Source organism: Micromonospora avicenniae, from assembly GCF_900156065.1.
Classification (GTDB): domain Bacteria; phylum Actinomycetota; class Actinomycetes; order Mycobacteriales; family Micromonosporaceae; genus Micromonospora; species Micromonospora avicenniae.
Genome location: NZ_FTNF01000007.1, coordinates 226,615 through 283,259 on the forward strand (window position 1 = coordinate 226,615; position 56,645 = coordinate 283,259).

Genomic DNA, 56,645 nt, shown 5'->3' on the forward strand with positions numbered 1-56,645 from the left:
GGCAATGCGCGGTTCGGGCGGTGCGCGACTCAGGCGTCGGGCAGTTCGGGACCGCCGTCGAGCAGTGGGGCCAGCAGGTCACCGGACTTGTCCACCCGCCTGAGCACCTCGTCCGCCGTGTACGGCTTCGCTGCCGGCCGCCTACCGGCCGCGCCCGCCTCGACCTCGTCCCAGGTCAACGGCGTCGACACCGAGGGCACCGACTGGGCCCGCAACGAGTAGGGCGCGACAGTGGTCTTCGCCGCGTTGTTCTGGCTCCAGTCGATGAAGACCTTTCCGGGCCGCAGGTTCTTCGCCATCTTCGACACGACGACCTTCGGCTGCGCCCGCTCCAACTCCTGGGCGATCCGCTTCGCGTACGCCGACACGTCGTCCGCGGATTGCCGGCCGGCGATCGGGCAGCAGAGTTGCATGCCCTTCTTGCCCGACGTCTTGGGGTAGCTGTCGATGCCGTCCTCGGCCAGGCGGTCGCGCATCAACAGCGCCACCTGGCAGCACTGCTTCAACCCCGCCGGCGCTCCCGGGTCCAGGTCGACGACCATCATGTCCGGGTGCTCACCGACCTTCCACTGCGGTGTGTGCAGTTCCAGCGCGGCGAGGTTGGCCAGCCATACCAGGGTGGGCAGGTCGTCGGCGACCACGTAGTCGATGGTCTCCCGCCCCTTGCTCGACCCGGGCGCGGGCAGTGTCTCCGTACGCACCCAGCCGGGAGTGGCGGCCGGGGCGTTCTTCTCGAAGAACGAACCCCCGTCGACACCGTTCGGGAAGCGGATGCGGGTCAGCGCCCGGTCCCGCAGGTGCGGCAGGAGCACGGGGGCGATCCGCGTGTAGTAGTCGATCACCTCGCCCTTGGTGAACCCGGCGGCCGGGTAGAGCACCTTGTCCAGGTTGGACAGCTCCAACGCGCGCCCCTCGACGTCCACCCGCAGGCGGTCAGCTGGCATCGTCGACCTCCTCGGCCGGTTTGTCCGGTCGGAGCCGGAGCACCCGCGGGAAGCGCAGCCGCCCGTCCGGGGTGCGCTGGCCGTACTTCACCTCCACCACGACCCGTGGTGTTACCCAGATCGCGCCGCGCGCATCCTCGCGGGGCACGTCCCCGGCGAACGGAGAGTCCGGCGTGCGCAGCGGCTCCAACTCGGCGAGGAGTTGTCGTTCCAGGCCGGCCCCGATCCCGCCGCCGACCCGGCCGCGATAGGTGAGCCGCCCGTCCGGGCGAGGAACCCCGACGAGCAGGCCGCCGATCTTCCGTGCCCCTGGGCGCCATCCGCCGATCACGAAGTCCCCGGTCACCTCCAGCTTGACCTTCACCCAGTCCGGCGAGCGCACCCCGGCCCGGTAGGCGGCGCCCAACCGCTTGGCCATCACCCCCTCCAGGCCGTGCTCGCCGGCTGCCTGGTAGGTGGCCGGACCGTCGGAGAAGACCGGCGGGACGGCCCAGCGGGCACCGCCCAGGCCGAGGCCGTCCAGGGCCGCGCGGCGACGTTCGTACGGCCAGCCCGTCAGGTCCTCGCCGTTGTGGCGGAGCAGGTCGAAGATCATGTAGGTCACCGGCATGACGGCCGCCAGACGAGCGGCCTTGTTCCGGTCCCGTACGTGCATCCGCTCGGCGAGCGCGGTGAACGAGGGCTGGCCCGACTCGCCGAGCAACACCACCTCGCCGTCGAGCAGTGCGTCGTCCACCTGCTCGCGCAGCGTGGCCAGCTCCGGGTACGCAGCTGTGATCTCCACGCCGGAACGCGCGTACAGGTGCTGCATGCCGCCGGAAATATCAGCGAGCGCGCGGACGCCGTCCCATTTGAACTCGTACGCCCAGCCGGCACCCGCCGGGAGCTGCCCGGTCATCGCGAGCATCGGCTTCAGAGGCGCGCCGGGCACCTTCTGACTGTAGTTCGCGGCGGAAGTCCTCGCGCCCGCTTCGATCCTTTGCGATCCTGAGCTTTACCGGGGAGAGGAGCCGACATGCGGGCCATCTGGAAAGGAGCGGTCTCGTTCGGGCTGGTCTCGATCGCGGTCAAGCTCTACTCCGCCACCGAGGAGAAGGACATCCGCTTCCACCAGGTGCACCGGGAGGACGGTGGGCGGATCAAGTACAAGCGGACCTGCTCGATCGACGGTGAAGAGGTCACCTACGACGACATCGCCAAGGGGTACGACATCGGCGGCGGCGAGATGGTGATCCTCACCGACGAGGACTTCGCCGACCTGCCCCTGAGCACGTCCCGTGCGATCGACGTGCTGGAGTTCGTTCCGGCCGACCAGGTCGACCCGATCCTCTACAACAAGGCGTACTTCCTCGAGCCGGACGGTTCGGCCACCAAGCCGTACGTGCTGCTGCGTGACGCGCTGCTCGACTCCGAGCGGGTGGCCATCGTCAAGGTGGCGCTGCGCCAGCGGGAACAGCTCGCCACCCTGCGCGTACGCGAGGGTGTGCTGCTGCTCAACACCATGCTCTGGCCGGACGAGGTGCGCAGGCCCGACTTCGGCTTCCTCGACGAGGACCTCAAGGTCCGCCCCCCGGAGCTGGCGATGGCCAGCTCGCTGATCGACTCGATGACCGGCGACTTCGAGCCGGACGCGTTCACCGACGACTACCGCGCGGCGTTGCAGGAGGTCATCGACGCCAAGGTGGAGGGCCGGGAGGTGGTCCAGCCGGAGGAGGTCGAGGAGGCTCCCGCGGCTGCCGTGGACCTGATGGCCGCGTTGAAGGCCTCCGTGGAGCGGGCCCGCTCAGCGCGGGGTGAACCGGCCGGCGGCGGGCGAGCCGCCGAGCCGACTCCGATCTCGGCAGCCCGCTCGGCGCAGAAGAAGGCGGCGGAGGAGAAGGCCGCCGAGAAGAAGGCCGCCAAGGCGCCGGCGAAGAAGGCCGCCGAGAAGAAGGCCACCCCGAAGAAGACGGCGGCCAAGAAGGCAGCGCCGAAGAAGGCGGCCGAGAAGAAGGCCGCCCCCAAGAAGGCAGCGGCCAAGAAGACCACCCGCAAGACCGCCTGAGCACTCCCGCAACGGATCTGTCGACTCCGGGGTGGGCACGGATGGCGTTGGGGCGGGTACCGTGTGCGTCGGCTGTCCCCCGGCACCGGTGCCGGCCACCCAACTCTTCCCAGGGAGTCGACGAGTGAGCGAGCGGACCCAGAACCGGTCGAAAACGGAGCGGCGGTTGGCCGCCCAGTTGGCCGCGCAGAAGGCGGCTGAGGCGAAGCGCCGCCGGCAGGCGTGGCTCGGTGGGCTTGCCGCCCTGGCCGTGGTCGCGGTGCTGGTCACCGTCTTCGTGCTCGTCAACCCGGGGGGCGACGACAAGCCCGCCACGCAGGCCGGCGCCACCCCGTCCGCGACCGCCGCGGGCGAGCAGGCCCCCGCCACCCCCGGCGCCCCGCAGCTGCCCGAGGGCGCCGACCCGGCTCTGGGCACCGCGCCGAAGGTCACCGCCGGCAAGGGCGAGCTGAAGAAGCTCACCGTCACCCCGCTGATCAAGGGCACCGGGCCGGAGGTCAAGGCCGGCCAGACGATCACCACGAACTACGTGGGCGTGCTGTACAAGGACGGCAAGGAGTTCGACTCCTCCTGGAGCCGCGGCGAGCCCGCGAGCTTCCCCATCGGCGTCGGCCAGGTCATCCCCGGTTGGGACCAGGGCCTCGTCGGGGTCAAGGTGGGCAGCCGGGTGCAGCTCGACATCCCCGCCGAGCTGGCGTACGGCAACGACGCCGCCAACGGGGTGTCCGGTCCGCTGCGCTTCGTGGTCGACGTCCTGGCCGCGCAGTAGCCGGTCGGCATACCGGTTCGTCCCGATCCGTCAGGTAGTGGCGGTGCAGTTCCCCACAGAGGTCTTCCAGCCACTTCCTCACTTCCAGTAGGTTCCGGGTCACCCTGGGCACTCGCGCCCGGGGTCGACTCGGACGCGACGTGGAGGTACCCGTGACGGCGCTGTACGGCCCCGGGCATACCGCTCGGCTCATGTGGCGGCACTACGAACCGGTACACGCGGTCACCTACTTCCACCCGCGATCACGAGCCGCGTACGAGGCGGCCGGGCTCCGCGGGTACTGGCGGGGCTACTTCGCCGGCCGGGCCGCACCGCTCGGCGCGACCGCCGCCGCCCCGGTGATCGCCGCGTTCTACACGTTCGCTCCACCAATGGTTAGCCGGGCGCTGCCCGCCGTATGGCGGCTGGCCACCCCGCAGGAGGCGCTGCGGGCCCGGCTCACCGGTGCGGTGCAGGCGCTGGCGGAGCTGACGTACGAGCTGCCCGAGACGCATCTGATCGAGGTCGCCGACCTGCTCGACATGGCGGCCGGCGCGGTGGAGACCGGTGGCCGGGTGCTCGGCGCCGCCAACGCCGCCCTGCCCGCCGGCGAGTACCCGCTGGCCCGGCTCTGGCAGGCCGCCACCACCCTGCGGGAGCATCGGGGCGACGGGCACGTCGCCGCGCTCGTCGCCGCCGACCTCGACCCGGTGGAGACGCTGGCCTGGCGGGTCGCGGTCGACATGCCCGCGCAGAACCTGCTCGGACGGGGCTGGACCGAGGAACAGTGGCAGGCCGCCCGCGCGCGGTTGACCGAGCGGGGTTGGCTCACCTCGGACGGGCAGCCCACCGAGCGGGGCCACGCCGCGTTCCAGGCAGTCGAGGACGCGACCGACGCCGCGGCCGCCCGACCCTGGCAGGTCCTCGGCGCCGACCGGGTCGAGCGGCTGTGCGAGCTGCTGCACCCGATCGCCGACGCCTGCCATTCGGTGCTGCCGCCGGACAATCCGATCGGCCTGCCGGCGCTGGCCGGCTGACCGCTCGCCCGGCCCGTGCCGGCGCCTCGGAGGGCCGTCGAAGGCGCGGGCGTCAGGCCGTCGGAAGTGCGGGCTCGCCGAGGGCGTCAGGCCGTCGGAAGTGCGGGTCCCGGCAGGCGGCCGGCCTCCGTGGTCGCCCGGCCGCGCCCGGTCGGGGACGCTCGGCACACCTGGCTTGCCGATCAACGGCGATCGGGCAGGATGGGGGCGTGGTGGATGCGGTGATCTTCGACCTGGACGGCGTGATCGTGGACTCGGAGCCGGTCTGGGAGGAGGTCCGGCGGGCGTACGTGGCGACACACGGCGGCACCTGGCAGCCGGACAGTCAGCGCCGGCTGATGGGGATGAGTACCGGCGAGTGGGCCCGCTACCTGAGCGCCGAGCTGGGTGTGGCCCGTACGGCCGAGCAGGTGGCCACCGAGGTGGTCGACGAGATGACCCGGCGGTACGCGGAGCGCGTACCGCTGATCGACGACGCCGACGAGGTGGTGCGCCGGATGGCCGCGCGGTGGCCGCTGGGGTTGGCGAGTTCCTCACCGACGCGGCTGATCGCCGCGACGCTCGCGGCGACCGGGCTGACGGACTCGTTCCGCACGACGCTCTCCACCGAGGAGACCGCCCGGGGCAAGCCGGCGCCGGACGTCTACCTCGCCGTGGCGCAGCGGCTGGGGGTCGCTCCCGCGCGCTGCGCCGCCGTGGAGGACTCGTCGAACGGGGTGCGTTCGGCGGCTGCCGCCGGCATGCGGGTGGTGGCGATCCCGCACGGCTCGTACCCGCTGGACGAGGACGCCGCCGAGCTCGCCGCCGTGACGCTCGGCTCGGTCGACGAGCTGACGCCCGAGGTGGTGGCGCGGCTCTCGTGAACCGCCGCCCCGGCAGTGCCCACCGCCTACGGTCGGTGCAGGGGGCAGTGGCGTGCACACCAGGGGTTCCGGTACAGGGCAGGTCAGGAGGAGACCGCGATGAAGGCGATCGTTTACGAGCAGACCGGCGACCCGTCGGTGCTTCAGCTGGTCGATCGGCCGGTGCCGGAGCCGGGACCGGGTGAGGTCCTGGTGCGGGTCGCCGTCTCCGGCGTCAACCCGACCGACTGGAAGGCCCGGCGGCTCTGGCCGATCCCTGCCGGGTGGCAGATTCCGGGGCAGGACGGCGCCGGGGTGATCGAGGCGGTCGGCGAGGGTGTGGACCAGCAGCTGATCGGCGAGCGGGTCTGGATCTGGGAGGCCGCCTGGCAGCGGCCGTGGGGCACCGCCGCCGAGTACACAGTGGTTCCGGTCCGGCAGGCGGTGAGCCTGGGTTCCGCCTCGTTCGACCTGGGCGCGTGCCTCGGCATTCCGTTCCTCACCGCGCACCGTTGCCTGACCGTCGGCGAGTACATGCCCCAGAAGTTGCACGCCGGCGCGCTCAGCGACCACACGGTGTTGGTGCAGGGCGGCGCGGGTGCGGTGGGCAACGCCGCGATCCAGTTGGCCCGTTGGGCCGATGCCTGCGTCATCGCCACGGTGAGCAGCGCGGAGAAGGCGCAGCTCGCGGCGGCGGCCGGCGCCAGCCACGTGATCAACTACCGCGAGCAGAACGTGGTCGAGGAGGTCCGCAAGATCGCGCCCGACGGGGTGCACACGATCGTCGAGGTCGCTCCCGCGGTGAACGCGGCCATGGACGCGCAGGTGCTGCGCAACGGCGGGGCGGTCTGCGTCTACGCCAACGACGGCGGCGACGAGGTCACCATCCCGATCCGCCCCTCGATGACCCCGAACGCGCGCTGGCAGTTCGTGCTGGTCTACACCGAGCCGAAGGCGGCCAAGGCCCACGCGGTCCGCGACGTGTGCGCCGCCGTGGTGCAGGGGGCGATCCGGGTGGGCGAGGAGGCCGGGCTGCCGCTGCACCACCATTCGCTGTCCGCGGCCGCCGCGGCCCATCAGGCGGTGGAGAACTCGGTGGTCGGAAAGGTGCTGATCAGCACCAGCGAGCAGTGACGACCAGCAGTGAACGGATTTCCCCGTCATCGGGACGGAGGCGAACAACTCTCGCAATAATGGATTTGCGGGTCGCCCCGCGTGGAACGGGCGGCCCCGGCGCGGTGCGAACGCCGGGGCCGCCCCTGGGGAGGAGAGTCTCTCCTCAGTCAGGCGTCAGCCCGTGCGGAAACGTTACTGGGGACTCAGCTCCCGTACGGTGAGTTCACCGTCGGCGTACCGCGAACGGACGACCTTCTTGTCGAACTTGCCGACGCTCGTCTTCGGCACCGCGTCGATGAAGGCCCACCGCTCCGGCAACTGCCAGCGGGCCACCGACGCGGAGAGGAAGTCCCGCAGTTCCTCGGCGTCGACCGAGGCGCCCTCCCGGACCACCACCGTCGCCAGCGGTCGTTCGTCCCAGCGTTCGTCCGGCACCCCGACCACGCAGGCTTCGAGCACGGCCGGGTGCGCCATCAGGGCGTTCTCCAACTCCACCGAGGAGATCCACTCCCCACCCGACTTGATGACGTCCTTCGCCCGGTCGGTGAGCGTGATGAAGCCGTCCGGCGAGAGCATCCCCACGTCGCCGGTACGCAGCCAGCCGCCGCGGAACTTCTCCTCGTCCGGGGTGTCCTCGCCGACGTACCGTGCGGTGACCCACGGTCCGCGGACCTCCAGCTCACCCACGGACGTGCCGTCGGCGGACATCGGCTCCCCGTCCGGCCCGACGATCCGCGCCCGCACGCCGGCCGGGATCCGCCCCTGCGTGTAGCGGTAGCGCCAGGCCTCCTCGCCGGTCGCCCCGGCGGGCGGCCGGGAGACCGAGCCCAGCGGCGACATCTCCGTCATGCCCCAGGCGTGCACGACCTGGATGCCGTACCGCTCGGCGAAGGCGCGCATCAGCGCCGGCGGGCAGGCCGAACCGCCGACGATCACCTCCTTCAAGGAGGAGATGTCCACCTCATGGGTGTCCAGGTAGTTCAGCAGATCGGCCCAGATCGTCGGCACCGCACCCGCCAGGGTGGGCCGCTCGGCGGCGATCATCTCGGCGATCGGCGCGGCCTGCAGGAAGCGGTCCGGCATGAGCAGCGAGGCGCCGGAGAGGAACGTCGCGAACGGCAGCCCCCAGGACATCGCGTGGAACATGGGCACGATGGCCAGCTCCCGGTCGGTCGGGCCGAGGCCGAAGCCCTCCGGCATGCAGACCTGGAGCGTGTGCAGGTAGATCGAGCGGTGCGAGTACGCCACGCCCTTCGGGTTGCCGGTGGTGCCCGAGGTGTAGCAGAGCGCGGCCGCGTCCCGCTCGTTCACCTCCGGCCAGTCGTACGTGTCGGAGCGACCGGCGAGCAGGTCGTCCCACCGGTGCACGACGATCCGGTCGCCGGCCGCCTCGACGAGCGGCGCCGGATCGCCGCCACCGACCACGACCACGTGCCGCACCGTGGTCATCGCCCCGATCGACCGCGCCAGGAGCGGAATCAGTGTGGTGTCGACCAGCACCACCCGGTCCTCGGCGTGGTTCGCGATGTAGGCGACCTGGTCCGGGAAGAGACGGATGTTCAGCGTGTGCAGCACGGCGCCCATGCTCGGCACCGCGAAGTACGCGACCAGGTGCTCGTTGTTGTTCCACATGAAGGTGGCGACGCGCTCGTCTCCGGTCACGCCGCACTCGGCGCGCAATCCGTGAGCGAGGCGAGCGGCGGCCCGCCCGACCTCGGCGTACGTCATCCGGTGGGGCTCGGCGCCGGTCCACGTGACCGACTCGGCCGTGCCGTGCACGGTGGCGCCGTGGTCGAGGATCCGGGAGACCTGGAGGGGGGCGTCCATCATCGTGCTACGCATGGGTGACAAATTAGTGTCGCCGGTCACACCTTGGGAACCCCGGAAACCCGGTCGCCTCCGGCCGCGACTCGTAGATTGTCCGGGTGAGCATCTCCTGGGCCGATTCGTACGTGGGTCAGCTGCGCGCCCTGGCCGGGGACCGGACGCTGATGTTCGTCGGGGCCCGAGCGGTGGTGCGGGACAACGCCGGTCGGGTTCTGCTGATCCGGCGGTCGGACAACGGCCAGTGGGCGATGCCGGCCGGCGCGATGGAGCTCGGTGAGTCGATCGCCGACTGCGCGGTACGCGAGGTGCGCGAGGAGACCGGGCTGCGGGCCCTTCGGGTGTGCGCTTTCGCCCTCTACACCGGACCCGACCGGACGCACACCAACATGTACGGCCACACGTACCAGATCTTCACGACCGCGTTCCGGGTGGAGGAGTGGGACGGCACGCTGTCCCGGGTGACCGACGAGACCACCGACGCCGGCTTCTTCCACCGGGAGCAGTTCCCGGCGCCGCTCTCCCCTTCGGTCCTGGAGACCCTGGCCGATCTGGACGTCTTCGAACAGACCAACCGCCTGATCCTCAAGTGAGCGCCGCGCCCCCGCGGGGTCCGGCCGGATCCGCCGGCGCCGGCCCGGGCCGGTGACCGCCGCGCCCTGTCGGGACCCGGCCGGGGCCCGCCGGCGCGGGCCCGGGCCGGGTCAGATCATCGTCTGGGACTGCGCCTCCATCTGGGCGGCCGCCTGCTCCTTCGACTCCTTCGACAGCGGCTCGCCGCCGGCCGCCGGCGCCTTGCCGCCGAGCGGGTCGGCACCGCCGGTGGCGCCCTGCGGGCTGGCGCCGCGCAGCAGGGCGTTCGGCATGGCGACGGTGACCAGCACGGCCACGATCGCGATCAGCCCGGCGGTCAGGAAGACCGGGTGCAGCGCCGCCACGAACGCTTCCTGGATCGCGTTACGGACCGGGCCGGGCAGCGCCATGATGGTCGCCGGGTCGTTGATCGAGATGTTCGTTCCGCCGGCCGCCTCCGCGGCGGCCCGCTGGTCGGGCGGCAGCTGGGCGAGCGCGCCGGGCAACCGGCTGGCCAGCCCGGTGGCGAGCCCCGACGAGAGCACGGTGCCGAGGATGGCGACCCCGAACGAACCGCCGAGCGACCGGAAGAAGGTCGCCGATGAGGTGCCGGCGCCCAGGTCCCGGACGGAGACGGCGTTCTGCACGGCGAGGATCAGCGACTGCATGCAGAGACCCAGCCCGACGCCGATCACCACCATGTAGAGGAAGGCCAGCCAGAGCGTGGTCGCGACGTGCAGCTGGGTGAAGAGCAGCATGCCGACGACCAGCACCACCGAGCCGACGACCGGGAACCACTTGTACCGACCGATCCGGGTCATCGCCCGGCCGGTGAGGATCGAGGTACCGATGATGCCGACCATCATCGGCAGCATCAGCAGACCGCTCTCGGTCGGCGAGGCGCCCTTGACGATCTGGAGGTAGAGCGGGATGAAGATGATCGACCCGAACATCACCAGACCGATGACGAAGACGGCGGTGTTGGCCAGCGCGAAGGTGCGCAGGCGGAACAGGTGCAGCGGCAGGATCGGCTCCGCGACCCGGCGTTCCTGGAGCACGAAGAGCGCGCTGAGCACCGCTCCGGCCACGATGAGCCCGATGATCACGCCGGAGCCCCAGGCGTACTCGTTGCCGCCCCAGCTCAGCGCCAGCAGGATGGCGCTCACCCCGGCCACCAGCAGCGCCGCGCCAAGCCAGTCGACGGTGCGCTCCCGATGCTCGAACGGGATCAGCCGCATCACGTGGTAGCAGACCACGATGGCCACGAGGGCCAGCGGCACGTTGATGTAGAAGATCCACCGCCAGTTCGTCTCCGCGAAGTACCCGCCGACAAGCGGGCCGGCCACCGAGGCGATACCGAAGACCGCGCCGAAGAGACCCTGGTAGCGGCCACGTTCCCGGGGCGAGAGCACGTCCGAGATGATGGTGAACGCGAGCGTGATCAGACCGCCCGCGCCCAGGCCCTGCACACCCCGGGTGAGGATCAGCTGGGTCATGTTCTGTGACAGCCCGGCCAGCAGCGAACCGACCAGGAACGCGCCGATCGCGAAGAGGAACACCGGACGGCGGCCGTAGAGGTCGGAAATCTTGCCGTACAGCGGGGTCGACGCGGTCGAGGCGAGCAGGTACGCGGTCACCACCCACGAGTAGTGGCTGATCCCGCCCAGCTCGCCGACGATGGTCGGCAGGGCCGTACCGACGATGGTCTGGTCGAGTGCCGCGAGCAGCATGCCGGTCATCAGGCCGATCATGAGCAGGCGAATCTGTCGGCTGTTCAGCACGGTCGCGGCTGGGGCTTCGCTGGTCACCCGCCCTTCTTTCCCGGCGTACGAGGAACATGCCCCGCACGGCGAGGCTTCCGCACGTCGATCATGAGATTGGCGGCGCTGCGGAGATCGAGACCGCCGCCAACCTCATCATCGGCGCTGTCCGGACGGGTGGTGCGGGGTCAGCCGGCGGGGTTGGCGAAGCGTTCGACGATCTTGGCGCAGAACGCCGGCAGGTCGTCCGGTTTGCGGCTGCTGACCAGCCCACCGTCGGTGACGCACGGCTCGTCGACCCAGGTCGCCCCGGCGTTCGTCAGGTCGGTACGCAGGCTCGGCCAGGAGGTGATCCGCCGTCCGCGCACCACGTCCGCCTCGATCAGCGTCCACGGCCCGTGGCAGATCACCCCGACCGGCTTGCCGGCGTCGAAGAACGCCCGCACGAACCGGACCGCGTCCGGATCCGTACGCAGGAAGTCCGGATTCGCCACCCCACCCGGCAGCACGAGCGCGTCGTAGCCACCGGCGTCCGCGTCGGCCACCGTGACGTCCACGTCGTACGGCTTGGACTGGTCGAGGTGGTTGAACGACTGGACCGAGCCGGCCTTGAGCGAGACCAGCTCGACGGTCGCGCCCGCCTTCTCCACCGCCTCGCGGGGCTGTACGTACTCGACCTCCTCCACCCCGTCGGCGGCCAGGAACGCGATCCGCTTGCCCTGAAGTGTCATCGCTGACATCTCGTTGCATCTCCTTTCCGAGGGGTACCTACGGATCGTTCCCGGGACACCAGGTGCGAAACCCCCGGCCTAGTGGGCGCTGCGCCGGAGACCTGGTTTGACCCCTCGGGCCGGGGGGATCCGGAACGACATGGCAGGAGCAGCAGCGGAACAGCGGCGGCTCGCCGGCGTTGTGGAAAGCTGGCAGGGACGCCCGGTCCTGGTGATCGGTGACGCCATGCTCGACGAGTGGCGGTTCGCGGAGTCCGACCGGCTCTGCCGGGAGGCGCCCGCACCGGTGCTCACCCTCCGCCGCCGGATCTCCGCGGCGGGCGGAGCGGCGAACACCGCGGTCAACGTCGCCGCGCTCGGCGGCCGCGCGGTACTGGTGGCCCCGGTCGGCGCCGACGTGGCCGGCGACGAACTGCACGACTGCCTCGACCGGGCGGGAGTCTGGGACCGTACGGTCAACCAGCCCGGCCGCCCGACACCCTTGAAGCGGAGGATGCTGGCCGGGAACCAGATCCTGCTCCGCGAGGACTCCGGCGAGCCGGACGACCCGCTGGACCCGGACGGGGTGCAGCGCCTGCTCACCGCCCTGGACTGCGCCACGGAGGAGCTGCGCGCCGTCGCCGGCGGGGAGCCTCCCACCCTGGTGGTCTGCGACTACGGACTCGGCGCACTACCCACGCCGGTACGCGCCTGGCTGGTCGCCAACCGGGAGCGGTTCGCCACCGTGGCGCTGGACGCGCACGACCTCGCTGATTGGCGCGGCCTCGCCCCGACCGTCGTGACCCCCAGCTTCGCCGAAGCGACCCGCCTGCTGGCCCGGGCGACCCGGCGCAGCGCCGGCCCCGAGCTGCACCTCGACCACCCGGACGGCGATCCGGCCGACGGCCCGTCCGAGCTGACCGTCGGCGCCGCTCCGGGTGACCGTACGCCCAGGGCGGAGGAACCCCGGGGCGTCGGCGCGGCGGTCCGGACGAACTCCGGCCCGCCATCGCCCGACCCGGCCGGTCCCGACTCCTCGGCCGCGGATCTGGACGTGACGAGCCGTACGGCCCGGATCGACCGGACCGGCCCCACCGGGGAGCCGACACCGGGTGAGAGCCGCGTTGCGATGACCGGCGACGGGCTCAGCGTGACCGCCACCGGAGTGACGGTGAACGCGGCGGCCGGCGAGGGCGTCGATCGCGCGATGCTTGCCGAGTCACGCCTCGCCGAACTGCACGCGCACACCGGCGCGGACGTGGTGGCGGTGACCCTGGACACCGAGGGCGCGGTGGTCGGCACGGCCGACGGTGAGCGGCGGCGCAGCCACAGCACGCCGGTGCCGGCCAGCCACGCGGTCGGGGCCGGCGACGCGTACCTGGCGGCGATGACGCTCGCTCTGGCCGCCGGTGCGCCGCTGTCGACCGCCGCCCAGCTCGCGCAGCTCACCGCCACCATCACCGTCTCCGACACCGGAACCTGCGTCTGCCGCCGCGACGATCTGCTCGCCGCGCTCGACCAGCCGGTGCAGGACCAGGGCCGTCCCGTGGTGATCGACGCGGACGAGCTGGCGGCCATCGTGGAGACCCAACGCGACAGCGGCCGATCGGTCGTCTTCACCAACGGCTGCTTCGACGTGTTGCACCGAGGCCACGTCCGCTACCTGGAACAGGCCCGCACCCTGGGTGACCTCCTGATCGTGGCGGTGAACTCCGATGAGAGCGTGCGGCGCCTCAAGGGGGCGGACCGCCCGGTGAACCCGGTCGAGGACCGGGCCGCGCTGCTCGCCGCCCTCTCCTGCGTCGACCACGTGGTGGTCTTCGAGGAGGACTCACCGGCCTCGCTGATCAAGGTGGTCCGCCCCGACGTGTACGTCAAGGGCGGCGACTACCCGCCGGAGATGGTGCCGGAGGCGCCACTGGTCCGCCGGCTGGGCGGGCAGGTCCGCACCCTCGGGTACGTGCCGGACCGGTCCACGTCGCAGATCATCGAGCGGATCCGTACGCACAGCCAGGAGCGGGAGACCGACCCGTCACTGTCCAGCAAGCCGTCGTGAACCGGCCACTCGATCCGGGCGCCCCGGAGCGGTTCCGCGCCGACCGGATGGTCGACGTGCTGATCCCGACCCGTAACCGCCCCGCCGAGCTGGCGGTCACCCTCTCCGGGCTGGCGGCCCAGGACGGGGTGCCCGGGTTCGGGGTGGTGGTGAGCGACCAGTCCGACGGGGAACCGGCGTACGCCCACCCGGCGGCCGCCACCATGGTGCGGGCGCTGCGGCACCGGGGTCACCCGGTACTGCTCACCCGCCGGCTGCCCCGCCGCGGGCTGGCCGAGCACCGGGCCTACCTGCTGGCCGCCTCGGCCGCCCGGTACGTGCTATGCCTGGACGACGACGTCTGGTTGGAACCGGGGACGCTGCACCGGCTGGTGACCGCGCTGGCCGATCTGGGCTGCGGGTTCGTGGGCAACGCCGTGCACGGCCTGTCCTACGTCGACGACGTACGGCCGGAGACCCACGGGCACTACGAGGAGTGGGAGGCCACCCCGGTGCCCGAGCGGATCCGCCCGGGCACGCCCGAGTGGGACCGGGCGCGGATCCACTCGGCGGCGAACCTGCTGCACGTCACGGAGAAGCTGGAGCTGCCGCCCGATGCCTGGCGCGCGTACAAGGTCTCCTGGATCGGCGGATGCGTCCTGTACGACCGGGCGAAGCTGGTCGACTCGGGCGGCTTCGACTTCTGGCGCAGGGTGCAGGAGAAACACCAGGGCGAGGACGTCGCCGCCCAGCTCGCCGTCCTCGCCCGCCACGGCGGCGCGGGGGTGCTGCCCAGCGGGGCGTACCACCTGGAGTCGCCGACCACCGTCACGGAGCGGGACGTCGAGGCGTGGGAGGTCGTCCTCGCCGACGAGGACGCCGCGCAGCCGGCCTGAGCGACCGCCAGTGCCTACCGGAGCAGCTCGTGGGCGGCCTCGAGCACCTCGGCCACCGGCACATCGGTCACGAACGAGTCCCGGTGCGGACACCCGTCTACGCCGGGGCGGTGCGGGTAGATGTCGGTCGTGCAGTCCACGCCGCAGACCGGGCAGCGCACCGTCCACGAGATGATCGGCCGGTGCCGGCCGCGCAGCGGCGTCGCGGTGTTGATGAGGTTGCCGACCCAGAAGATGCCGACCGTCGGGGTGCCGACCGCCGCGGCCAGGTGCAGTGGCCCGGTGTCGTTGGAGATCACCAGCGCGCAGTCCGCGTAGCAGCCGGCCAGGCCGCCGAGGCTGAGCGTGCCGACCTGCGGCCGGACCGGCGCCTCGGCCGCCGCGACCACCCCGTCCACCACCTCCCGCTCCGCCGGTGTGCCGGTGACCAGCACCTCGTACCCCGCGCCGACCAGGTCACGAGCCACCTCGGCGAAACGTTCGGCGGGCCAGCGCCGTCGGGTGTCGGTGGCGCCCGGATGCAGCGCCACCCGGGGCTGCCGGGCCGGGCCGAGCACCCCGGCCGCCTCGTTCCGGTCCGCCTCGGTGACCGCCAGCGTGGGCACGATCGTCGTGGCCGGTGCGCCGACGAGCGCCGCCACCTCCAGGTAGCGGATCACCTCGTGCTGGTAGTAGACGTACCGGATCCAGCGGTCCAGCGGCGGCGCGTTCTCGGTGCGCAGCCCGGCCGTGACCCGGGCGTCGAACGCCGTGATCAGCGGGTTGGAGTTGGCGCCGCCGCCGTGCATCTGCAACGCCAGGTCGAAGCGTTCCGCCCGCGCCGCGGCCAGGAATTCGTCAGTCGCCGCCGGCTGTTCGTCCGGCTCCGGCTCACGGATCCCGTTCGCGGGCGGCACCACCAGCACCCGGTCCACCGGGCCGGGCCGGTCGCGCCAGAGTTTCGCGTGCCAGGGCGCGCCGAGCAGCACGATCTCCGCTGCGGGGTACGCGGCCCGCAACGCCTCCAACGCCGGCAGTACGAAGATGAAGTCGCCGAGCGCGTTGGCTCGCAGCACGGCGATCCGTTCGACCTCGGCTACGCGCTCGGCCACCGGGCCGAGCAGGGACGGGGCGACCACCCGGGCCCGCTACGGCTGGTCGAGCTCGCCGACAGCGGTGTCCGGGCGGTGCAGCTCCCGGTCCGCGGCCGGATCACCCGGTGCCGGCGTACGGCTGCCGAGCGAGCCGGTACGCGGCCCGGCGCGGCCGACGGTGATGGTGCGCGGGGCGGGCCGGGCCGCACGTGGCAGGTGGACCCGGAGCAGTCCGTGGTCCATCACCGCGTCGATGGCGTCCGGGTCGACGCGGATCGGCAGCTCGACGCGGTACTCGAAGCCGCGGGTCTCGAAGCCGCCGGGTATGCCCTGGTCGGCGTTGACCTCGGCCTCGGAGCGCGCCCGTACGCACAGCTCACGGTCGTCCAGCTCGACAGCCACCTCCTCCGGCGCCACCCCGGGCAGCCGGACGATGACCTCCCAGCCGTCGGGCACCTCCGTCAGCTCCACCTCCGGCGGACCGGACCGGCCGCCGACCAGCCGGCGCAGCTCGGAGCGGAGCGACTGGAGTTCACCCATCGGGTCCCAGCCCTGCTGCCGGCCACGCCAGCGGCCGAACCCGCCACCCTGCTCGCTCATGCCGTCGCCTCCCTCCGGTCGGCCACGGCCTGAGGCTCAACCACGCTGCGCCCGATGATTCGCTCGCTCCGCTCGCGCATGCCGTCGCCTCCCTCCGGTCGGTCCGCACGTTGCGTGAGGCGGTACCCCCGGGCAGTGTCGGCAAACCTCCGGACGACCGGTCGTACGCTGTCCGACACGAGCCGCAGCGCGGCGGCTCCGCCTACACGTTCGGCCCGGGGAGGAACACGTGACGGTGGAGATCACTTCGGCGGAGGAGCTGCGCGAGCTGCTGGGCACGCCGACGGAACAGGCCGCCGACAAGGAACGCACCCGGCTGCACGAGCTGGATCGACAGTGGCTGGCGGCGTCGCCGTTCTGCCTGGTGGCGACCGCTGGAGCGGACGGCAGCTGCGACGTCTCGCCGAAGGGCGACCCACCGGGCTTCGCGCTGGTGCTCGACGACACGACCATCGCGCTGCCGGAGCGGCCGGGCAACCGGCGGGCGGACGGCTATCGCAACATCCTGGAGAACCCGCACGTCGGGCTGCTCTTCATGATCCCCGGGCGCGCTGACACACTGCGGATCAACGGACGCGCCCGGCTGGTCCGCGACGCGCCCTGGTTCGCGGAGATGACCGTCAAGGGCCACCGTCCCGTCCTCGCCGTGCTGGTCGAGGTCGAGCAGATCTTCTACCACTGCCCGAAGTCCTTCCTCCGCTCGGCGTTGTGGAAGCCGGAGACCTGGCGGCCGGACGTACTGCCTTCCCGAGCCCACCTGGTCAAGGAGCTGGAGGCTCCGGAGAAGGACATGGCGGAGCTGGAGCGCCACTACGGTCCGGACTACCTGAAGAAGCTCTACGCCTGAGGCCCGGCGGCGGCCGGGCCCCTTGAGAAATAGACGATGCTGAACCCCTTCCGGCCGGAAAATGGCGGCGGCCACGGTTAGGGTCAGGCCCATGCGTCGAATGATCCCTGTCGTTTCGATCGCCCTCGCCGTGCTCGTAGCCGGCTGTGGCACCGACTCCGACAGCCCCACCGACTCGCCCGCGCGCGCCACGTCCGCGGCCGACCCGGTCACCACCATCAAGGAGGGCATGGGTCGTGGCCTCTCCGGCACGGTCACCATGGACGCCTCGGTGAAGATCGGCCAGGCGGCGATGGAGCTCACCGGCAAGATGGACCCGGCAGCCAAGGTGCTCACGGTCGTCACCACGGCACCCGAGCAGATGGAGGCCCGGCTGATCGGTGACGCCGCCTACATCAAGGCGGAATCACTCGGCGGCGACAAGCCCTGGATGAAGATCGACCTCACGAAGCTCAGGCCGGAGAGCCCGCTGCGCCAGTCCTTCGACCTGCAGTCGCAGACCGGTCTGGTCGGCGGCATCGTGACCGCCGAGAAGGTGGGCGAGGGCAGCTACCAGGGCACGGCCGACCTGGAGAAGGCCGTGCAGGCCGCGAGCGACGACGGCGGGATGCGCGAGGGCCTCGAGTCGACCGCCAAGCTGGCGAAGGACCCGAAGGCGATCCCGTTCGAGGCGACGGTCGACACCGAGGGCCGGGTCACCTCCCTGTCCTACACGATCGCCACGAAGAGCCTCGGAGATCTCGTCACCGAGCTGCGGATGAGCGGCTTCGGCGAGAAGGTGACGGCGACCGCGCCACCCGCCGGCGAGACCGAAGACGCCTCCGCAGACATGTACAAGTTCCTCTGACGTACCCGCACGTTGGCGCTCACCGGCGGCGGGATGTGCACTTCGCGCGGAAGACCCAGGCCGGCCGGCTCGATCGCCGTTGCCGGCCTGGGCCGCTGGCTGTCGACAGCGTCCGATCGGTAGCCGCCCGGCGGGTCCCGGCCACGCGTCCGAGGCCCGTACCCGATCGGCTTCGGTCGGTGTCCGGACCCGGGTCTTGCCCAACCGGGCGTTGGCAGGGAGATTCGATCCATGGACGCGGATGTGGTGATCGCCGGATGCGGACCGGTCGGAGCAGTACTCGCCGCGCTGCTCGGTGAGCGTGGCATCCGGGTCGTCGTCGTGGACCCGGCGTCCGACTCCAGGGCCGGGCCGCACGCCCACCCGCGAGCGGCGGTCCTCGATTCGCACGTGCAGCGGATCCTCCGCCGCATCGAAGGCTTGGCCGGCTGGGACGAATGGGCGACCCCGTTGCGCCGCTCGCGACTGCTCGACAAGGACCGCCGCCCGTTGCTGACGCTCCGACTGCCGGACGATGTGCCGGCCGGCGTCATGCTCGACCAGCCGCGCCTTGAGCAGGCGTTACGCGACCGGCTGGCGCGGATGCCCACGGTGCACCTGCACGCCGGCCGGTCGGTGACCGCGCTGGAACAGTCGGACGACGTCGTCACCGTCACGCTCGACGACGGCTCGACGTCGACCGCCTCCTGGCTGGTCGGCTGTGACGGTGCGTCGAGCACCGTACGGGGCTTGATCGGAGCTTCCTACGACGGCGTCAGTTACCCGGAGCCGTGGCTGGTCGTCGACGCCCGCACCGACGAGCCCGGCACCGGCGAGCCGACGTTCTCCTACGTGCTCGACCCGGCCCGGCCGATGGTGGCGTTCGAGCGGCCCGGCGCACGGAGGTGGGAGTGGAGGCTGCTGCCCGGCGAGGATCCGGCCGGCATGGTGATGCGGGCCGAGGAACTGATCCGCCCGTGGGTCGATCCTGCGGCGCTGCGGGTCGAGCGGGCCGCGGTGTTCACGTTCCACGCTCGGACGGCCTCGACGTGGCGGCGCGGACGGGTGCTCCTCGCCGGCGACGCCGCGCACTCGATGCCGCCGTTCACCGGTCAGGGCCTCGGCGCCGGCCTGCGCGACGTCGCGACCCTGTCCTGGCTGCTGGGTGACGCGCCCGGCGACCTCGACCGCTACGAGCGCGAGCGGCGTCCGGCCGTGGCGCGGATGACCCGCAGTGCACTGCTCACCGGCCGGGTCGTGCTCGGCCGCAACCGTCTCGCGGCAGCCGCGCTGCGCCGGTTCGTCCGGACCGTCGGGCTGCTCCCCGGGCTCGACGCGCGCGTCGCCAAGGCCGCCGCCGCGGCACCGGAGCGCCTCCCCGACGGCACCCGGCAACTGCCTGACACCCCGCTCGTCGTCGACGGCCGGCGGACCACCCTCGACGAGTTGCTGGGCAACCGGTGGGGCGTGATCCGCGGCGAGGCCGGCACGCTCGACCCCGAAACCCAGGCGTGGCTCACCGCGCACGACGCCGTCTTCGCCGACGTGGAAGGGTTCGGCAAGGGGCAGCTGACGATCGTGCGTCCCGACCGCTTCCCGACGACCACCGTCCCGCTCACCTGAGCACCTTCGGGCCCGGCGGCTGACCGTCGCCCGCCGCAGCCCTCGCGTCGGCGCCCCGCGGCTGCTCAACGCATCCGGGGTTGCGGAACCCGTACGGACGCCATGCCGGCCGCGGTGGCGGCCTGGATGCCCATGTCGGTGTCCTCGAAGACGAGACAGTCCTGCGGGGCGACGCCGAGAAGCTCGGCCGCCCGCAGGAACGCCTCCGGGTCCGGCTTCGCTCGCGCGTAGTCGCCGGCGCAGACCAGCACGTCGAACTTGTCGAGCAGGCCGAGCGCCCCGAGGGACGCGGTGACGGAGTCGCGGGTACTGCCGGAGACCACCGCGAACGGAACGCGCCGGTGGGACCCGATGATGTGTTCGAGGACTTCGGGCACAGCGGTGAGTTTCGGCAGGAATTGCCGGTAGAGCTCCTCCCGACGATCGGCGACGGCCGCCACCGGCATGGCGAGACCGTGCCGCTCGTTGAGGTCCACGATGATGTCGGCGACCGGACGACCACCCCACGCGTAGAAGAGGTCCTCCGGGAACTCGCAGCCCCACTCCGCCAAGGCCTGCTGCCAGGCGAGGTAGTGCAGTGGCATCGAGTCGACGATGGTTCCGTCGCAGTCGAAGAGGTACGCCCGGTATTCACCGGCAGGCAGGGGCAGGCTCACCCGTAGCAGGGTAGGGCCTGCTGCCGCGGTTGGGGCATGGCGAGTGCATCGTGGCAAGGTCTCGCGCGTCCACGGCACCCGGCCTGAACCATCACACCGCAGTCCGCTGGGACACTGGACGAGCAGCACCAACGCTCCGCTCACCGTTCTTGATCCGCGAGTTGGCCGCCCGGATGGTCTAGCCGTGACACCGACGGTTTCGTACTGTCCACCGCCATGGGGAACCTTGCTGCGGCGGGCTTCGGTGCCCTCGCCAGCCTCGTCGTCGTAGCCATCGGCGCCTGGCTTCAGGCTCAACGTGAGCGTCGGCACTGGCTCCGTGACCAGAAGCTCCGCGGTGCGGTCGACTACGTCACCAGCACGCGGTACCTGCTGAACCAGTATCGGAAGCTCGGCGAGCTGGGCATGGACGAGGACGACCGACGAGAGTGGCTGAACCGGATGCAGTCCGCTCGCTCGACTCTCAGCCTGCTGTGCGGCGCTCGGACGGTGACGCTGGCGAACGACGTCGCCAGGGCCCTCTACCGCCTGGGCCCGGAGTCCGACGAGGCTCAGGAGGACGCCGCGGAGACGGCCTTCCAGAACCTGGTCTGGCAGCTGCGGAAGGAACTCGGCTCACCACGACTCGACGGTTGACGGTCGGTAGCCCCGGCGCGACGAGCTCAGCCCCGCCGGCCAACCGCCCCCCTGCCGGGACGCGGACGGTGCAGCCGGCACGGCCGCTGCTGCCTCAGGGCAGCTTCGGCAACATCGCCAGCCAGGTGCGGACGCGCTCGGTGTCGGGTCCGGCAGGCAACTGATCGACGAGCGCCGCAAGCGGCCCGACGAGGTGCTTGTGCCGGCGAAGCAGCAGGATCTGCTCGGCCGGCAGTGTCCGCCAACGTTCGGCCAGCTCGGTTGCCCGGGCCGGCGTCAGTGTCATCGCAGCCAGTACGCTTCGGACCAGCGCGGATCGGTCCCAGTGCTGGTCACCCGGCACCGACCCGAGTTCCTGAATCAGCAGGCAACGCAGGTGGACTGAATCCTCCATCGCGTCCCACCGGTCGTATCCGGCGAACCGCTCGGCGCGCTCGGTCAGCGACAACACCAACTCGCCCCATTCCCGACGCGCCTCTGCGGTCAAGGCCCGGTCGTAGACGTGCAGCTGGGCGATCCATCGCGTCTGGAGCCACCAGTTGACCGACCGCAGGGCCACGTCCTCGCTCAAGGTGCTCATCCACTGGCGCATCCGGGCACTCGACCACGTGACCATGTCACCGGCGACATCCTGCTGCGACATCCGCCCAGTTTGGGTCATCGATGGAGACAAGGGCCATCGACTCCGGCACGCTCGATCTCTTGCGGACCGGATGCGGCGGGTCTGCCTATCCCAACGGGCACCTGGCGCACCGGCGCTCGTGGAAATCCGGCGAACGCGCCTCAATGGCCGAGGCCGCCCGGCCGGAGGCTGAGGCGGCTCTCGTCCGGGCCCAGTTGGAGGAGCTGAAGAAGAAGGACGCCCAGGCCCCGAGAGGCCGCCCCGGCATGCTGCCGGGGCGGCCTCCACTGGACGGCGAGCCGCACGGAGGCCGGCTGCGATCTGCCGGGCGCTCCATGCCCTCTCGTGCGGCGCTGAACCTCAGGCTGGCACGCGTCAGACGATGCGGATCGACCGCACCTGGGTGTTGCCCTTGGTGTCGACGTACACCTGGTAATCGCCGACGGTGTAGGTGCCGGCGGCGTTGTTGTCGATGGTGAACGTGGCCGTCTGGGCCGACTCGCTGCCGTCGACGTGGGTCTGCTTGACCGTGACGGTCAACTCGTTCTTGTTGCCGTTCAGCTTCTTCACCACGGCCGACGGGTCGGCATCGACCACCGCGTTGGCGACCGTCACGTAGACCGCGTCGGGCGACGAGAACTCCGCATTCTTCTGCCCGTCACCGAACTGGAAGAAGCCCCGCTGCTCGACGGCTCCACGCCCGGGGAACGGATCCGGGTTCGAGGCCAGGTAGTCCGGATTGACCTTGTACAGGTCCGTCTTGGAATCCGCGAGAACGGGCTTCACCCCGGTGTACGGAGCATCGGTGATCGCGAGGTTGACCGACAGGTAGATGGCGTCGGGGTTGGTGGCCGAGGTACGCGAGGAGAAGTACTTGTCCGCACTCTGCCCCGCGGGAACGGCCAGCGGCACGACCTTGTCGCCGACGAGGATGTTGAACTGGAAGGCGCCGTAGCCGCCGGCCACGAACTTCGCCCAGGCCGCATCCGACATGTGGTCGGGGCGCTCGACCTTGAACTCCAGGCGCATCGGTGCCACGTACGTGCTGTTCAGGTACTCGGGGTCGTCCAGGGGCAGGTAGACCCCTCCCGGGGCGTGCCCCAGTTCGTAGGCCGAGGCCGTCGGCGTCGAGTTGCCGCGCCCGTTCCACATCGGGATGTTGAACGAGGTGGCGCCGAGCAGGGCCTGGTCGCCCAGCTGGCCCTTGCCGACAGCGCCCGACGCGTCCTTGTACGTTCCGATCGTGGCGTCGAGCAGGTCGAGGTCCGCCCGGTCGGCGTTCAGCCCAGGGATGTCGGCCCACATGAACTTGGCGCCGGCGGGCCCGGAGTAGCGGGCCATCTCCAGCATGCCGTCGGCCATGAGCTTGGTCATCTGCACTGCCGAGTCGACCTTCATCCGCTCGTTGGCGGTGTGCCACCAGCGCTCGTTGCCCGGGATCACGGCGCCGAAGGCGGTCATCTTGTTGCGGAAGCTGCTGGCCAGGGTGCCGCCGGTCGTGCCCTGCGGATAGACCACGTCCCTGAGGGCGTACGGATCCGCGAACTCTTCCGGGTTGCAGTTGATCGAGGCCTGGTAGCTCCCGAACTGAAGAGCCGTCAGCGGGTTGTCGTGCGTGACGTAGAGCCCGGCGCCGACGGGCGCGCCGAGGCTACCGATGGTGAACCCCTTCGCCTCGAAGGCGGCCGTGACCGCACTCGTCGCCTGGCTGGAGTCAGCCGCGGTGACGTGCATGCTGCGCACGTACATCGGCATGCTGAGATTGCCGGAGGAGTCCGTGTAGAAGCTCGTCGGGGTCTCGGAGTTGATGCCGCCCATGAGGGCAAAGGTCAGGTTCGGCGTGCCGTTGCTCGGGTTACGCAGCAGGTTCGCCGGGATGCCCATGTACTTGCCGATATAGGCCTCGCCCTCGACCCCGTCGCGGAAGAACAGGTCGGCGATGCCGTCGGCGGCCTTCTTCAATTGCAGGTCGGCGGCCGTGCCGCCCAGTGCGCCGAGTCCCTGGGAGAGGAGGAACATTCCCCACACGACGGCATTCTTGCCGTACTGCGGGGTCGGCATCTCCATCGCCACATCGGTGTTGATCTCCAGCGTGAGCGAGTCACCGGTGATCGTGGCCTGCACCTTGGGCGTGGTGCCCGGAGCGGCCGGGAGCCAGCCCTTCGTGGTCGCGGCCGCGGTGATCGCCGAGACGAACCTGTCGCGTTCGGTGGCGCCGGCCCCTGCGACGTCGAGGGTGAAGATCGCCCGGGACGCGATCTGCGTGGTGCTGCCGTACGCGATGTCCTTGAGCGTCGGATCGCCTTCTCGCAGGGTCACGCCGGCCTTGGCGTCCGTCAGCCGGAAGGGCTTGGTGCTGTCCGCCGACAGGTTCATCGACACCGACGGTGTGACCGATCCGGAGTTGCCGACGATGACGGGGAACCGCGAGTCGGAGGTGTAGCCCGCGATCGGCATCTCCTCGCGGTTCAGGTTCTTGTAGGCCCAGTTGTCGTAGAAGCTCGGGTTCGAGTTGTACGGGATGGACTGGAAGGTGGCGGTGTTCGCCGCCGAGGGGGTGCCGGGACCGCCGTCCTCGTAGATCCCCATGACGATGCGGATCCGCCGGTCGAGAGGCAGTCCCGCCTCGAGCAGCGCCTTGGCCGCGAGCAGCGTCGCCAGCGTCGGACCGCTGTCGTCCTGAAGTCCCGCCCCGTAGATCCAGCCGTCCTTGACGTAGGGCGAGTGGTACGCACCAGGAGTGCCGAAGTTGCCGTCGGCGTCCCGCCAGCGCGCCAGCTGAGCCGGCGAGACGGAGGCCGTCGGCGAGTCGAGGTGGCTCAGCGCCATGACCATTTCCGGGGCGTCCGGATCGCCGATCTCCACGTAGACGTACTTGTCGGGCTGGCGTTGGACCACCACCGGGAAGCCCAGGTCCTTGGCCAGCTTGACCACCCAGGCGAGCTTGGCGACCTTACGGTCGTACTCGTTCTGGTTGGCCGCGGTGTTGCTGACCGGGAAGGGGTACGACGTCGCAGCCGTGCCGCCCCGGGAGATGGAGTCGTAGCTCGACCCGTCCAGCATCGCCCCGATCAGACTGAGCGGGTCGTAGGTCCCGTCGCCCACCCGCGCGCTGTTGACGCGTCCGGCCAACGCCTCGACTTCCGCGTGGATCGCGTCCCGCTCGTCGCCGGTCACCGACAGGTCGTAGGTGGTACTCGGCTGGAAGCGATCCTCGCCGAGGCCGATCTCGCCCGCTGCGAGGCCACGGCCGGCGGCGAGCGCGGGACCGTTACCCGCTACACCTACGGACAGGACCAGTGACATGCCAAGTGTCAGGGCAAGAGGTTTCTTCCGCATCGCCGTGACCTCCCCGAATGGTCAGAGCCAGAAAAAGGTGGGATGAATCTTGATGTACGCGAGACCCTTTCAGGCGCGTTGCAGCTTGTCAATCAGCCTTTTCAGACAACGGTTCGAGGCCAGTTGCGGTGTGGCAGTGCTCGAAGTGGACGACGACGATCACGGAGCTCGACCATGAAGCTGCAGCCCGGAGCGACCGGCTTCAACCCGCTTTCCGGTCAGCAGGCAGCCCTGGTCGAATTCACCGCGATCTGCCACCACGCCGCCCGCCCCCGCGTCGACAGCGCCGTGCCCGTGGCGTTCCCCGACCACCGCGACCTCGCCAACGGCAGCGACCAGCACCGTCGAGCCAGGGATCTCAGCCGGTTTCGCTGGGTGCGGTGGTCGTCGCGATGACGACTCCACCTGGGCCGCTGGCGGTTACCTGTGCGCGTTCGACGGAGACGCCGGGTGCCCAGATGACGAAGATGTCGCCGTCATGATCTCCGCGAATCGTCTGCCCGGAAACCAGTCGAGCCTCGATGCTGGTGGCGCCAGTCGGCATGTGGCCAAGCAGCAGACGGGCCTCGAGCACCGAATCGTATCCGCCGAAGAAGCGCAGCTTGTCCGGCGCGCCCTGCCCCATGATGCTGCCGAAGCTTCGCTGCACTCCGGCTGGTCCGCCCTCACACGCAGTGATGAAGTTGTCCGGTTCGGAGACGTGAACGCGCAACCAGCCGCCCTCCTTGCGAAGCAAGATTCGCTCGACGGGTTTGGCCCTCACAGGCAGGTTCAACTCGGCATAGTTGTCCAGGCAATGTTCAGCAGCTTGCTCCTCGGACACCCGCCAAGCTGGGACGTCGTCGGCTTGTGCCCTGTGCCAGATCCACCCGGCGGAGACAGCCACCACCGCGACAGCGGCCAACACTCCAGCCGACTTCCGGGCAGTTGACGATAAGTGGCGCACCGGTTCCTCCCGAGGCGAGCGGGACGCTCACCGTACCGCCTATCTGCCAGAAAACGTTTCGTCGATCGAGCCGCCTGACGGGGTTCATCGGCGGAAATGGTTCCGGCATCTCACACGGGCTTCCCCGCTGCCAGTCGACCTCTTGCGGACTGGAGTCGAACCGCTCGCCCCTGGTTCAGCAGAGGGCCAGAGTCCATCGACGTCCAGTGAGGTCAGTTGTTCACTCCGCGAAGCGGCTGCCAGCCCCACCCCGTGAGCTTGGAGAGCAGCGCCGTCCACGCAGCTGCGGTCAACTCCCGGGCCTGTTCATCGCAGAACACCAACCGGACCGCGAGGTCTTGGATGGAGAGTTCGAGCTTGATCCCCACCTGGTAGTGCTCGATCGCTTCCAGCGGATCGACAGTCCATGCTTGTCCCCGTGTCGCCGAGCGATGACAGTCATTCATCATGCAGGCCAGCATCAGGCAATGCTCTCCCGTCAGCGGATCTCCGCGACACCGGATTCGAAGAGCGTGCGCAGGCGGTCATGAGGCCCGCAACGCCTGCGGCCTGCGGCGCGGCTGCCTTCCGACCTTGGTGAAAGCCGAAGCCCAGGCCGATGACCTGGGCTTCTGTGCCGAGCGGCCTGACCGAATCAGACCGTCGACCTACGCTCCTCGACGCCTTGACGACGATGGCGCTTTCGATCGATGTTCATGCGGATCCCCCTCAGTTCCACAGAGACAGGGCCACGACGGTCAAGGCGACCGGTACGAGCAACCAGGGCTCGGCGAGGACGAGCAGTGCGGTCATGGCCAGAGCCGCGTACAGCAGGGCCTTGGCCGCCTTGCGACGGCTACGGCGGGCGGCCTTTCTCGCCGCCCTCTCCGCGGCCTGCTGGACCTCGGCTGACGGCTCCGCGGCGTGGTGGGTGGAGGCATGGGCCGGCGGGGCGGCCGGGGCCTGGGCCGGCGGGGCCGGCGGGTTCGTGTCGGCGACGGCATCGTCGCCTATTGCAGACGTCTTCTCAGCGCTCATGGCGCTACCCTTCATTGAGTGATTGACTACTCACTTGGTCGGCGAGTTCAGGCGGTCTGCTCCTCAGGGATCCAGGAGCCGTGGATGCCGGCGGTGACCCGGTGAGGCAGGCGGATCGTGGCGATCGGGCCGCGGCATAGGTCGCTGGCGTCGAGCACGAGCAGGCTTGAGGCGTTCCGGTGCAGGTCGCTGGTGACGGTGAGCAGGTAGCCGTCGTCCTCGCGGGTCGCGCCGGCGGCGGGGACGAAGACGGCTTCGCTGGGCAGTACGCCGGTGCCGGCATCGAGGATCCGCCGGGTGCCGTCGCGCCGGTCGTACTTGACGAGGCCGTGGTTGCCGCCGCGTTCGTCGGGAAAGGCGATGGCGTACTGGTAGCGGTGCTCGCGGCCGAGCAGGTCCTCGTTGATGGTGGGGAATTCGACGTTGAGGTCGTCGCAGCGACCCTCGGTGACGGTGCCGGTGGCCGGGTCGGCGACCCATCGGCGGATCACCGACCTGGTGACGGGTTCGCTGTGGCGGGGGCCGCCGGTGCCCGCCCACCAGGTCCACGACAGCTTCCACCCCTCGCGGTCGAGGGTGGGGCCCTCGATCACGATGCGGCCCTGGGCGTCCTCGTAGGCGTTGGCGAAGTGCAGTGCCTGCCCGGGCTCGATGTCGTACCAGCGGACGCGGGCGGCTCCGCCGGCGCCGCGGGGCAGGATCCCCAGCCGGGGCGCGATGTCGTCGCTCCAGCCGTAGGGGATGCCCGAGGTCTCGGTGTGGTCGAACGTCACCGACATCTCCAGGAACACCACGTGGTTCTCGGTGATCGCGAAGTCGTGCTTGAGCGCGGTGGTCGCACCCGGCACCTGCTCGCTGAGCACCATATCTCCGCCGGGGGAAGCCACGTGGTAGGTCAGGAACGGCGGCATCGGCGAGGAACCGAAGAAGTGCAGCTCGCCGGTGACCGGGTCCTGCTTGGGATGGGCGGTCATCGCGGTGGTCAGCTTGCCGGAGAAGTCGTAGGCGCCGACGGTGTCCAGCTCGCGGGTCAGCTCGAATGGAAAGTTGGCCTCGCACAGGGCCAGCAGCCGCCCGGCGTGCTCGATGATGTGGGTGCCGGCGGTGCTGGCCGAGAGGTCCGGGCCGGACTCGGTCAGGTACGGCGCGCCGTCCAGTGCCGGGGTGCGTACCCACCGGTTGCGGTACCACTCGGCGCGCCCGTCGCGCAGGCGGACGCCGTGGACCATGCCGCTGCCCTTCCACCAGTGTGTCGGGGTGACGCCCGGCTTGGGGTTGTGGCTGTTGCGCACCAGCTGGCCGGAGAGCTCCGGCGGCAGCGTGCCCTCCACGGGCAGGTCGAAGGCGGTGACCTCGTCGACGACCGGCGTGTAGTGGCCGGTCAGGTATGGCTTTGCGGGGTCCATGATGGCTCCTTTGCGGGTCAGCGCCGGGCGGTGCCGGCGGGAACGGTGAACAGTGCCGTGAGCGCCGCGAGGGCGGCGATCACGAATCCGGTACGAAACGCCCACCGGAAGCCTTCGGCCAGGACCTCGACACCGCCCTGGCCATTGCGGGTGGCGGCGATGCTCGCCGCCGCGGTCAGCAGGGCGAGCCCGAGACCACCGCCGACCTGACGGGTGGTGTTCACCAGGCCACTGGCCAGGCCGGACTCGGCCGGGTCGACACCGGTGAGGCCCAGCGTGGTCAGCACCACGAACGCCAAGCCCAAGCCGGCGCCGATCAGCAGCATGGGGCCGAGCAGATCGGCGACGAACGATGCGTTCGAGGACGCCGCGCCCAGCCAGGCCAGTCCCGCGGCCAGCGTGGCGAGCGCGCCGACCAGGCTCGTCCGCCCACCCGACCGGGCGGCCACCCGGGGCGCCAGCCAGGACGCTGCCACGGTGGCTCCGGCCAACGGCAGTTGCGACAGCCCGGTCGCCAGCGGGCCGTAGCCCAGAACCTGCTGCTGCAGCAACGGCAGGTAGAAGAACAACCCGATCCAGACCGCGCCGAGCAGCAACATCAGCGCGTTGGCCGGGCCGACCGACCCGATGCGCAGAATGCCCAGCCGCACCAACGGATCGGCGGCACGCCGCTGCCACGCGACGAACACGACCAGCAGCGCCACTCCACCGGCCAGCGCGGCCACCGGCACCGGTGCACCCCACCCGGCTCTCGGGCCGGACGACAACGCGTAGACCAGCGCGCTCACGCCCAGCGTGGCCAACAGCCCCCCGGTGACATCCAACCGACGATCCCCGACCGGCACGTCGCGCGGCACCAGCGAGGGGGTCACGGCGACCGTGACAAGAGCGAGTGCCGCGGTCAGGGCGAAGATCGAACGCCAACCCAGCGTCTGGGTCAGCACCCCGCTGAACAGGACTCCGGCGGCTCCGCCCAAACCCGACACCGCACCCACGATCCCGAGCGCCCGCTGCCGCTGCGCCGCGAACATCACCACGGTGATCGCCAGCGCCGTCGGCGCCAGCAGCGCCGCCCCTGCCCCCTGAAGCGCACGCGCGGCCAGCAGCACGGGCTCGCTCCACGCGACGGTTGCCGCCAGCGAGCCGACCCCCAGGATCACACCTCCCGCCAGCAGCACGCGTCGCCGTCCGAGCAGATCGCCCAACCGCCCGCCCATTAATAGCAGCCCGCCGAACGGCAACAGGTATGCGTTGATCACCCAGGACAGACCCGATGCAGACATGCGCCACTGGGCCGCGATGGCGTCCAGCGCCACATTGACGATCGAGGTGTTGAGCACCACCAGGAACTGCACGAAGGCCAACAGCGCCAAGGCGAGCGCTCCGGTCTGCTGGGCTGTCGTGACCGGCGGCCTGATATCTGTCTTCATCACTACCTTCCATGATTGGTCGAACACTCACCCAGGAGAGTGGTTGATCACTCACTCCGGTGGCGACCAGAACGTTCCGAATCGGCAATCTGTCGATCGCTAGTGACGCAGGCCGGCAGCCAGGGTCGTTGCCCAAGGCGTGTCGAGGTCTTCCGCGCCCATCGTCACCACGAGGTTGCACAGTGCGCCCCTGGCGAAGAACTGCTGCACCTGCTCCTCGCTGCCGCCCGACACGCTCCGCACATACTCGACCAGACGCGCGTAGCCGCTGCGAACCGCGCGACGCACCTCCGGAACCGACACCGCGGCGCACTGCGCATGAATCTGCACCAGCAGCAGATCCTGGTCGCGGATCAACATCGCGTAGGCGCTCGCCATGGACGACAACACGACCTCGGGCGACGTGCCCTCGGTGGATGCCGCAGCCTTGCTGATGCTGTCCCGGATTCGCTCGAACGAACGCTCGACCACCGCCGCGAACAGCGACTCCTTGTCCGGGAACAGGCGGTAGAGGTAGGCCTGCGAGATGCCTGCCCGCTTGGCGACGTCCACCGTCGTGGTGCCGAAGTAGCCACGGCTGGCGAACGCGCCGATGGCCGTGGAGAGGACGTCCTCCCGGCGCTCCTCGGCGGTGGAAAGGGTACGCGTGGGGCTCGGCATGTGAGTAGTCAACCACACTCTAGGGATCGGCAGCAAGCGAACCGCGATGTGCAGTTCGGACAACGGCACCGAGCGACATCCGGCAGGCTGGCCTACGGCAGGTTCGATTGCACGACCTCCGACACACGGCGGCCGTTGGCTGCTCACTTGGCTGCTCGACTCCTCCCCACCAAGCAAAAGGCCCAGGTCATGATCGGCAATCTCGCCGTTGACCTGGGCCTTTCCGTGGAGCCGCCTGACGGAATCGAACCGTCGACCTACGCATCACGAGATCAAACTGCCCGCCCCGCCGACCTCGGCACGTAGCTGTCTAGCTGTTGCGGGTCAGGACGTTGACGACGTGCTGCACGTCACCGGATCTCGTTGTCGGGGTGGTCGCCGTCGTAGGCCTGACGGGCTTGCGCGATGGCTGCGCGGTGTTCCAGTGACCAGTCGGCGAGTGCTTTGACGAGGTGGGTGAGGCTTGCGCCGGTTTCGGTGAGGCGGTAGTCGACCTGGGCGGGCACGGTCGGGTACACGGTCCGAAAGACGAGGCCGTCTCGTTCCAGGCGGCGCACCGTGAGGGTCAGCATGCGCTGGGAGATCCCGTCGATGGCGCGCTGGAGTTGGCGGAAGCGCCGCGGCCCATTGGCGAGTTCGACGATCACGAGAACCGACCACTTGTCGCCCACCCGGTCAAGAACGTCTCGGATGCCGCAGTCGGGGTGATCCGCCTGTCCGCATGGTTCGAGCTCGGCGGCTTTAGCGGTTACATCAGTGTGCGTTAGTGACACGAAACTGCCTCCTTGTGAGCCGCCGGGCGCGGGTTCAGGATTTCACCGTAGTTACTGAAGAGAACCACGGTAGGAGACCGAACCGCAATGATCATGGTGACTGGCGCCAACGGACACCTCGCTTCCCTCACACTCGCAGAGCTGGACGAGCGAGAGGTGCCTGCCCTGGGAGGGAGTCGCACTCCCACCAACGCACAGCGCCACCTCGACTTCGACGACCCTGCAACCCTCGACCTCACCGGCGTTTCGACCCTGGTCCTCGTCTCGGCCGGGTATGCCGAGGACGACCAGGTCATCGCGCGTCACCGGACTCTTCTCGACGCTGCAGGCCGCGACGGCGTGGCCCACGTGATCTACACCAGCCTGACTGGCGCCGGGGATCACCTCGGGTTCGCACTTGCCCACCGGGCCACCGAGCAGATGATCAAGACCAGCGGGCTCGCGTGGACCATCCTCCGCAACGGGCTGTACGCCGAGCTCTTCGGTACCTTGCTCGCCTGGACTCCCGACGGCCTGGAATCAGCATTCGGTACCGGCGCACTCTCCGCGGTAGCACGGGCCGACCTGGCAGCTGCCGCAGCCGTCGTCGCAACCGAGCCGACCGCGCATGTCGGCAAGATCTACGACCTGGTTGGCGACCCGATCACCGCCAGCGACATCGCTGAGCGTCTCGGCGCCGCCCACCGCACGATCGGGCTGAGTGAGTACCGCGCTCGCCTACTCAGCGACGCCAACCTGCTGCCATTCCAGCCGCCGATGCTCGCATCAATCGCCGCCAGTGTCCGCCACGGTTTCCTGAACAACACCAGCCCCGACCTCGTGCGCCTGCTGGGTCGACCGCTCACAGATCCGCTCACCGTCGCCGCGGATGCCGCGGCCGCCATGCGCCCTGGCACGCACTGACACAGATGGTCCATCGCAATGCGCCCCTATCCATCGAAGGCCGCCGGCGCCTGGTGGAGCGGTGCCGCACCCGGCCGATAGCGCACGTAGCCGCTGAGATGGGTATCTCTCGTGCCTGCGCATCGAAGTGGGTCAACCGCTACCGCCAGCACGGGGAGCTCGGTCTGCACGATCGCTCGTCAGCCCCTCGCCGCCAGCCAACTGCGACCAAGGCTGAGGTTGTCGCTCGGATTGAGCACCTTCGTCGGACCAAGAAGTGGTCGGCTTCCCGGATCGCCTTCGAACTCCACGACGAGGGCATCACGATCGGCCGCCGCACAGTCTCACGTCATCTACTCGCCCTCGGACTGAACCACCGCAGATTCCTCGACCCAAACGGCGACTCAAACCGCGAGCCCCGGAAAATCACCGCCCGACGACCCGGACACATGGTCCACATCGACGTGAAAAAGGTCGGCCGGATCCCCGATGGCGGCGGCTGGCGTGCCCACGGCCGGGGAAGCGATCAAGCCAAGGCTGCCGAACGCATGAAGACGAAGACCAAGCGCCGCGGGTACGTCTATCTCCACTCTGCCATCGATGGCTACTCCCGGCTTGCCTACACCGAGGCCCTCCCAGACGAAAAGGCGACGACTGCCGTCGCCTTCATGCAGCGGGCCCGAGCCTGGTTCGCCGCTCACGGGATCACCCGGATCGAGCGGATCGTCACAGACAACGGGGCGTGCTACCGCGCCGAGGCGTTCGCACGGGCACTACTCGGGTCACGGCACCAGCGAATCACGCCCTACACGCCCCGCCACAACGGCAAAGTGGAGCGGTACAACCGGATCATCTCTGAGGAGCTCCTCTACGCCCGCACCTGGACCTCGGAAGACCAACGCCGCGAGGCCCTGGGCGTGTGGAACATCCACTACAACTACCACCAACCACATGGTGCCGCGGGCGGACGACCACCAGCAGCTCGGCTGCGAGACGGCGTCACCAACGTCCAGGCCTCCTACATCTAGCAGCGGAAACCTGTCTCGACATCTCACACCGCTCCCCCACTGTCCATCGACCTCTTGCGGACTAGATTCGGACCGCTTCGCCTGGCCGATCCGGACACCTGCGACCTCCTCATCGGCACCGATGGGGGATAGCGGCTAGGCTCACCGCTGCCTAGCGTGCTGCCATGATCTTGGAGTCCTCGCTGGCAGCCGCGTCGTCGTCGGGTTCCTCTCTCGAGGACCTGCTCTCCTCCGCAGCCGTGTGGATCATCGGTCTGCTCGTCCTGTACGGAGTGATACGGCTGGCCGTTCGCCACGGGATCCAAGACGCGGACCGCCGTCGAACGCACGTCCACCTCAGGAGCAAGGACTAATCCGACTCGTAGCGCCCTGCGGGTTATGGCAGGGGTGACGCCCTCGGCAAACGGCCTCAGGGCCATCTCCGCCGTGACTCCCACACATCGTGGAGTAGGTCAGGGCATGCTCGGCTCTGCCTGGGACTCATGGTGGAGATGGCGACCCACGCAACCACCGGCAACCGCACCGTCCGGACGGGCTTCCCCATCTCTGTCGTAGATCCCTGCCCGGAGGGCAAACAGCTCTTGCGGTCCGCCAGCGTGGCCGGCCGATGCCGGCCGGAGGTCGCCAGCAGGCCGGGGCCGGGCCGGCGCGGCCCGCTTTGCGGGCCGCCTTGACCACGACCAGGTGGCGGGGCTCGCGGAGGCGTGCGGACGCTATGGGTGGCTGGTGCGGTTCCTGGCCTACACCGGGCTGCGGTGGGGTGAGGCGTCGGCGTTGCGGGTGTCGCGGCTGGATCTGCTGCGCGGCGGGTGACCGTGGCGGTGGCGTTCGCGGAGGTCGGCGGGGAATTGGTGGAGGGCACGCCGAAGAACCACCAGCGGCGGTCGGTGCCGATTCCGCGGTTCCTCGTCGACGAGCTGGCCGCGCATGTCGCCGGAAGCGGCGTGAGGATCTGGTGTTCACCGCACCGAACGGCGGGCCGCTGCGCAACACCAACTTCCGGTCGCGAGTCTTCGCGCCGGCAGCGGCGTCGGTCGGGCTGGCCGGGCTGACTCCGCACGATCTGCGGCACACGGCCGCGAGTCTGGCCGTGACGGCGGGTGCAAACGTCAAGGCGGTGCAGCGGATCTTGGGCACGCCTCGGCGTCGATGACACTGGACGTGTACGCGGGGCTGTTCGGTGAGGACCTGGACGCGGTTGCCAACCGGCTGGATGAGGCGGTCGCCGCGCGGGACAAGGACTATTCAAGACTCGATCCGCCAGCGGCGACGTGATCGACCTCCGGAAACGACGAAGCCCAGGTCGTTGACCTGGGCTTCTGCACCGAGCCGCCTGACGGAATCGAACCGTCGACCTACGCATTACGAGTGCGTCGCTCTAGCCGACTGAGCTAAGGCGGCAACGGTCACCAAGTGTACGGCACGGCCCCGCACCGACCGAATCCGATACCCCCGTCATCGCCACGCCCCGAATCCGGGCATCGAGCGCTAAAGCGTCGTTCGCCGGACAGCGCTCGCATCGGGGCCGGACTACGCTGCGGCGGTGACCGACGATCACGCCAGCCCCGACGATCACGCCCGCCCCCACGGCCGGTCGGCCGCCGCGAACACCGGCGACCAGGCCGCCGCGGAACGGGCCGGGGAGCGGGCGGCCCGCCGCCCACGGAGCACCGACCCGCTGGAGCTGGGCTTCACCCCGCGCAAGCCGGTCCCGTGGCTCGCGCCGTTCCTGCTGATCAGCACCGGCATCCGTACGCTCCTCGCGATGCTCTTCGGCGCGTACCTGGACAAGCGGGAGCTGCAGAACTCGCTGGAGGCCCGCATCGAGCGGCAGGTCGGGCCGGACGGCGGGCTCTGGCTGGACTACGTGGCCGACCTGGGCGACGGCTTCAACGCCACCTACTCGATCGCATACCTGCTCGCTCAGGCGGAGCTGGAGATCGACGGGCACCGGCTGCCGCGGGCGCAGACGCTGGTGATGGGCGGCGACCAGGTCTACCCGTCGGCGGCCTTCGAGGCGTACGAGGACCGGTGCAAGGGTCCCTACCAGGCAGCGCTGCCTGTCACCCCGCCCGAGCGGCCCACGCTCTTCGCGGTTCCCGGCAACCACGACTGGTACGACGGCCTCACCGCCTTCCTGCGGCTCTTCGTCCGCTCCCGGGACCGGCACTTCGGCGGTTGGGGTACCGGCCAGTCCCGGTCCTACTTCGCGGTCGAACTGCCCGCCGACTGGTGGCTGCTCGGCCTGGACGACCAGTCCGGCTCGTACCTGGACGACCCGCAACTGGCCTACTTCGACACGGTGGCGCAGCAGCTGGGTCCGCAGAGCCGGGTGATCCTCGCGGTGCCGGCGCCGACCTGGGTCAAGGCCGTCGACCACCCCACCGCGTACGACTCGATCGACTACTTCATCCGTACGATCATCGCGCCCACCGGGGCGCAGGTGCGGCTGCTGATCTCCGGCGACCTGCACCACTACGCCCGGTACGCCGGCCCGGACCGCCAACTCGTCACCTGCGGCAGCGGCGGCGCCTATCTCTATCCGACGCACAAGCTGCCCGAGCGGATCGAGGTCCCCCCGAAGGACACGCTGGCGCGGCGGGCCAGCCTCTCCCGCCCGTACGACCTGGCGGCGCGTTACCCCGACGCGCCCCGCAGCCGGCGGTACGGCTGGGGGATCTTCCCCCGGCTGCCACTACGCAATCCGGGCTTCACGACGCTGCTCGGCACCCTGCACACCCTGCTGATGCTCGCCATGGCCGGCGTGGCGGCCAACCGGGTCGGCACGACCGAGCAGCGGCTGTTCAGTGTGCCTCTGGTGCTGATGCTGCTGGTCACGCTGCTCGGGGCCGCGTTCTTCGCGAAGCCGCCGAGCGCCGGCGGCAAACGACATGGCCGGCACTGGATCCTCGGCGTCGGGCACGGGCTGGCTCACCTCGCGCTGGGTGCGGCCGGCACCTGGGTCTGGTTGCAACTGCCCTTCGCCGACTGGCCGTGGCCGCTGCCGGTGGTCGCCGCCGCAGTGATCTACGGCCCGGTCAGCGGGTTGGTGGCGAGCCAGCTGGCGGCGGCGTACCTGCTGGTTGCCGGCGCGTTCGGGGTGAATCTCAACGAGCTCTTCGCCGGCCAGGGCATCGAGGACTCGAAGGCGTTCCTGCGGATACGGATCGACCCGGACGGCGCGCTCACCATCTATCCGATCGCCGTGGACCGGGTCGCCCGCGACTGGCAGGTAAACCCCGACGAAACCCCGACGGCCTCCTGGCTGACCCCGCGGACCCCCCTGAACCCTCGCCTGGCCGAACCCCCAATCAAGATCACCTAACCACCCCATCCCTCCCATCCCTCCCACCCTCCCAGACCCCGGACCTCCCGGATCCCGCGGCGATCATGAAGTTATTGCCGTGACACGCCGAAGCGGGCGGCAATAACTTCATGATCGACGGGGAGAGCCCGGACGGAGGAGGCCCGGACGGAGGGGGAGGGGTTAGGCGTTGTAGTGCTGGTCGTGGGCTTGGCGGGGGGCGCAGACGGACGCGCGGGAGCAGGAGCAGCGGGAGCCGTCGGCGTCCAGACGGACCGTCACCGAATCCCGCGGAACGCTGTGGCCCACCACTCGGCCGTCGCCCTCGGGCGTGGAGACCCTGGCACCGACGGGCGGCGCCGACTCCTGGAACCGCTGGTAGAGCGGGTGCTCGTACTTCAGGCAGCACATCAGCCGGCCGCAGGCTCCGGAGATGCGCAGCGGGTTGAGGGGAAGATCCTGGTCCTTCGCCATCCGGATGGTGACCGGCTCGAAGTCGGTGAGGAAGGTCGCGCAGCAGAGGTCCCGCCCGCAGGAGCCGATTCCACCCTGGACCCGAGCCGAATCCCGGGCGGAGAGCTGCCGCAGCTCGACCCGGCAGTGCAGGGTCGCCCCGAGATCGCGAACCAGCGAGCGGAAGTCCACCCGGTGCGGGGCGGTGAAGTAGACGGTGGTCCGCTCCCCGCCGGCCTCGGCGGAGCCGAGCACATGGTCGATGGCCACCACCTTCATCGGCAGCCCGTGTGCCCGGATGAGCCGCTTGGCGGCCACCTTCGCCTCCGCCTTGCGGCGGCGAAGCGCCTCGTCACGGCGCAGGTCGTCCTCGCCGGCCAAACCGGCCAGCTTGGGGAAACCGTCAGTGTCCTCGCTGACCCACTGCGCGGCCCAGACGCACTCCGCCACCTCGGGCCCGTCGTCCGTGGGCACCAGCACCTTGTCGCCCACCTGGGGGCGAAGCTCGCCCGGGTCGAGGTAGTAGAGGCGCCCGTACCGGTTGAAACTGACCGCGCAGAGCATGCCCATGCCCCCACCCTACGACGAACCGGCGGCCCGTGTCGGGGCCGCCGTCGCCGGCTGACTACGCCGGGGAGCCATCCACGAAGGTCGAATCGACTGATCCGGCGGCCAGCCCGTCGTGCCGTTGATCCTCGCCCGGACGGCTGAATCCGCGCCACGACGGGCGACAAACGACCGGCGGGCGCGTTGAGTGGAGACCAGACCTGCGGGGGGTGCAGGGGGAAGTCCACGGCGTCGCCGCCGGCACCGGCCTCGGCCGGGTGTCCGAGCGCGACGCCGTGGACTGTCCGGGGTCACCAGCCCACGCGGGTGACCCCGTCGTAGCGGGGGCTGCCGACCACCGACGGACGCCACGTCGACTCGGCGAGGCTCGGCCCCCACTGCCGCAGCAGTGTCTCCGCCCCGTCGTAGGCGACGCAGAGCACCGCGAGCACCCTGGCGGCGATCTCCGCCGCCGCGATGACGCGCGGACCGGCCGATCCTGGTCGGGACGCCGCCCCGGTCAGTACGGAGGTCGCGGCGACCACCGTCACGGCCTCGGCCGAGCGGAGTGCGTCGGCCAGCGCCCGGGCCAACGCGAGCCGGCTGCCCTCGACCCAATCGGCGAGCGCGTCGGCGTAGCCGGCCGTGGACTCCAGCCGCCCGACGAGGCTCTCCGGCCCCTCGTCCAGGTGACGCAGGAGCGCCGCCCGCGACTGCCCGTACGCCTCGGCGGCCGGCCCGGACCAGAGCACCGGATCGGTCAGCGTGGTGGAGACGTCGTCGTAGCCGTGCACCTGGCGGCGCACCCCGTGGCCGGCGTCCGCCAGCGGGGCGGGGCGCAGATCCAGGAAGTGGCGTACCGCCTCGCCGGGGAGTACCTGCATGCGGCGCAGCAGCGGCCAGACCCGGTGCTCTTCCGGAGCACCGGTGGCGAGCAGCGTGTCCACCCGGCGCAGCAGGTCGAGCCCGGGCTCGGCGAGCCGGTCCAGGGCGTCCATCACGCCTCCCCGACCAGCCGCCGTCGTACCTTCTGGTCGACCTCGACGTAGTGCTCGGCCGCCTCGCGAACCGCGGCGGCGGCGGCGTTGAGCCGGCCGGCGGCCACCCGGGCCTCCCGGGACCGGCTGTCGGTGGCCGCCGTCCACTGCCGGTGCAGGGCCCGGCCGATCTCTCCCGGCCGACCCGGCGCGTCGGCGCCGAAGGCGGCCTGCGGCGGGTCGGTCGCGGTGACGGTGTGGGACAGCGTGGTGAGTGCGGCGGTCGCCTCGTCGAGGCGATTCGCCAGAGCGCGCAGAGCCTCCATCTCAGGCCCCCGCGAGCGGTCGGTAGACGGCGAAGGTCTCGTTGTGCAGCTTCTCCCGGGCCCACTCGGCGGCGTCGGCTGCGGCGGTGACGGCGGCCTGCACCGAGCCGGCCACGTCGCGGGGATTGCGGGTGTGCAGTGGGCCGAGGAAGCGGACGTCGGTGATCCGGCCGCCGGCGGTCACCACCACCTCGACCAGCCCGTCGGGCGAGCGCACGGTGACCTCCACGGTCGACACCGCCTGGTCGAACTCGGCCTGGAGTGACTCGATGCGGCGGTAGCGCCGCACCGCCTCCTCGATCCAGGCCTCGTCGATCTCCCCCCGTGGCATCGGCGGACTCCTCCCCCGGCTCATCCTCACTGAGCGTGGCGCCCCCGTCACCACGACGTTCCCCGGGACCGTACCGTATGGAAATCGCGCCTGTCGATGCCTGTGGACGACCGGTCCGGCACGCGGGACCGGTGCCGGGCGAGGCACGCCGGCATGCGCAGTAAGTGGCTGCCGGTCCCGGCGAACCGGCACTCGCCGGGCCGGTGCAGGCCGGAGACGGCGGCCCGTCCCGCCCGGTCAGCCCTTCCAGAGGGCGAGCATCATCGCCTCGACCGCGATCCGGGGCTTCACGTTCGCCTCGATGGCCGCGCGGCAGGCGAGCACCGCCTCCAGGCGGCGCAACGCCCCCTCGGCGTCCCACTTCTGTGCTCCGGCGGCGGCCACCTCGGCGGTATCGGTGTGCACCGGCGCGACCGGCGCGCGCAGCGCCATGGTGAGCGCGTCGCGGTAGAAGCCGGCGAGGTCGACCAGCGCCCGGTCCAGCGCGTCCCGCTGAGCCCTGGTGGCCCGCGACTTCTGGCGCTTCTCCAGTTCCTTGAGCTGCCCGGCGGCACCGCGGATGGCGCCGGCCGCGCCGCGGCCGGTGCCGCCCGCGCCGAGCGCCGTCTCCAGGGCCGCCCGTTCGGCCGCGTCGGACTCCACCACGGACGCCTCGGCCTCCGCCTCGGCGGCCTCGATCAACGCGGACGCCGCGTCGAACGCCGCACCCACCCCGGTGAGCCGGCGCGGGACCGCGAGCACGGCGTCGCGCCGCTTGCGGGCCTCCGGGTCGCGGGCCAGCCGCCGGGCCCGGCCCACGTGCCCCTGGGCGGCCGCTGCCGCCCACTGCGCCACGTCGGGGGCGACGCCGTCGCGCCGGGCCAGCACCTCGGCCACCGCGGCGGGCGGCGGCTGTCGCAGTGGTACGACCCGGCACCGCGACCGGATGGTCACCGAGATGTCGTCCGGGTGGGTGGACGGGGCGCAGAGCAGGAAGACCGTACGTGGGGGCGGCTCCTCGACCGCCTTGAGCAGCGCGTTGCCGGCCGCCTCGGTGAGCCGGTCGGCGTCCTCGATGATCACCACCTGCCAGCGGCCGCCGGACGGGGTGCTGGCGGCCCGCAACACCAGCGCCCGCATCTCGCCGACGCCGATGGAGAGTCCCTCCGGCACCACCAGCCGGACGTCCGCGTGGGTGCCCGTCATCGTGGTGTGGCAGCCGGGGCACTCGCCGCAACCCGTGCCGTACACGCACTGCAGGGCGGCCGCGAAGGCGCGCGCCGCCACCGAGCGCCCGGAGCCCGGCGGCCCGGTGAAGATCCAGGCGTGGGTCATCCCGGCGCCCGGGTCGGCGGCGGGCGTACCGGCGTCGGCGTTCCCGGCCGGCACGGGCGTCCGGTCGCCGGCGGCATGCCGCAGCACGGCGGCCGCCGCCGCGGCGGCCCGGCGCAGGGTGGCCACCGCCTCGTCCTGGCCGACCAGGTCGGCGAAGACGTCAGGCATCAGGTCCGTTGCTCCATCGTCACCATCTCCGCGTCGGATAACTCCGGTTGTACCGAGGTGTCCGGCCCCTGCGCCCGGCGCGGGTGCACGATCCCGGCCGGGTCGCCGAGCAGCTCGTCGACCCGCTGGGCCACCAACCGGGCGATCTCCTTGACCTGCCAGCCGGCGTCGAGCACCAGGTAGCGCTTCGGGTCGGCGGCCGCGAGGTCGAGGAACGCGTACCGGACCCGCTCGTGGAAGGCCACGGACTCGGCCTCCAGCCGGTCGGCGGACTCGCTGCGGGCCTCGACCCGGGACAGTCCGGTGCGCGGGTCGACGTCGAGCAGCACCACCAGGTCCGGCTTGAGCCCGCCGGTGGCCCAGGAGGAGAGCCAGGAGACCTCGTCGACCGGCAGCGTGCGGCCCGCGCCCTGGTACGCCAGGGAGGAGTCGACGTACCGGTCGCTGATCACCACGCCGCCCCGGGCCAGCGCCGGGCGGACCACCGTGGCCACGTGGTGGGCGCGGTCGGCGGCGTAGAGCAGCGCCTCGGCGCGCGGCGACGGCGCCTCACCCTCGGTGGGGTCGAGCAGCAGTGACCGGATCCGCTCACCCACCGGCGTGGCGCCCGGCTCGCGGGTGACCACCACGTCCCGGCCCTGCGCGCGCAGCCGATCGGCGAGGATCGCGAGCTGGGTGGACTTCCCGGCGCCCTCGCCGCCTTCGAAGACCACGAAGAGCCCGTTGGAGACGAACGGCTCGGCGGGCATGAGCGGACGACCCCGGATCGAACCCCAGAGGTCGGCCAGGACCGGTACGCCCTTCTTGTCGTCCATCTGCCCGAACGCGCTGATGCCGGCGAAGATGCCGGCCGCACCGGCGGCGAGCAGCAGCAGCCGGGTGGAGGAGACCGAGATGCCCAGGTCGGCGATCTCAAGCTGGCGGGAGCCGCCGACACCGGCGAGCAGGCTGCTCAGCGCGATCGCCAGGATGAGCACCAGCCGGGTGCCGATCTGCACGACCGCGAAGACCCGCCCGCGTACCTCGTCGGCGATCTCCCCGCCGAGCAGCGTGGTGCCGGCCAGGAAGGCCATCCCGGCGCCGGCGCCGACCAGGATCGCGCCGACGATCGCCATCGACAGGTGGATGGCGAAGGCGAGCGTCATGACCGCCGCGCTGGCCAGCACGATGCTCATGCCGAACCAGCGGCGCCGGGACATCTCCTTGACGATCATCGGGCCGAGGCCGATGCCGAGCGCCAGGCCGATGAAGATGGCGCCGAAGAGCAGGAAGAAGGCGGCGTCGCCCGCGCCGAGCGAGTTCGCGAAGAACCGGGCGGTACCGATCACGATGCCGCCACCGGCGAACGCGCCGAAGATGCCGAGCACCAGGCCCCGGACCAGCCGGGTCTGGGAGATGAACCGCCAGCCCTCGACGAACTGCCGGGTCATGCTCTGCTCGGCGTGCTCGTGCTTACCGCCCCGGCTCTGGCTGATCTCCTTGATCCCGAACGCCACCACTACGGCGGTGGCGAGCCGGGAGAAGGAGTTGAACCAGAGCGCCAGCTGGGCCGGCTCGGCCCAGCCGGGGACCTCACCGCCGGTCGCCGCTCGCACGCTGCGGTCCAGCCCCGCGATGGCCAGCGCGGCGAGCACCGGCGTCAGGCCGTACGTCGTGATGAGGGTGAGCTGGTTGGCCGTCTCCAGCCGGGCGCGCGGGATCAGGTTGGGTACCGCGGCCTCCTTGGCCGGAATCCACATCAGGGTGATCGACTCGATCAGGAACGTGGCGATCGCCGCCCAGGTGACCACCAGGGCGCCGCTGGCGCCGGTGAGGGCGTACAGCGGGATCGAGGCGAAGAGCACGAAGCGCAGCAGGTCGCAGATGACCATGGTCCAGCGCCTGTCGAACCGGTCGGCGAAGACGCCGGCGAGCGGCCCGAGCACCAGCGCCGGCAGCAGCCGTACGGCGATCACGCCACCGAACGCGGCACCCTGCGCCGTGCTGCCCTGCACCTGGGCGGCGGCGAAGACGGAGGTGGCCAGGAGCCCGAGCCAGTCGCCGAAGGAGGCGACGCCGAGCACGATCCAGAGCCGGCGGAACGGCCGGATACGCAGCACCGAGCGGATCGCGCTGTAGCCGGACCGGTCGGTCTGCGGCGGGGAGGTCGGTTTGCCCGCGGCACCGCCGATCTGCCCCTCGGCGCTGCCGAGCGGGGCGGTGGGACTCTCCGCCGGGCCCTGCGGGCCGTCGGGCTGGCCGTTGGACGGCGACACGCCGGACGACTCGCCGTTGTTCTGGCTTTCGATGGCCGTACCTCCACGTGCCGGCCCATCCCTGGGCATCCCCGGTGGAACACTCTAGACCCGGTGGGCTGCTGACCCAGCCTGACATTCTCCTGCTCGCCGAGCCTAGGCCGCCGGGACCATGACCCGCAGCCAGGCGGACGCGAGGCTATTTCGCATTGACCGCCGGACAGTTAGCGTGCACACGTGGCCATCGAAAGCGACAAACTTCGCGAGCGCCTGGAGCGGGCGACCGCGCACCTGGATCCGCCGTACGCCGTGGTCGACCTGACCACCTTCGACGCCAACGCGGTCGAGCTGGTCGGCCTCGCCGCCGGCAAGCCGGTCCGGCTCGCCAGCAAGTCGGTACGCAGCCGAGAGCTGATCGCCCGTGCGCTGCGGCGGCCAGGCTGGCGGGGCGTGATGGCGTTCACCCTGCCCGAGGCGATCTGGCTGGTCCGGGCCGGTGTCTGCGACGACGTACTGGTGGCCTACCCGACCGCCGACCGGGGTGCCCTGCTCGCGCTGACCGGCGACGCCGATCTCGCCGCGGCCATCACGCTGATGATCGACAGCCCCGACCAGCTCGACCTGATCGACGGCGTCCGCGCCGCCGACCGCCGACCCGAACTGCGGGCCTGCCTCGAACTCGACGCCTCCTGGCGACCGCTCGGCGGGCGCGTGCACATCGGCGTACGACGCTCCCCGGTGCACGGTGCCGAGGCGGCCGGCGCTCTCGCCGCCACCGTCGCCGGGCGAGCCGGGTTCCGGCTGGTCGGTCTCATGGCGTACGAGGCGCAGATCGCCGGTCTCGGCGACGCGCCACCCGGGCAGGCGGTACTCGGCCAGGCGATCCGGCTGGCCCAGCGCGGCTCGTACCGGGAACTGCTCGCCCGCCGGGGCGCGGCGGTGGCGGCCGTACGGGAGCACGCCGAGTTGGAGTTCGTCAACGGCGGTGGCACCGGCAGCGTGGCCGCGACCAGCGCCGATCCCGCGGTCACCGAGGTCACCGCGGGATCGGGACTGTACGGCCCGACGCTCTTCGACGCGTACCGCGCCTGGCGCCCCACCCCATCGGCCTACTTCGCCTGCTCGGTGGTGCGTCGGCCTGCCCCCGGCCTGGCCACCGTGCTCGGCGGCGGCTGGATCGCCTCCGGCCAGGCCGCGGCCAGCCGGCTGCCCCGGCCGGTCCTGCCGGCCGGGCTGAAACTGCTCGGTCCCGAGGGCGCGGGCGAGGTACAGACGCCGTTGGCCGGCGGCGCAGCCGACAGGCTCCGCGTGGGCGACCGGGTGTGGTTCCGGCACGCGAAAGCCGGCGAGCTGTGCGAGCACGTCAACGAGCTGCACCTGATCGAGGACGAGTCGATCGTCGCGACGGTGCCCACCTACCGCGGCGAGGGGCACGCCTTCCTCTGACGCGGGTTGGCCACGCGCACCACGCGCCACCCCGCCCGTCGATTCTCTACCGATCGGGCCGACCGGTCGGCTCAGTTGGTCCGGGCGCCGTCGGTCGCGGCGTCGACCTGGCGATGCAGGTACTCCCGGATCAGCGCCTTGGCCTCGGCCAGCACCCGGTCGTCGCCCTCCTGGCTGCGCCGGAACGCGAGCTTGATGAGCGCGTCGGCCGTCTCCACGGCGACCTCCAGGTGGAAGCGGAGTTCGGGGACGTCCGTGAGCCCGAAGCGCTCGGTGAGCACCCGGGCCAACTGGTCCGCGATCACTCCGTTGTTGTCCCGCTGCTCATCGAGCAGGTGCAGGTCGACCACGTCGCCGAAGTGCAGGGTACGGAATCCGGGAACGGTGCGGTGCATCGAGATGTACTCGTCGATGCTCGCGTCGACGCCGTCCCACCAGTGGGTCAGGTCGTCCGAGGCGAACCGCTCGTCGAGCCGCTGGAGGTAGGACTCCATCGTGCGCAGGGTCAGCGCCTGCACGATCGCCCGCTTGTCCGGGAAGAACTGGTAGACCGACCCGATCGCCACCTCGGCACGCTCGGCGAGCAAGGTCGTGGTCAGCCCCTCGTACCCCACCTCGTCGACGAGTTCGGCGCAGGCGTCCAGCATCCGCTGGACCCGCGCGACACTTCGACCCTGCACCGGTACGCGGCGCAGCGGCCCGGTCGTGGCGGCTGGTGTGGACACTCGGCGCCACCCCCCTTCGACGGATGAACATATCTGCACGTCACGAGCCCGTGACTACCGGTACAACGAGCGGACCTCAGTTGCGGTATTTACCAGCGACAACGTTCCTGATATGAAGTCACTTCATATTCATATCGAGGAGCGCGCATGGCCGGCACCGCACCCTCCACCGAACCCTGGTCCAACTGGGCCGGCAACCAGAGCGGTCCCGCCATCATCCTGCGCCCCGGCTCAGTCGCCGACATCGTCGATGCCGTTCTCGCCACCCGGGACGCCGGCGGGCGGATCCGGGTCGCGGGCAGCGGGCACTCGTTCACCCCGATCGCCCTCGCCGACGACCGGCGGATGGAGCTGAGCGCGCTGGACACCGGCGTGCGGGTGGACGCCGCGCAGCGGCTCGTCACCGTACCGGCGGGGATGACGCTGCACGCGCTCAACGACCTGCTCGCCCGGCACGGACTCGCGCTGCCCAACCTGGGCGACATCGACGCGCAGACCGTCGCCGGGGCGATCTCCACGGGCACGCACGGCACCGGTGCCGGGCACGGCTGCCTCGCCACCTTCGTCGAGGCGATCACCCTGGTCACCGGCGCCGGCGAGGTGCTGCGCTGCTCGGCCGAGGAGAACCCGGACGTCTTCGCCGCCGCCCGGGTCTCGCTCGGCGCGCTCGGCGTACTGGTCGAGGTGACGCTGCGCTGCGTGGACGCGTTCGTGCTGCACGCGCACGAGCGGCCGGCGCCCCTGGACGACGTACTGGCCGAGCTGCCCGCCCTGATCGAGGGGCACGACCACGTCGAGTTCTACTGGTTCCCGTACACGACGAGGGTGCAGGTCAAGGCGAACGACCGGGTGCCGGCCGACGACCGACCGCTGTCCCGGCTGCGCGGCTGGCTGGACGACGAGTTCCTCTCCAACACCGTCTTCGCGGGCGCGTGCCGGGTCGGCCGAGCCGTGCCGGCCCTCGCTCCGACCATCAGCGCCATCTCCGCGCGCGCCCTCACCGAGCGCCGGTACACCGGGCGCTCCGACGCGGTCTTCTGCACCTCGCGCCGGGTCCGCTTCGTGGAGATGGAGTACGGCCTACCCCGCGCCGCGCTCGGCGAGGCGCTCGCCGCACTGCGGCGCATCGTCGACGGGCTGCCGTTCAAGGTGCTCTTCCCGGTCGAGGTGCGCTTCACCGCCGCCGACAACATCTGGCTGTCGCACGGGTACGGCCGCGACTCCGCCTACCTGGCCATCCACCAGTACGTCGGCATGCCGTACGAGCCGTACTTCACCGCCTTCGAACGGATCGCCGCCGAGTTGGGCGGCCGGCCGCACTGGGGCAAGCTGCATTGGCGCGACGCGGAGTCGCTGGCTCCCGCGTACCCCCGCTGGGCCGACTTCCGCACCGTCCGCGACCGCCTGGACCCCGACCGCGTCTTCACCAACCCCCACCTGATCCGAGTGCTCGGCGTCTGACAAATTTTTCACGCGTTTTATACGCTTCAGAGAATTCACGATTCTGTGAAACAGGCGTAGCGTCCAGGGCATGACTAGCGCCATCAATGTCTCCGGCCTGGTGAAGACCTTTGGCCGGGTACGCGCACTCGACGGACTGGACCTGCACGTCGACACCGGCGAGGTGCACGGTTTCCTGGGCCCGAACGGCGCCGGGAAGTCCACCACCATCCGGGTCCTGCTCGGCCTACTGCGGGCACACGCCGGAACGGTCGAACTGCTCGGCGGCGACCCGTGGCGGGACGCGGTGGACCTGCACCGACGCCTCGCGTACGTGCCGGGCGACGTGAACCTCTGGCCGAACCTGACCGGTGGCGAGGCGATCGACCTCTTCGGCTCGCTCCGGGGCGGCCTCGACAAGCGCCGCCGGGACGAGCTGATCCAGCGCTTCCAGCTCGACCCCTCGAAGCGCGCGCGGACGTACTCGAAAGGCAACCGGCAGAAGGTGGCGATCGTCGCGGCCTTCGCCAGCGATGTCGAGCTCTACATCCTCGATGAGCCGACCTCGGGGCTGGACCCGCTGATGGAGGCGGCGTTCCAGGAGTGTGTACGCGAGGTGACGCGGCGCGGCCGGACGGTCCTGCTCTCCAGCCACATCTTCTCCGAGGTCGAGGCGCTCTGCGACCGGGTGAGCATCGTCCGGCAGGGCCGCACGGTGGAGACGGGCACCCTCGCCGAACTGCGCCACCTGACCCGCACCTCGGTCTCGGTCGAGGCGACGCGTCCCATCACCGGGCTGACGGACCTGCCCGGCGTGCACGACGTCGACGTCGCGGCCACCCACGCGACCTTCGCCGTGGACAGCGGCGAGCTCAACCGGGTGCTCGGCTACCTGACCCAGTTCGACGTCCGCACCCTCTCCAGCGCCCCACCCTCACTGGAGGAGATCTTCCTGCGTCACTACGGTGACGAACTGGTGGGCGCGCGATGAGCAGCTCCCGCACCGGAACCGCCCGGCTGGCCCGCCTCGCGCTACGACGTGACCGGGTGCAGCTGCCGGTCTGGATCCTGAGCATCGCCGCGCTCGGTGCCTTCGCCGCATCGGCGATCGGCACGCAGTACCCGACCGAGGCCGACCGCCTCGCCGTCCTGCGCGTGGCCGTCGAGACGCCCGGACTGCTGATCTTCCGGGCCGCCCCCACCGGCACCAGCGACGGCCAGATGACCGTCTTCGGAATCCTGGCGATCCTGGCGCTGATGGCGGGCTTCATGAGCACCCTCGCCGTCGTCCGGCACACCCGGCAGAACGAGGAGACCGGCCGTACCGAGATGATCGGCGCGACGGCCGTCGGACGGCAGGCGAGCCTGACTGCCGCGCTGGCCGTCGTCGTGGGCGCCAACCTCGCGCTGGCCGCGCTGATCGGACTCACCCTCGCCGGCAACGGGGAACCGGCCGGCGGCTCCTTCGCCGCCGGCGCGGGGGTCGGCGCCGCCGGCATCGCCTTCGCCGGGATCGCGGCCGTCGCCGCACAGCTGACCCAGGGCGCCCGCGCCGCCAACGGGATGGCCGCCGCGGCTGTCGGCACGGCGTACCTGATCCGTGGCCTCGCCGACGCGTTCGGCGACGTCCAGCCGAACGGCTACACGATGACCAGCGCTTGGCCCTCCTGGCTCTCCCCGATCGGCTGGACCCTGCAACTGCGACCGTTCGCCGGCGACCGGTGGTGGGTCCTCGCGCTCCCGCTCGTGTGCTTCGCGATCACGACGGCGGCGGCCTTCGCCCTGGCCGCTCGGCGCGACGTCGGCACAGGCCTGCTCGCGGACCGGCCCGGACCGACCCGGGCGTCCGCCGCGCTGCTCGGTCCGCTCGGCCTGGCCTGGCGGCTGCAGCGCGGCACGCTGTGCGGCTGGGCCGTGACGATCGTCGCGTTCGGGCTGGTCGTCGGCTCGATCGGCAACGCCGTGCAGGACCAGTTGATGACGAACGAGAACGTCCGGGGAAGGCTCGACGACCTCGCCGGTGGCGGCGGGCACGAGGCGATGGACTCCTTCTTCGCCGCGATGATGGCGACGATCGCCGTGCTGGTCGCCGGCTACCTGGTTCAGGCACTGCTCCGGGCGCGCGCCGAGGAGTCCAGCGGGCGGGTCGAGGCGGTGCTCGCCACCGCGACGGGCCGGCTGGCCTGGCTGGGCGGCCACGTCGTGGTCGCCACCGCGGGCGCCGTGGCCATGCTCGGGCTCGCCGGGGTCACGATCGGCCTGGTGTACGGCGCCAGCGCCGGCCACCTCGGCGGCCAGATCCGGCACCTGGCCGCCACGGCGTACCTGCAACTGCCGGCGGTGCTGACCCTGGCCGGGCTCGCCGTGGCGCTGCTCGCGCTCGTGCCGCGGATCTCGATGGGGCTCACCTGGTTCGCCTTCGCCCTCAGCTTCGTACTGGGCCCGTACGGCACGCTCTTCGGCGTGCCCGAGACGGTGCGGGCCATCTCGCCGTTCAGCCACGTACCGTCAGCACCGGCGGAGGCCACGGCGGCACCGATCGTGGCGATGTCCGCCGCCGCGCTGGCACTCGGCCTGGCCGGCCTGGCCACCTTCCGCAGACGTGATCTCGTCGGGTGAGAGCGTGGTGTGCGACCCGCCTGCGGCGCGGCCGGCTCGGAACCGGCCGCGCCGGCGGCCATCCGAACCAGTCCGGGCGGCCGCCCGCCCGGCGAGCCGTTCCGGACCGCCGCGACGGCAGTTTCAAAAAGTAGTGAAAGATAGGCAGATGCAACCCGCAGGCCAGCGCGACGAGGAAGCGGTACGGCGCTTCATCGAGCACTTCGCTCTCACCTTCAGCGACATGGGTGTGCCCAGAATGCCGTCGCGCGTGCTCGCAGCGCTGATGGTCGCTGAGGAGCCCGGGCTGACCGCAGCTCAGATCAGCGAACGGCTAGGGGTCAGCCCGGCCGCGGTCTCCGGGGCGGTGCGCTACCTGATCCACGTCGGCATGGCGGTACGCGAGCCGGCTCCCGGGTCTCGACGGGACCTCTACAAGGCGGCCGAGTCCACCACCTACACCTCGATGATCCGCAGCGGGATCTACACGAGGTTCGCCGACGTCGTACACGAAGGCGTGCTGGCGGTCGGTGACGAGGCGTCCCCGGCTGGTGCCCGGCTCGCCGGGCTACGCGACTTCTTCCTCTTCGTCCAAGCGGAGATGAGCGCGGCCGCGGAGCGGTGGGAGAAGATGCGCGCAGATCGACAGGAAGGGCGACCGCCCGTCTGATCCGCGGCGCGGAGCGCCCGCCCGGCACCAGCCGGCTCGTGCGCCCCGCCTCGACGGGCTACTCCGGGGCAGCCGTGGCCTTCCTGGGAGCGGCCTTCTTGGCCGGGGTGGCCTTGGCCGTCGTGGTCTTCTTCGCCGCAGTCGACTTCGCCGCCGCCGCGGTCTTCTTCGCCGCAGTCGTCGACTTGGCTGCGGCCTTCTTCGCCGGAGCCTTCTTGGCGGCCGCCTTCTTGCGTGGCGCCGGCCCCTTCGCCCGCTTCTCCGCGAGCATCTCGGAGGCCTCCTCGAGAGTGAGCGCCTCGGGAGTCTGGCCGCGCCGCAGCGACGCGTTGGTCTCGCCGTCGGTCACGTACGGGCCGAACCGGCCGTCCTTGATGACCAGCGGCTTATCGGTCGCCGGGTCCGCACCCAGCTCCCGCAGCGGGGGCGCGGCGGCCCGTCGCTGGCGGGTCTTCGGAGCGGCCAGCAGGGCCAGCGCCTCGTCGAGCGTGACGGTGAACATCTTGTCTTCCGAGTCCAGCGAGCGGAACTCGTCACCGCGCTTGACGTACGGGCCGTAGCGGCCGTTGTTGGCGAAGACCTCGTTGCCCTCCGGGTCGGTACCGACCAGCCGGGGCAGGCTCAGCAACTGCAACGCCTGCTCGAACGTGAGTGAGTCGGGCGACTGCGTACGCAGCAGCGACGACTTGCGCTCACCGCTCGCCACGTACGGGCCGAACCGCCCGGCCTTGAGCAGGATGGGCTCGCCGGTGGCCGGGTCGTCGCCGAGCTTGCGCTCACCGCCGCCGCCGAGGAAGAGCTCGTGCACCTTCTCCGGGGTCAGCTCGTCCGGCGCCAGGCCCTCGGGGATCGGCGCCCGGTCCCCGTGCGCGGCGCCCTCCTCGCCCTCCACCGGCGCGGTGACGGCCTCCTCGCCCGGAACCCGCCGCTCGAGGTACGGGCCGTACCGGCCGACCCGGACGACCACATCCCGGCCCTCGTCGTCGGCGAAGAGCGGGATCGAGTTGACGCTGCGCGCGTCGATCTCGCTGAGGTTCTCGGTGACCAGCTTCTTCAGCCCACCCGCGTGGGCGATCGCCTGGTCGCCGGTGCCGTTCGTGCTGCCGAAGTAGAACGAGGTGAGGAAGTCGACGGCGGCGTGGTCTCCGCCGGCGATCTCGTCCAGCTCGTTCTCCATGCTGGCCGTGAAGTCGTAGTCGATGAGGCGCGGGTAGTGCCGCTCCATCAGCCCGATGACCGCGAACGCCAGGAAGGACGGGATCATCGCCTGGCCGCGCTTGGAGACGTAGCCGCGGTCCTGGATCGTCTGCATGATCGACGCGTACGTGGAGGGCCGGCCGATGCCCAGTTCCTCCAGCGCCTTGACCAGCGACGCCTCCGTGTAGCGGGCGGGCGGCTGGGTGTGGTGGCCCTGCGCGGCCAGCTCGTCGGCGGTCAGCGGCTGGTCCTTGACCAGAGTGGGCAGGCGCCGCTCGGCGTCCTCGGCCTCGGCGTTCTCGTCGTCGCTCGACTCGACGTACGCCCGCAGGAAGCCCGGGTCGGTGATCGTCTTGCCGGTCGCGCCGAAGTCGGCCTCCTCGCCCGTGCTGGAGAGCGCACGGATCCGCACCGACACACTGGAGCCGACCGCGTCGGTCATCTGCGAGGCGATGGTGCGCCGCCAGATCAGCTCGTAGAGCTTGAACTCGTCGGCCGACAGTTCCTTGGCCACCTCGCCCGGGGTACGGAAGTTGTCCCCCGCCGGGCGGATCGCCTCGTGCGCCTCCTGGGCGTTCTTCACCTTGCCGGTGTAGCGACGCGGCTCCGGCGGCACGCTGCGCTCGCCGTACAGCTCGACGATCTGCCGGCGGGCCGCCGAGATGGCGGTCTCCGACAGGTTCACCGAGTCGGTACGCATATAGGTGATGTAGCCGTTCTCGTAGAGCCGCTGCGCGACGCGCATCGTCTGCTGGGACGAGAACCGCAGCTTGCGGGCCCCCTCCTGCTGGAGGGTGGAGGTGATGAACGGCGCGTACGGGCGACGACGGTAGGGCTTCTCCTCGACCCGGGTGACGGTGAACGGGCGGTCCGCCAGCCGGGCCGCCAGGCCCCGGGCACCGCTCTCGTCCAGGTGCACCACGCCCGCACCAGGCTTCACCCGACCGGTGGTCGGCTCGAAGTCCTTACCGGCGGCGACCCGGTCACCGTTCAGGGCGATGAGAGTGGCGTGGAACGTACGCGGACCCTCGCCGGCGTTCGCCACGGCCAGCGTGGCCAGGATGTCCCAGTACTCGGCGGTGCGGAACGCCATCCGCTGCCGCTCCCGCTCGACCACGATGCGGGTCGCCACCGACTGCACCCGGCCCGCCGAGAGCTTCGGCATGACCTTCTTCCACAGCACCGGGGAGACCTCGTAGCCGTAGAGGCGGTCGAGGATGCGTCGGGCCTCCTGCGCGTCGACCAGGTCCCGGTCGATCTCGCGGGGGTTCGCCACCGCCGCCTGGATGGCCGGCTTGGTGATCTCGTGGAAGACCATCCGCTTGACCGGCACCTTGGGCTTGAGCGTCTCCACCAGGTGCCAGGCGATCGCCTCGCCCTCGCGGTCCTCATCCGTGGCCAGGAGGATCTCGTCGACCTCCTTGGCCAGCTTGGTCAGCTTGCTGATCTGCTGCTTGCGATCGGCCGAGACCACGTAGAGGGCGTGGAAGCCGTTGTCGACGTCCACCCCGAGCCGCGCCCACGGCTCGCCCTTGTACTTGGCCGGTACGTCGGCGGCGTTGCGCGGAAGGTCCCGGACATGGCCGAAGCTCGCCTCCACGACGTACCCCGGGCCGAGGTAGCCCGAGATCGTCTTGGCCTTCGCCGGTGACTCGACGATGACCAGACGGGTGGTTCCCGCGTTGCTCGGCACGTCTCTCCCTGACCTAACTCCTGCTCGTGACCGCTGGGTGCCCGTTTCAGGCCGTGTTCGACCCGCCGGACCCCGGCGGTCCGGATGTCCAACGTAACGCGCCGTCCGCGTTTCGGGTTTCGCGGGCGGCAAACCACTCCGGCGTGGGGCCGGATGTGCCGGACGGCGCCACCGTACACCGTGGGTAGGGCCTCGAGCGGGTCACTGTGATGATGGCGGGCCCTCGACCGAAGTACCAACTGCCCGTTTTCCGCCAGTATTCCCCCACCCCATGTCCGCCACCAGACACACCCCACCCCCTCACCCCCGCCCCGGGCGCTACGCCCCCCCACCCCCGCGAGGGACCTCTTTCACGGAAAGAGTGGCCTCCGTGCGCTGGATGGCCACTCTTTCCGTGAAAGCGTGCCCACGGCCGGGGTGGGGGCGGGGGGTTGGGAGGGTTAGGGCCAGGTGGGGGGTGGGGCGGTGGGTGGGCGTTCGCCTACCAGTTCGGCGAGGCGGCGCAACCGCGTACGGCCGGTGATCAGGTAGGCCGGCCCGCCCGCTGCCGGATCGAGCAGTTCACCGGCGAGGCCGACCGCGGCGAGCGCCCGGCCGACGGCATCCCAACACTCCTGGTCCGCCGCGCCCAGGCTGAGCCGGCACCCGGGCAGGTCGACCTCTCCCGCGGCGGCCAGCCAGAGCCGCAGCCGCCGCCCGTTCAGGTGGAACCCGGCCGGGGGCCGCTTCGTCGCCCCGCGCAGCCACGCCACCGCGAGGGGCTTGAGCATCCGGGTGTACGAGGTGCGTACCGCATGCCGCTCGTCCTCGGTCGGCTCCCAACTCGCCGCGATTCCCCGCTGGGCCAGCTCGGCGACCAGGACGTGCACCCGCCATGGCGCGTCCACCACCATCGAGAGCCGGGCGGTGCCACCCATCCGTACGACCTCGCCGGGGCCGGCGAGCAGGCCGGCGAGGTCGGCCACGGTCGGCTCGACCGTCTCCGCGCCGAAGAAGACCAGTTGCCGCCCCGCCTCGTCGACGTCCACCGGCTGGGAGCGCGCCGGCGCGCGAACGCTGGTCGGCCCGCCCCCGGAGTCCGCACCGGCCGCGCCGGCCCCCGGATCACCCGTACCGGCGCCGGAGTCGGCGGAGTCGCCGGAGGCCTCCGGCGGACGCGGCACACGGCGACGGCTCGGGCGCGGCGGCACCGGTTCGGGCACCGGGAAGAGCGTCGGGGGCTGCTGCGTCCCCGACGGTTCGCCGAGCCCGTTCAGCGACACTCCGGCACCTCGTCGAAGGCCTGTCTCAACTCCTCCGAGTTGAGGCGGCTCGTGTCCAGCGTGCTTGCGTCGTACTCCTTGTTGAGCGTCTCCACCGCGGCCCGCACGCCGTCGTAGAACACGGTGGGCTCGCCGGTGCTCAGCCCTTCGATGGTGTCCGCCGCGCGGCCGTACGCGTCCCGCATCTGCCCCAGCGCGCTCTGGAAGCCGGCGGAGATCTCCTCGCCGTGCTCGGCCTCCGGCACACCCGCCTCCTCGACCTGGCGCCGGGCCGTCTCGCTGGCGTTCTCGGCGCCGTCGAAGAGTCGGACCAGGTTCTCCTTGGCCTGCGCCGGAGTGGTCTGCGCCGTCATCTGCTGGTCGGTGCTGCTGGTCAACCGGCTGATCTCCGACCGCCACGGGGCGAGCGCCGAGCAGACCGAGGACGCCCAGGCGCGGGGACTGGGGCCGCCGCCGCACCCGGCGACCGCCAGGGCGAGCGTGGCCAGGACCACCGTGAGCTTTCCGGCGGCAGTCGCCCGGCACGTACGCATGCGTTGCAGCGTACGACCTTCGTCGAACGCAGGCACCGCTCAGGTTTGCGTGACCCCGGCCGGCGTGCGACGCCGACCGGGGTCACCCGGTGCGGTAGGGGTCAGGCCGGAACCGTCTCCGGCCGCTGCTCGGCGCTGCCCGACCCGGTGCCGTCACCGGCGTCCGAATCGGACATCGCCACACCCTTGCGCTTGCTGATCACCACGGCCACGACGACGACCAGCGACGCCACCAACGCGATGGCGATCCGCAGGCCGGTGTTCTTGTCGTCACCGATGCTCCAGGCCACCACGGCCGGCGCGATCAACAGCGAGACCAGGTTCATCACCTTGATCAGCGGGTTGATCGCCGGGCCGGCGGTGTCCTTGAACGGGTCGCCCACGGTGTCGCCGATGACGGTGGCCGAGTGCGACTCGGAGCCCTTGCCGCCGTACGCGCCGTCCTCGACCAGCTTCTTCGCGTTGTCCCAGGCACCACCGGAGTTCGCCAGGAAGACGGCCATCAGCGTGCCGGCCCCGATCGCGCCCGCCAGGTACGCGGCGAGCGCGCCCGGGCCGAGGCCGAAACCGACAGCGATCGGTGCCATGATGGCCAGCAGGCCCGGGGTCATCAGCTCGCGCTGCGCGTCCCGGGTGCAGATGTCGACGACCTTGCCGTACTCGGGCCGCTGGGTCCGGTCCATGATCCCGGGCAGCTCACGGAACTGACGGCGAACCTCCATGACGACGGCGCCCGCCGAGCGGGAGACCGCGTTGATGGCGAGCCCCGAGAAGAGGAACACCACCGCCGCGCCGATGATCAGACCGACGAGGTTCCGCGGGTTCGCCACGTTCAGCGAGTTGAGGATCTCGGCGCCGACGTCGCCCACCCCGGCGTCCGCGTACGCGAGGCGCAGGGTGTCGGTGTAGGAGCCGAAGAGCGCGGTCGCCGCGAGCACCGCGGTAGCGATGGCGATGCCCTTGGTGATGGCCTTGGTGGTGTTGCCCACCGCGTCCAGTTCGGTCAGCGTCCGCGCGCCGTGCTCGTCGATGTCGCCGGACATCTCCGCGACACCCTGGGCGTTGTCGGAGATCGGGCCGAAGGTGTCCATCGCCACGATCACGCCGACCGTGGTGAGCAGACCGGTGCCGGCCAGGGCGACCGCGAAGAGGGAGAGCGTGATGGAGCTGCCGCCGAGCAGGAACGCGCCGAACACACCGGCGCCGATCAGCAGCGCCGAGTAGACCGCCGACTCCAGGCCGATGCTGATGCCGGCGAGGATGACGGTGGCCGGACCGGTCTGCGAGCTCTTGCCGATGTCCTGCACCGGACGCCGGTTGGTCTCGGTGAAGTAGCCGGTCAGCGCCTGGATCGCGGCGGCCAGCACGATGCCGATCACCACGGCGCCGATGGCCACCACCCGCGGGTTCTGGCTGACGTCGGTCAGGCCGCCCTCCAGCTCGGCGAAGGTCGCCGGCAGGTACGCGTACGTGGCGACGGCCACCAGGATCGCGGAGATGATCGCGGAGGCGTAGAAAGCCCGGTTGATGGCGGTCAGGCCGGAACGGTCCGAGGCCCGCAGCCGGGTGATGAAGACGCCGATGATCGCGATGACCGCGCCGATGCCGGAGACGATCAGCGGGAAGACCAGACCCTGCTCGCCGAACGCGGCCCGGCCGAGGATCAGCGCGGCGACCAGGGTCACCGCGTACGACTCGAACAGGTCGGCGGCCATGCCGGCGCAGTCACCGACGTTGTCGCCCACGTTGTCGGCGATGGTCGCGGCGTTCCGCGGGTCGTCCTCCGGGATGCCCTGCTCGACCTTGCCGACCAGGTCGGCGCCGACGTCGGCGGCCTTGGTGAAGATGCCACCGCCGACCCGCATGAACATGGCCAGCAGCGCGGCGCCGAAGCCGAAGCCCTCCAGCACGGTCGGGGCGTCGCCGCGGAACATCAGCACGACCAGCGCCGCACCGAAGAGGCCGAGGCCGACGGTGAGGAAGCCGACCACGCCGCCGGTCCGGAAGGCGATCTTCATGGCCGCTTCGCGGCCGCCCTGCCGTTCCCGGGCGGCGGCGGCGACCCGCAGGTTGGCGCGGGTGGCCAGCCACATACCGGCGCCGCCGATGAACGCGCTGAAGAGCGCGCCCACCACGAAGAACGCGGAGCGGCCGATCTTCACCGCGGTCTCGCTGCCGTCGGTGTCGTGCACCGGCAGCAGGAACAGCAGTACGACGGCGACGACGACGAAGATCGCCAGGGTCCGGAACTGCCGGAGCAGGTACGCCGAGGCGCCCTCCTGGACCGCGCCGGAGATCTCCTGCATGTTGGTGGTGCCCTTGCCGGCCGCCAGAACCGCCCTGGTCAGGGCGGCGGCGAAGACGAGCGCCACCAGCGCGATCACCGCGGCGATGACGACGTACGTGACATTGGCTCCGGTAAGGGAAAGCCCGCCGCCCTCGGCGGCCAAGGTCTCGGACATCTGTGTCCTCCTGTACCGAACACGCACCGGTCGGTGGAGACGCACCACCCGGCGCCTAATGCGGACTCGCAAG

General features: G+C 71.0%; 52 protein-coding genes and 1 tRNA gene. 24 read left to right on the forward strand and 29 right to left on the reverse strand.

The window, feature by feature from the left end; all coding sequences use genetic code 11:
* Positions 1–29: 29 nt before the first annotated feature.
* Both ligD (BXA10_RS14055) and ligD (BXA10_RS14060) read right to left on the reverse strand, forming a co-directional pair.
* Positions 30–944, reverse strand: a complete 915-nt coding sequence (ligD, locus tag BXA10_RS14055; protein ID WP_076470768.1) for a non-homologous end-joining DNA ligase — start codon at positions 942–944, stop codon at positions 30–32.
* Positions 934–1,875 carry a non-homologous end-joining DNA ligase gene (gene ligD / locus BXA10_RS14060; protein WP_076470769.1) on the reverse strand — a complete coding sequence of 314 codons (942 nt, stop codon included), beginning with the start codon at positions 1,873–1,875 and terminating at the stop codon, positions 934–936. Before ligD (BXA10_RS14060) ends, ligD (BXA10_RS14055) begins: the two co-directional genes overlap by 11 nt.
* Positions 1,876–1,959: 84 nt before the next feature.
* Between ligD (BXA10_RS14060) and ku the strand changes: the two genes are divergently transcribed.
* The 5 genes from ku (at position 1,960) to BXA10_RS14085 (ending at position 6,749) form a co-directional block, all read left to right on the forward strand.
* Positions 1,960–2,988 (forward strand): non-homologous end joining protein Ku, encoded by a 1,029-nt coding sequence (gene ku, locus BXA10_RS14065; protein ID WP_076470770.1) that lies wholly within the window; start codon positions 1,960–1,962, stop codon positions 2,986–2,988.
* 88 nt (positions 2,989–3,076) lie between these two features.
* On the forward strand, positions 3,077–3,757 hold the full coding sequence (locus BXA10_RS14070; RefSeq protein WP_076470771.1) for an FKBP-type peptidyl-prolyl cis-trans isomerase: 681 nt from the start codon (positions 3,077–3,079) through the stop codon (positions 3,755–3,757).
* A 191-nt stretch (positions 3,758–3,948) separates the two neighbouring features.
* Positions 3,949–4,773 (forward strand): SCO6745 family protein, encoded by an 825-nt coding sequence (locus tag BXA10_RS14075; RefSeq protein ID WP_076470854.1) that lies wholly within the window; start codon positions 3,949–3,951, stop codon positions 4,771–4,773.
* A 209-nt stretch (positions 4,774–4,982) separates the two neighbouring features.
* A complete protein-coding gene (locus BXA10_RS14080) occupies positions 4,983–5,636 on the forward strand; it encodes an HAD family hydrolase (RefSeq protein WP_076470772.1) in 654 nt (217 codons plus the stop codon).
* 99 nt (positions 5,637–5,735) lie between these two features.
* Positions 5,736–6,749 carry an NADPH:quinone reductase gene (locus tag BXA10_RS14085; RefSeq protein WP_076470773.1) on the forward strand — a complete coding sequence of 338 codons (1,014 nt, stop codon included), beginning with the start codon at positions 5,736–5,738 and terminating at the stop codon, positions 6,747–6,749.
* Positions 6,750–6,923: 174 nt separating this feature from the next.
* On the opposite strand, the gene BXA10_RS14090 is transcribed toward BXA10_RS14085, so the two are convergent.
* Positions 6,924–8,558, reverse strand: coding sequence for a fatty acid--CoA ligase (locus BXA10_RS14090; protein WP_175649210.1), 1,635 nt, complete (start codon positions 8,556–8,558; stop codon positions 6,924–6,926).
* 98 nt (positions 8,559–8,656) lie between these two features.
* Between BXA10_RS14090 and BXA10_RS14095 the strand changes: the two genes are divergently transcribed.
* Positions 8,657–9,148: an NUDIX domain-containing protein gene (locus BXA10_RS14095; protein ID WP_076470775.1), complete on the forward strand. Its 492-nt coding sequence runs from the start codon at positions 8,657–8,659 to the stop codon at positions 9,146–9,148.
* A gap of 111 nt (positions 9,149–9,259) precedes the next feature.
* On the opposite strand, the gene BXA10_RS14100 is transcribed toward BXA10_RS14095, so the two are convergent.
* On the reverse strand, positions 9,260–10,936 hold the full coding sequence (locus BXA10_RS14100) for an MDR family MFS transporter (RefSeq protein ID WP_076470776.1): 1,677 nt from the start codon (positions 10,934–10,936) through the stop codon (positions 9,260–9,262).
* A gap of 140 nt (positions 10,937–11,076) precedes the next feature.
* Complete coding sequence (locus BXA10_RS14105; RefSeq protein ID WP_076470777.1) at positions 11,077–11,628, reverse strand: type 1 glutamine amidotransferase domain-containing protein; 552 nt, start codon at positions 11,626–11,628, stop codon at positions 11,077–11,079.
* Between the two features lie 130 nt (positions 11,629–11,758).
* Between BXA10_RS14105 and rfaE2 the strand changes: the two genes are divergently transcribed.
* Both rfaE2 and BXA10_RS14115 read left to right on the forward strand, forming a co-directional pair.
* On the forward strand, positions 11,759–13,654 hold the full coding sequence (rfaE2, locus tag BXA10_RS14110; protein ID WP_076470778.1) for a D-glycero-beta-D-manno-heptose 1-phosphate adenylyltransferase: 1,896 nt from the start codon (positions 11,759–11,761) through the stop codon (positions 13,652–13,654).
* Positions 13,651–14,529 carry a glycosyltransferase family 2 protein gene (locus BXA10_RS14115; RefSeq protein WP_076470779.1) on the forward strand — a complete coding sequence of 293 codons (879 nt, stop codon included), beginning with the start codon at positions 13,651–13,653 and terminating at the stop codon, positions 14,527–14,529. Before rfaE2 ends, BXA10_RS14115 begins: the two co-directional genes overlap by 4 nt.
* A gap of 14 nt (positions 14,530–14,543) precedes the next feature.
* Here BXA10_RS14115 and BXA10_RS14120 read toward each other — a convergent pair whose 3' ends face one another.
* A complete protein-coding gene (locus BXA10_RS14120; RefSeq protein ID WP_076470780.1) occupies positions 14,544–15,647 on the reverse strand; it encodes a glycosyltransferase family 9 protein in 1,104 nt (367 codons plus the stop codon).
* A gap of 9 nt (positions 15,648–15,656) precedes the next feature.
* Positions 15,657–16,202: an Hsp20/alpha crystallin family protein gene (locus tag BXA10_RS14125; protein ID WP_076470781.1), complete on the reverse strand. Its 546-nt coding sequence runs from the start codon at positions 16,200–16,202 to the stop codon at positions 15,657–15,659.
* Between the two features lie 229 nt (positions 16,203–16,431).
* Between BXA10_RS14125 and BXA10_RS14130 the strand changes: the two genes are divergently transcribed.
* From BXA10_RS14130 to BXA10_RS14140, 3 genes are all read left to right on the forward strand, one after another.
* Positions 16,432–17,049 carry a pyridoxamine 5'-phosphate oxidase family protein gene (locus BXA10_RS14130; RefSeq protein WP_076470782.1) on the forward strand — a complete coding sequence of 206 codons (618 nt, stop codon included), beginning with the start codon at positions 16,432–16,434 and terminating at the stop codon, positions 17,047–17,049.
* 91 nt (positions 17,050–17,140) lie between these two features.
* On the forward strand, positions 17,141–17,896 hold the full coding sequence (locus tag BXA10_RS14135) for a hypothetical protein (RefSeq protein ID WP_139337993.1): 756 nt from the start codon (positions 17,141–17,143) through the stop codon (positions 17,894–17,896).
* Between the two features lie 231 nt (positions 17,897–18,127).
* Entirely contained in the window at positions 18,128–19,498 is a 1,371-nt protein-coding gene (locus BXA10_RS14140) for an FAD-dependent monooxygenase (protein WP_084752728.1), read from the forward strand.
* Positions 19,499–19,563: 65 nt separating this feature from the next.
* Here the strand turns inward: BXA10_RS14140 and BXA10_RS14145 are convergent, their stop codons facing one another.
* Positions 19,564–20,154, reverse strand: a complete 591-nt coding sequence (locus tag BXA10_RS14145) for an HAD family hydrolase (RefSeq protein WP_076470785.1) — start codon at positions 20,152–20,154, stop codon at positions 19,564–19,566.
* Between the two features lie 216 nt (positions 20,155–20,370).
* Between BXA10_RS14145 and BXA10_RS30435 the strand changes: the two genes are divergently transcribed.
* Positions 20,371–20,790, forward strand: a complete 420-nt coding sequence (locus tag BXA10_RS30435; protein WP_084752730.1) for a hypothetical protein — start codon at positions 20,371–20,373, stop codon at positions 20,788–20,790.
* Between the two features lie 94 nt (positions 20,791–20,884).
* Here BXA10_RS30435 and BXA10_RS14155 read toward each other — a convergent pair whose 3' ends face one another.
* Positions 20,885–21,433, reverse strand: coding sequence for a hypothetical protein (locus tag BXA10_RS14155; RefSeq protein WP_076470786.1), 549 nt, complete (start codon positions 21,431–21,433; stop codon positions 20,885–20,887).
* 354 nt (positions 21,434–21,787) lie between these two features.
* Positions 21,788–24,718 (reverse strand): M20/M25/M40 family metallo-hydrolase, encoded by a 2,931-nt coding sequence (locus tag BXA10_RS14160; protein WP_076470787.1) that lies wholly within the window; start codon positions 24,716–24,718, stop codon positions 21,788–21,790.
* A 207-nt stretch (positions 24,719–24,925) separates the two neighbouring features.
* Between BXA10_RS14160 and BXA10_RS14165 the strand changes: the two genes are divergently transcribed.
* Positions 24,926–25,147, forward strand: a complete 222-nt coding sequence (locus tag BXA10_RS14165; RefSeq protein WP_076470788.1) for a hypothetical protein — start codon at positions 24,926–24,928, stop codon at positions 25,145–25,147.
* Here the strand turns inward: BXA10_RS14165 and BXA10_RS30885 are convergent.
* From BXA10_RS30885 to BXA10_RS14200, 7 genes are all read right to left on the reverse strand, one after another.
* A complete protein-coding gene (locus tag BXA10_RS30885; protein ID WP_139337994.1) occupies positions 25,110–25,574 on the reverse strand; it encodes a hypothetical protein in 465 nt (154 codons plus the stop codon). The genes BXA10_RS14165 and BXA10_RS30885 overlap by 38 nt on opposite strands.
* Before the next feature lie 335 nt (positions 25,575–25,909).
* Positions 25,910–26,158 carry a hypothetical protein gene (locus BXA10_RS14175; RefSeq protein ID WP_076470790.1) on the reverse strand — a complete coding sequence of 83 codons (249 nt, stop codon included), beginning with the start codon at positions 26,156–26,158 and terminating at the stop codon, positions 25,910–25,912.
* Positions 26,159–26,405: 247 nt separating this feature from the next.
* Positions 26,406–26,714 (reverse strand): hypothetical protein, encoded by a 309-nt coding sequence (locus tag BXA10_RS14180; protein WP_076470791.1) that lies wholly within the window; start codon positions 26,712–26,714, stop codon positions 26,406–26,408.
* 47 nt (positions 26,715–26,761) lie between these two features.
* Complete coding sequence (locus BXA10_RS14185; RefSeq protein WP_076470792.1) at positions 26,762–28,120, reverse strand: carotenoid oxygenase family protein; 1,359 nt, start codon at positions 28,118–28,120, stop codon at positions 26,762–26,764.
* A gap of 17 nt (positions 28,121–28,137) precedes the next feature.
* Positions 28,138–29,550: an MFS transporter gene (locus tag BXA10_RS14190; protein ID WP_076470793.1), complete on the reverse strand. Its 1,413-nt coding sequence runs from the start codon at positions 29,548–29,550 to the stop codon at positions 28,138–28,140.
* A gap of 99 nt (positions 29,551–29,649) precedes the next feature.
* On the reverse strand, positions 29,650–30,210 hold the full coding sequence (locus BXA10_RS14195) for a TetR/AcrR family transcriptional regulator (RefSeq protein WP_076470856.1): 561 nt from the start codon (positions 30,208–30,210) through the stop codon (positions 29,650–29,652).
* Between the two features lie 350 nt (positions 30,211–30,560).
* Positions 30,561–30,983 carry a winged helix-turn-helix transcriptional regulator gene (locus tag BXA10_RS14200; protein WP_076470794.1) on the reverse strand — a complete coding sequence of 141 codons (423 nt, stop codon included), beginning with the start codon at positions 30,981–30,983 and terminating at the stop codon, positions 30,561–30,563.
* Positions 30,984–31,070: 87 nt separating this feature from the next.
* Between BXA10_RS14200 and BXA10_RS14205 the strand changes: the two genes are divergently transcribed.
* The 5 genes from BXA10_RS14205 to BXA10_RS32445 all read left to right on the forward strand — a co-directional run bounded on the left by BXA10_RS14205 (position 31,071) and on the right by BXA10_RS32445 (position 34,168).
* Complete coding sequence (locus tag BXA10_RS14205; RefSeq protein ID WP_076470795.1) at positions 31,071–31,886, forward strand: NAD(P)H-binding protein; 816 nt, start codon at positions 31,071–31,073, stop codon at positions 31,884–31,886.
* A 5-nt stretch (positions 31,887–31,891) separates the two neighbouring features.
* On the forward strand, positions 31,892–32,893 hold the full coding sequence (locus tag BXA10_RS14210; RefSeq protein WP_076470796.1) for an IS481 family transposase: 1,002 nt from the start codon (positions 31,892–31,894) through the stop codon (positions 32,891–32,893).
* Positions 32,894–33,577: 684 nt separating this feature from the next.
* Entirely contained in the window at positions 33,578–33,706 is a 129-nt protein-coding gene (locus BXA10_RS32435; RefSeq protein ID WP_281251435.1) for a hypothetical protein, read from the forward strand.
* Positions 33,654–34,046, forward strand: coding sequence for a tyrosine-type recombinase/integrase (locus tag BXA10_RS32440; protein ID WP_076470798.1), 393 nt, complete (start codon positions 33,654–33,656; stop codon positions 34,044–34,046). The genes BXA10_RS32435 and BXA10_RS32440 overlap by 53 nt, the downstream gene beginning before the upstream one ends.
* Positions 34,043–34,168, forward strand: a complete 126-nt coding sequence (locus tag BXA10_RS32445) for a hypothetical protein (RefSeq protein ID WP_281251433.1) — start codon at positions 34,043–34,045, stop codon at positions 34,166–34,168. Before BXA10_RS32440 ends, BXA10_RS32445 begins: the two co-directional genes overlap by 4 nt.
* A gap of 52 nt (positions 34,169–34,220) precedes the next feature.
* Here BXA10_RS32445 and BXA10_RS14225 read toward each other — a convergent pair.
* Positions 34,221–34,294: transfer RNA gene (locus tag BXA10_RS14225), tRNA-Thr, on the reverse strand.
* A 142-nt stretch (positions 34,295–34,436) separates the two neighbouring features.
* On the opposite strand from BXA10_RS14225, the gene BXA10_RS14230 reads away from it, so the two are divergent.
* Positions 34,437–36,218 (forward strand): metallophosphoesterase family protein, encoded by a 1,782-nt coding sequence (locus BXA10_RS14230; protein WP_076470799.1) that lies wholly within the window; start codon positions 34,437–34,439, stop codon positions 36,216–36,218.
* A 162-nt stretch (positions 36,219–36,380) separates the two neighbouring features.
* Here the strand turns inward: BXA10_RS14230 and BXA10_RS14235 are convergent, their stop codons facing one another.
* From BXA10_RS14235 to tmk, 6 genes are all read right to left on the reverse strand, one after another.
* Positions 36,381–37,220 carry a PSP1 domain-containing protein gene (locus BXA10_RS14235; RefSeq protein ID WP_076470800.1) on the reverse strand — a complete coding sequence of 280 codons (840 nt, stop codon included), beginning with the start codon at positions 37,218–37,220 and terminating at the stop codon, positions 36,381–36,383.
* A gap of 287 nt (positions 37,221–37,507) precedes the next feature.
* Positions 37,508–38,194 carry a hypothetical protein gene (locus BXA10_RS14240; protein ID WP_076470801.1) on the reverse strand — a complete coding sequence of 229 codons (687 nt, stop codon included), beginning with the start codon at positions 38,192–38,194 and terminating at the stop codon, positions 37,508–37,510.
* Positions 38,194–38,499, reverse strand: coding sequence for a hypothetical protein (locus BXA10_RS14245; protein WP_076470802.1), 306 nt, complete (start codon positions 38,497–38,499; stop codon positions 38,194–38,196). The genes BXA10_RS14240 and BXA10_RS14245 overlap by 1 nt, the downstream gene beginning before the upstream one ends.
* 1 nt (position 38,500) lies before the next feature.
* Positions 38,501–38,830 carry a YbaB/EbfC family nucleoid-associated protein gene (locus BXA10_RS14250; protein WP_076470803.1) on the reverse strand — a complete coding sequence of 110 codons (330 nt, stop codon included), beginning with the start codon at positions 38,828–38,830 and terminating at the stop codon, positions 38,501–38,503.
* 237 nt (positions 38,831–39,067) lie between these two features.
* A complete protein-coding gene (locus tag BXA10_RS14255) occupies positions 39,068–40,312 on the reverse strand; it encodes a DNA polymerase III subunit delta' (RefSeq protein WP_076470804.1) in 1,245 nt (414 codons plus the stop codon).
* Positions 40,312–42,636, reverse strand: coding sequence for a dTMP kinase (tmk, locus tag BXA10_RS14260; protein WP_281251434.1), 2,325 nt, complete (start codon positions 42,634–42,636; stop codon positions 40,312–40,314). The genes BXA10_RS14255 and tmk overlap by 1 nt, the downstream gene beginning before the upstream one ends.
* A gap of 147 nt (positions 42,637–42,783) precedes the next feature.
* Here tmk and BXA10_RS14265 point away from each other — a divergent pair, with 147 nt between their 5' ends.
* Positions 42,784–43,992, forward strand: coding sequence for an amino acid deaminase/aldolase (locus tag BXA10_RS14265; RefSeq protein ID WP_076470805.1), 1,209 nt, complete (start codon positions 42,784–42,786; stop codon positions 43,990–43,992).
* A gap of 71 nt (positions 43,993–44,063) precedes the next feature.
* Here BXA10_RS14265 and BXA10_RS14270 read toward each other — a convergent pair whose 3' ends face one another.
* Entirely contained in the window at positions 44,064–44,639 is a 576-nt protein-coding gene (locus BXA10_RS14270; RefSeq protein ID WP_076470806.1) for a TetR/AcrR family transcriptional regulator, read from the reverse strand.
* Positions 44,640–44,864: 225 nt separating this feature from the next.
* Between BXA10_RS14270 and BXA10_RS14275 the strand changes: the two genes are divergently transcribed.
* The 4 genes from BXA10_RS14275 to BXA10_RS14290 all read left to right on the forward strand — a co-directional run bounded on the left by BXA10_RS14275 (position 44,865) and on the right by BXA10_RS14290 (position 49,425).
* Positions 44,865–46,178, forward strand: a complete 1,314-nt coding sequence (locus BXA10_RS14275; protein ID WP_076470807.1) for a D-arabinono-1,4-lactone oxidase — start codon at positions 44,865–44,867, stop codon at positions 46,176–46,178.
* Positions 46,179–46,248: 70 nt separating this feature from the next.
* On the forward strand, positions 46,249–47,148 hold the full coding sequence (locus BXA10_RS14280; RefSeq protein WP_076470808.1) for an ABC transporter ATP-binding protein: 900 nt from the start codon (positions 46,249–46,251) through the stop codon (positions 47,146–47,148).
* Entirely contained in the window at positions 47,145–48,776 is a 1,632-nt protein-coding gene (locus BXA10_RS14285; RefSeq protein ID WP_076470809.1) for an ABC transporter permease, read from the forward strand. The genes BXA10_RS14280 and BXA10_RS14285 overlap by 4 nt, the downstream gene beginning before the upstream one ends.
* Positions 48,777–48,924: 148 nt before the next feature.
* A complete protein-coding gene (locus BXA10_RS14290; RefSeq protein WP_076470810.1) occupies positions 48,925–49,425 on the forward strand; it encodes a GbsR/MarR family transcriptional regulator in 501 nt (166 codons plus the stop codon).
* Between the two features lie 58 nt (positions 49,426–49,483).
* Here the strand turns inward: BXA10_RS14290 and topA are convergent, their stop codons facing one another.
* From topA to BXA10_RS14310, 4 genes are all read right to left on the reverse strand, one after another.
* Entirely contained in the window at positions 49,484–52,315 is a 2,832-nt protein-coding gene (gene topA, locus BXA10_RS14295; protein WP_076470811.1) for a type I DNA topoisomerase, read from the reverse strand.
* A gap of 440 nt (positions 52,316–52,755) precedes the next feature.
* On the reverse strand, positions 52,756–53,577 hold the full coding sequence (locus BXA10_RS14300; protein WP_076470812.1) for a hypothetical protein: 822 nt from the start codon (positions 53,575–53,577) through the stop codon (positions 52,756–52,758).
* Positions 53,568–54,110 (reverse strand): hypothetical protein, encoded by a 543-nt coding sequence (locus BXA10_RS14305; RefSeq protein ID WP_076470813.1) that lies wholly within the window; start codon positions 54,108–54,110, stop codon positions 53,568–53,570. Before BXA10_RS14305 ends, BXA10_RS14300 begins: the two co-directional genes overlap by 10 nt.
* 101 nt (positions 54,111–54,211) lie before the next feature.
* A complete protein-coding gene (locus tag BXA10_RS14310) occupies positions 54,212–56,572 on the reverse strand; it encodes a sodium-translocating pyrophosphatase (protein ID WP_076470814.1) in 2,361 nt (786 codons plus the stop codon).
* Positions 56,573–56,645 lie beyond the last annotated feature (73 nt).

Bases quoted from the DNA above. Each gene is read 5' to 3' on its own strand.
- ligD (WP_076470768.1), bottom strand. From the start codon at position 944: ATGCCAGCTGACCGCCTGCGGGTGGACGTCGAGGGGCGCGCGTTGGAG.
- ku (WP_076470770.1), top strand. From the start codon at position 1,960: ATGCGGGCCATCTGGAAAGGAGCGGTCTCGTTCGGGCTGGTCTCGATC.
- BXA10_RS14075 (WP_076470854.1), top strand. From the start codon at position 3,949: ATGTGGCGGCACTACGAACCGGTACACGCGGTCACCTACTTCCACCCG.
- BXA10_RS14085 (WP_076470773.1), top strand. From the start codon at position 5,736: ATGAAGGCGATCGTTTACGAGCAGACCGGCGACCCGTCGGTGCTTCAG.
- BXA10_RS14090 (WP_175649210.1), bottom strand. From the start codon at position 8,558: ATGGACGCCCCCCTCCAGGTCTCCCGGATCCTCGACCACGGCGCCACC.
- BXA10_RS14105 (WP_076470777.1), bottom strand. From the start codon at position 11,628: ATGTCAGCGATGACACTTCAGGGCAAGCGGATCGCGTTCCTGGCCGCC.
- rfaE2 (WP_076470778.1), top strand. From the start codon at position 11,759: ATGGCAGGAGCAGCAGCGGAACAGCGGCGGCTCGCCGGCGTTGTGGAA.
- BXA10_RS14125 (WP_076470781.1), bottom strand. From the start codon at position 16,202: ATGAGCGAGCAGGGTGGCGGGTTCGGCCGCTGGCGTGGCCGGCAGCAG.
- BXA10_RS14135 (WP_139337993.1), top strand. From the start codon at position 17,141: ATGCGTCGAATGATCCCTGTCGTTTCGATCGCCCTCGCCGTGCTCGTA.
- BXA10_RS14140 (WP_084752728.1), top strand. From the start codon at position 18,128: ATGGACGCGGATGTGGTGATCGCCGGATGCGGACCGGTCGGAGCAGTA.
- BXA10_RS30435 (WP_084752730.1), top strand. From the start codon at position 20,371: ATGGGGAACCTTGCTGCGGCGGGCTTCGGTGCCCTCGCCAGCCTCGTC.
- BXA10_RS14155 (WP_076470786.1), bottom strand. From the start codon at position 21,433: ATGTCGCAGCAGGATGTCGCCGGTGACATGGTCACGTGGTCGAGTGCC.
- BXA10_RS14160 (WP_076470787.1), bottom strand. From the start codon at position 24,718: ATGTCACTGGTCCTGTCCGTAGGTGTAGCGGGTAACGGTCCCGCGCTC.
- BXA10_RS14165 (WP_076470788.1), top strand. From the start codon at position 24,926: ATGAAGCTGCAGCCCGGAGCGACCGGCTTCAACCCGCTTTCCGGTCAG.
- BXA10_RS14175 (WP_076470790.1), bottom strand. From the start codon at position 26,158: ATGCTGGCCTGCATGATGAATGACTGTCATCGCTCGGCGACACGGGGA.
- BXA10_RS14180 (WP_076470791.1), bottom strand. From the start codon at position 26,714: ATGAGCGCTGAGAAGACGTCTGCAATAGGCGACGATGCCGTCGCCGAC.
- BXA10_RS14185 (WP_076470792.1), bottom strand. From the start codon at position 28,120: ATGGACCCCGCAAAGCCATACCTGACCGGCCACTACACGCCGGTCGTC.
- BXA10_RS14190 (WP_076470793.1), bottom strand. From the start codon at position 29,550: ATGAAGACAGATATCAGGCCGCCGGTCACGACAGCCCAGCAGACCGGA.
- BXA10_RS14195 (WP_076470856.1), bottom strand. From the start codon at position 30,210: ATGCCGAGCCCCACGCGTACCCTTTCCACCGCCGAGGAGCGCCGGGAG.
- BXA10_RS14205 (WP_076470795.1), top strand. From the start codon at position 31,071: ATGATCATGGTGACTGGCGCCAACGGACACCTCGCTTCCCTCACACTC.
- BXA10_RS14210 (WP_076470796.1), top strand. From the start codon at position 31,892: ATGGTCCATCGCAATGCGCCCCTATCCATCGAAGGCCGCCGGCGCCTG.
- BXA10_RS32445 (WP_281251433.1), top strand. From the start codon at position 34,043: ATGACACTGGACGTGTACGCGGGGCTGTTCGGTGAGGACCTGGACGCG.
- BXA10_RS14235 (WP_076470800.1), bottom strand. From the start codon at position 37,220: ATGGGCATGCTCTGCGCGGTCAGTTTCAACCGGTACGGGCGCCTCTAC.
- BXA10_RS14240 (WP_076470801.1), bottom strand. From the start codon at position 38,194: ATGGACGCCCTGGACCGGCTCGCCGAGCCCGGGCTCGACCTGCTGCGC.
- BXA10_RS14245 (WP_076470802.1), bottom strand. From the start codon at position 38,499: ATGGAGGCTCTGCGCGCTCTGGCGAATCGCCTCGACGAGGCGACCGCC.
- BXA10_RS14250 (WP_076470803.1), bottom strand. From the start codon at position 38,830: ATGCCACGGGGGGAGATCGACGAGGCCTGGATCGAGGAGGCGGTGCGG.
- BXA10_RS14255 (WP_076470804.1), bottom strand. From the start codon at position 40,312: ATGCCTGACGTCTTCGCCGACCTGGTCGGCCAGGACGAGGCGGTGGCC.
- tmk (WP_281251434.1), bottom strand. From the start codon at position 42,636: ATGCCCAGGGATGGGCCGGCACGTGGAGGTACGGCCATCGAAAGCCAG.
- BXA10_RS14270 (WP_076470806.1), bottom strand. From the start codon at position 44,639: ATGCTGGACGCCTGCGCCGAACTCGTCGACGAGGTGGGGTACGAGGGG.
- BXA10_RS14275 (WP_076470807.1), top strand. From the start codon at position 44,865: ATGGCCGGCACCGCACCCTCCACCGAACCCTGGTCCAACTGGGCCGGC.
- BXA10_RS14280 (WP_076470808.1), top strand. From the start codon at position 46,249: ATGACTAGCGCCATCAATGTCTCCGGCCTGGTGAAGACCTTTGGCCGG.
- BXA10_RS14285 (WP_076470809.1), top strand. From the start codon at position 47,145: ATGAGCAGCTCCCGCACCGGAACCGCCCGGCTGGCCCGCCTCGCGCTA.
- BXA10_RS14290 (WP_076470810.1), top strand. From the start codon at position 48,925: ATGCAACCCGCAGGCCAGCGCGACGAGGAAGCGGTACGGCGCTTCATC.
- BXA10_RS14305 (WP_076470813.1), bottom strand. From the start codon at position 54,110: ATGCGTACGTGCCGGGCGACTGCCGCCGGAAAGCTCACGGTGGTCCTG.
- BXA10_RS14310 (WP_076470814.1), bottom strand. From the start codon at position 56,572: ATGTCCGAGACCTTGGCCGCCGAGGGCGGCGGGCTTTCCCTTACCGGA.